This window comes from Catenovulum sp. SX2 (assembly GCF_052056295.1).
GTDB lineage: Bacteria > Pseudomonadota > Gammaproteobacteria > Enterobacterales > Alteromonadaceae > Catenovulum.
This window is the reverse complement of the sequence record NZ_CP182493.1, coordinates 1845487-1903157: the sequence shown is the minus strand read 5'-3', so window position 1 is coordinate 1903157 and position 57671 is coordinate 1845487. Positions and strand designations below refer to the sequence as shown.

Genomic DNA, 57671 nt, shown 5'->3' with positions numbered 1-57671 from the left:
ATGTTAAAAAATGCTGAGAATCTAACAAAAGTGCTATTGTGCTAAATGGAAAAAGAATTATTCTCAAGCTTGCTGTATAAATTGTGATGGTATAACATACTGTGAAAAATGTTATATCGTAACAAATTTATCAGGGTTAGCATGAAAAGCGCAAAATATTCACTAGTAGCAGCGGCCGTTTTGGCTGCGAATTCAGCTGTGGCAGCAGACATCACAGGTAAAATTTTTAATGACAAAGGCGAAGCTGTCGAAAATGCCGATGTTTCCATTATGGGTACAGCATTAAAAACCACTACTAATGAACTAGGTCAATTTACCTTCTCAGATTTAAATCAAGACCATTTTGAGCTGCACGTTTCAGCAAAAGGTTATGTGCACAGCAATACCCATGTGGAATTGGAAGGTCAAGACACATTCGACGTCGCTATTACATTAGCAAAAAGCATTATCGAAGTGATAGATGTAACAGCAAGCCCATTTCATGCATCTATTATTGAATCGTCCATTCCAGTAGAAGTAGTTGCGGGTGAAACTTTACGCCGTCGCCAAGCGGCAACTTTGGGTGACACGTTAGAACATTCTTTAGGGATCCACACTAACTTTTACGCCAATGTTGCAAGTACACCTGTGGTACGTGGTTTGTCTGGCCCGCGTGTATTAATTACTCAAAATGGTTTAGACGTGGGGGATGTATCGCGTGTTGGCCCAGATCATTCAGTCACTTCTGAAGTTTCAACTGCTGAACAAATTGAAATTTTCCGCGGCCCAGCAACTTTATTTTATGGCAGTGGTGCAATTGGTGGTGTGGTTAACGTAGTTGATAACCGAGTGCCTAGAAATAAAGACACCTTTGGTGAGCTATTGGCTGAATACAATCAAAACAACAACCAAAAATTATTTGGATTTAATGCCAATACCAGTGTTAGTGATTTTGCATTCCATATTGATGCTTTTGATCGCCAAGCGGACGATTACACAATTGCTCAAGCGGATGAACATGGCCATGACACAGTTGAAAACAGTGCCGAACAATCAAATGGTTACACACTAGGTAGCAGCTACATATTTGAAGATGGTTTTGTTGGTGTTTCTTATGGTCGTTTAGAGCGTGAATATGGTATTCCTGGTCATGCTCATGGTGACGAAGATGAGCTCGAAGGTGAAGAGCATGAAGACGAGCATCACGAAGATGAAGATTATGAGCACGCAGAAGAAAGTGTTTTTGCATCATTAAAACAAAACCGCTACCAGCTTATTAGTGAAATTAACTTTGAAAATGATTTATTGCGCACAGTTAAATTAAAAGCTGCACAAACTGACTATCAACATGCTGAAATTGAAGGTGATGAAGTTGGTACTGTATTTGAAAGTGAAACCAGCGAAGTGCGTTTAGATTTGTTGCATCAAACATTTGCCGAGTGGCGTGGTGGGGTTAGCCTACATGCAAAACGCTCAGAGTTTGCTGCCCAAGGTGACGAAGCTTTTACCCCAGCATCAACCACAGATGCAATCGCGTTAGCCTTAATGGAAGAAACCCATATAGGGGATGTGTTAATTCAGTTAGGTGCACGAGTTGAAAAAGTGAATATCACTGTAGGTGAATTAAACCACGCTGACATCGAGCTTCATCACCACGATGAAGATGAGCACGCAGAGCATCACGAAGAAGCGCATGAAGAACATCATGACGAAGATGAACATGACGAATTACACGCAGCCCGCGAATTAGATTTTACCCCTGTTAGTTGGTCTGCTGGTTTAGTCTGGGATTTTGCTGACGGATACAATGTTGGTTTGTCGTACTCTCGTGCTCAACGTGCACCTTCAGCAGCAGAATTATTTGCTTTTGGTCCACATATCGCAACTGGCACTTATGAAATTGGTGCGATTTATGAAATGCATGAAGAAGGTGAAGAAATTGTTTTTGAACCTTCAATGCATGATTTAGATGTAGAAACTTCAAAAAATATCGATTTTGCTTTGCGTAAATTTAGTGGCGATTTTGGTTTTGTATTTAATGCCTTCTACAACCAAATAGATAATTATTATTACCAAACTCCAACTGAGTTTTTTGTCGAAGTAAGCCATGAAGAGCACGGCCATGAAGACGAACATGCTGACGAAGTTGAACATGCAAGCGAGCATGAAGAAGACGTGCATGCAGACGAGTTACCGCTGTACCACACACAGTATAAACAAGCTAAGTTGCACGGATTTGAACTCCAAACTGTTTGGCAGGTAAATAATGCGCTTAAAGCGAGCTTTTTTGCCGACTATGTTAAAGCGCGTTTAAAAGATGGTAGTAACTTACCACTGACACCACCAATGAAATCTGGCATTGAGTTAGACTTCCAACAAGATAACTACAGCGTGCAAGTAAACTGGACTCGTTACTTTAAACAAGATGACGTAGCAGAGCACGAATCATCAACTCCTGGTTACAACTGGTTAGATGCAACTGCAAGTTATTACCTACCAGCGGGTGGCATTGATTGGACTTTCTATGTAAAAGGCCGCAACTTAACCGACGCCGATGCACGTGTGCATAGCTCATTCTTAAAAGACCTTGCACCTAAACCAGGCCGCAGCGTGATATTTGGTGTTAGAGGTAATTTTTAAATAACACTCAAAATATAAAACAAAGGTTTTGTTTTATATGCGAAAAGCCATTAGTCTTGCTTTCCTACTTTGAATTAGGGAGCAACTAATGGCTTTATTGTATGTGTACTTTTTTGGACTCGTTATAGTATTGCCATTTGCGATAAGCTTTCATTATTTACTTGCAGAAAAGTTCAGCTTTGCTGAAACAGCCTTATTTAAATCTGTGGTGTATGGCATTGCTTGTGCCCCTTGTGCTGTGGAGCTTGGGGAGGGGCACCACAACAAAGCTTTTGCGTTGGCTTTGTATGCTATTTGGCAAGACTATGGTGTAAAAAATGCAGTTGTATGGATATTGGGTACGGTATCTGTGCTGTTTATTTATTTTTTGTTTGCCAAAATGAAACAGTCGAATTAAAGCTCACTTCGCCACTCAATATAACTCTGTTCTTGTTCAATAATTAAACTTTCAATTTGTTGGCTGTACTCATCAAGTGGCAGTGGCGAACATTTATCTTCAGCTTCTGTAATCATTAACTGGGAAAACTCTTTTGGTGTTTGTTTGATTAAATAGTGGGTGAGTAGCTTGGCGGAAAAATATAACGCAGCATAATCATCTGGCGTCCAAGTTGGATAAGCAGTAAATAACTCATGTGGCTCTAGCACATAATGCTGTTGTTCAAACTTCTTTAACTCATCAGTTATTTTATATGCTTGGTTTGCGGTACTTTCAAAATACTCAGCTAAACCTTCATTAATTACCCTGGCGGTAAAACCAAAAAAGTATTGGTTAAGCCTATGAATGCTTTCGTGCACCGCAGTTTCAATACTTTGTTCTAAAGTGATTAAATTAACAAAAGCCAAATTGGTATAGGGAAAATACACGCCGATGCTGGCTTGGCCATCAAAAGAAATTTGCTCTAATAAACTGATATATTCTTCGCGCTCGGGCAGTAAAAAAAGCACAATTTCTGTTGGTTTGATCAAACTAAATGACAGCTCTTCAGAATAAATTTTTAGCACATCCAACAATCGGTTTTTATACAAAGCCCAAAACGCATCATTAAAGCCAATAGGGTAAATAGCCTGCACCGACAAAGTGTCGTTTATTTTCAGTGTGCCATAGCGGTAGTCATGTTGGGTGAAAGTATCTTCAAGCATATACATAACTTGCTGATACAAATCTTCATCTTTTTCGATTGTGCAGTTATTTATGCTGGTAGTGTTGGCTAACAATTGGCCAACATCAAACACCTGCTGCTCGGGTTTAATAACCTCTAATTGTTCGGCAGGCTTAGAATCGTTAGTTTTTAGTGGTTTTAATTCGAGCTCTTCTTGGATTTGTTTATTGGGCGTGACAGGTGTTTTATGTGCCAGAGTTGGCTGTGACGCTGTTTGGTTAGCTTCGGGATATAAAAAAAACAACAGCGCAGCAATAACAGCCAATAAACTGAATAGAATTGTAAATAAATTATTGGGTTGCTGATTGTGCGCCACGGCTTACTAAGTTTTTATAGTTGGTTTGCTGGGTAAGTTAACTGTAGTTGCTGGCAAAGTAAATGGAATGGTGTTTTTGTATGGGACGCTACTCTAAATAATAAGGGATGAAAACTATGACACCTGGTGTTATAGTTTTCAGAGGGAGAGGGATAAATGCGGATATATAAATCAAAGTGGTTCAGTAAGTGGGCTGACAAGGAAGGATTGCAGAATAGTGATTTGACTATTGCAGTCCAAGAAATGCAAGATGGCTTGATTGACGCTGATCTTGGTGGACATGTAGTGAAAAAGCGGGTGGGTTTAAACGGGCAAGGTAAAAGTGGAGGAGTGCGGACTTTGTTGGCGTTTAAAATTGATGAAAAAGCTTTTTTCATGTTTGGTTTTGCGAAGAATCAGCAAGATAATATCGACAAAAAAGCATTAAAAACGTTGAGATTAATGGCCAAAGAATTGCTCAGTTATAGTGAGAAAATGATATTAACTGCAGTTAATAAAGGTGAATTAATAGAGGTAAAACAAAATGAGTAACAACATTTTAGATGTGATGCATGAAACAGCTAAAGGCCTTGCTGATGCTGGCGTTATGGATGTGCAAACTATGCGTGAATTCGACGCTTTATGTTTACCTGCAGTTGAGCAATATGATGCGGCTGAAATAAAAGCGATCCGAGAAAATGCACGCGTTAGCCAAGCGGTATTTGCTGCATATTTAAATACAAGCCCATCAACAGTTCGCTCGTGGGAGCAAGGTGGCAAAAAACCTAAAGGTACGTCATTGAAACTGTTGAACTTAGTGGCACATAAAGGTCTTGATGCACTTGCCTACTGATACCTAATTAATAGGCTTTGTTCAAGGTTAAATGAATATAAGTGGGATGCAGAAAAATCGTTATGACGGGCAAGTGTATGCTTTTGGCAATGCGTTGGGTAATTGCATTCATTTGGTGATTTTAGTGGTACTTTTTCTGTAGAGGTAGTGAAAGCAGATGGCACAAATTCTGATCAATTAGGCTCAGGGAGTGCTGACTCAGTGCTCGGTAGCATATCTCTCTATGATGTTGAACGAGTCGCTGGGGAAAACGTTGGAACAATTTCTAGATTGAAAGGCGCCGATTTCTCTTTGACGCTTGAGCAGGGCTATACTTTCAATGACTATGGGCAACCAGAGTTTAAATTTGAAGGTTATAGTGTAGATGCTACTTGAGGATGGAAAGGGGAAATGATGTTTTGGATAAGATGGCGCTAGGGCAAATGCCTAAGTTTCCACTTGCCGCAGAAATTGGTTATCACACCAAGCATGCTGAAACTATAAAAGGATTTGAGCGTATTGAAATAGGGGCAATTGGTCGAAATATCTACGCAATTTTAAATAAAACATTCTTCGAGGGTTAAGAATGAAGCAAGTATTTGAAATATCCCCAATAGACCCAAGTTTTACTTGGTTAGATATAGTGGTTGTTTTGTTTATGTTAGTGGCGACTTGGGGTATGTATAAGACCAAAGCGCCGAAACTGCTTCTATTTGGGTTTCTTGCGTTAAGCTTAATTTACGTGACGTCAACTTTGCATGGCATGAATTATCACTATAGTAGTTACAAGGAATACGTAAATTCCAGTCATAAAGTGGAGCTTGTTGAAGGTAGTGTCCTTGAAAAACGACTAAACCCTGCGGGGGCAGGTTGGTTATTTGAAATTGGGAGCCGAAAGTTTGTCTATATTGATCGCGGTGGTAGTGGCTGCCAAGGAGAGGAAGGGTGGTTGAATCGTGTCATAGATGTAGGAGACTATGTTGAACTGAAATACGTACAAACTGACCCTAATCCTGAGATTGTTAGATGTTTAGCTCAATTAAAAATTAGAGTTAAATCTTAACAGCTATTTGCTTGAACAATGTAGAAGCTTTTCGGTTATATTCGGATAAGTGAATTATGCTTTTGACCATGCGTTGGGTAGGTATCAATTTATGCAAATAGTAACCAGTCAGATTTTTAATCAAAGCCCTGCCGCACAGTAAAAAGATTTGCTAAGCATGAGCCTGTGCTAATTACAGAGCGCGGCAAAGCATCGCATATTTTGATGTCGATAAAAGAATATGAATCACTAATAGGACAGTCAAAAAGTATTGTTGATTTGTTGGTTATAAACGAGCAAATTGATGATGTTGAATTTAATAAGTTCTATGTAATGTCTTTGTCACCCGCTGAGTTAGATTAACCCCTAGTTTCCCAAAATTTAATTGGTTGTTAAAAATTTGCAAATACAAAATTGTTGACATAATATGTCTTTCGTTCAATTCGAATTAATCACGAGGGAAAGTTATGTCATTGAATGCATTATCATCTAATCAAACAGTTACCAACAAACTTAAATTTGGCTCAGGTATCGTCTTTGCTATTGTCGCTATCTCGATTGTTTTTAGTAGTGTGTATACGGTTGAGGAAGGTCACGTAGGCATTGTTAAACGTTTTGGCGAAGCCAAATATCAAGAAAACCCAGGATTACATTTTAAGCTACCTTTTATCGACTCGGTCGAACCCATTGAAGTGCGTACGCGTAAAAACGCTGAAAAAATGGCATCTAGTACGCAAGAGCAAATGCCAGTCACCATTGAGGTCAGCGTCAACTGGACTGTAGATAAAGACGCAGCATTAGATTTATTTAGAAAATACGGTGGCTTAGTTCAGTTTGAACAACGTATTTTAGATCCACGTTTTCGCTCTGCAACTAAAGATACAATTCCAAGATACGAAGCTGAGCAGTTAATTCAAGATCGCGCGTTAGCCATTCAAGGTATAGAGCAGCGCTTGATTGAAGAAATGGCTAGCTTTCCTGTGGTAGTTGATAATATCCAAATTGAAAATATAGAGCTGCCAGCAAAATATATTCAATCAATTGAAATTAAACAAACCGAGAAAAACTTGGCCGCGGCAGAAGAGCATAAGCTTGAGCGTCAACGTTTAGAAGCTTTGCGTGAGGTAAATACTGCCGATGCTAAAGCGCAAGGTATTATCAAAGTCGCGGAAGCTGAGGCAAAAGCGATTGTGCTAAAAGGGCAAGCTGAAGCGACGGCAATTGAAGCAAAAGCCAAAGCGCTGCAAAATAATCCGTTAATTGTCAGTTTGACCGAAGCACAAAATTGGGATGGAAAATTACCGACTACTATTATGGGTGAAGGTAGCCTACCTATTTTGGATATGCGTAAAAAATAATAAGGAAAGGGATAAATGGACAATACCATAAAAGTAATTATTGTCGCTGCATTGTTATCTGGTTGTGCAAGTACTGAAGAACAAGCTGCTTCACAACCAGATATTCAGTTAAATTTACCAGCAACAACAGCAGTTAAAACAAAGAATATTGAGTTAACCGACAATTCACCTTTAGCTGATATTGAATTACCTGAGCAACAAGTGCCAGATAAGTTAGTTCGTGCAAGTGTGCCAAAATTAACGGCTGAGAAAGTGACGGGTGGGTTTGAGCAATCAGATAGCCAATTAGTGAATAAACATATTTGTAAATGGTCAGATGCAACTTACCGAGTTGCCGATGCTAACGGTTATATGAATTCATTCAAAACCAAAGTGCAGCTGCAGGCAAAAATATTGTCAGTATCACCCAATGAAGAGGTGGTTAAATTTAGCATTACTGGTTGGTATAGCGAAGATCAAACCTTTAAAGCTTGGGTGCCAAGGCTACGCCAACCTGCATCGGCTGGTGGTTTTATTTTGCAGCAAGGTAAAGAGTATTCTGATCAGTTAGCTAACTGGCAGGTATGCCGTTTAAGTTCTTAAGAAAAGGTAGGCTTGCTTCGTTTGTCTAACTAGAGCAAGCCTCATTTATCCTTGCGATTAAGCCAAATGCTCAGCATGAAACGCTAAATGTTTATCAATAAAACTGCTGATAAAAAAGTAGCTGTGGTCGTAACCTTCATGCGCTGTGTAGTTTAATTCAAAACCTTTTTCAGCCGCGACATCCAACAAAGCTTGTGGTGTTAGTTGATTTTGTAAAAACTGATCAGCTAAACCTTGTTCAATCATTATTGGTTGAATTGAATCTACCTGTTTTAGCAATTCACAACTGTCGTATTCAGCCCAAGTTGTCTTATCTTCACCCAAAAATCCATTAAAAGCTTTTTGCCCCCAAGGAACTTGTGTTGGGTTTACTATAGGTGAAAAAGCAGAAATCGACTGATAACTTTGTCGGTTTTTAAGGCCTATAGTTAATGCGCCATGTCCGCCCATTGAATGACCACTAATTGATTTTTTATCTGAAACATTAAACTCAGTTTCAATCAATTCCGGTAACTCTTGAGTGATGTAGCTATACATTTGGTAGTGTTGGGCAAAAGGTGCTTGTGTGGCATTTAAATAAAAACCTGCGCCTAGGCCAAAGTCGTATGCACCGTCTTTATCGTCTGCTACTTGTTTGCCGCGTGGGCTGGTATCCGGCGCAACTATACAAATGCCAAGCTCAGCTGCTTTTTTAAAAGCCCCTGCTTTTTGCATAAAGTTTTCATCTGTGCAGGTTAAACCTGACAACCAATAAAGCACAGGTACTTTTTGCCCTTGTTCTGCCTGTGGTGGCAGAAAAATTGCGAAAGTCATTTCACAATTATTCACCGCCGATACGTGGCTAAAGCGCTGATGCCAACCACCAGCTACTTTGTTTTCACTTAACTTAGTTAATGACATTGATTTGCCTATTTATCAAAGTGAATAACTGAGCGAATGCTTTCGCCTTCGTGCATTAAATCGAACGCTTTATTGATGTCTTCAAGCCCCATGGTGTGGGTGATAAAGTCGTCCAATTTAAATTCACCATTTAAATATTGTTCAACTATGCCAGGTAATTCACTGCGCCCTTTAACGCCACCAAATGCAGTTCCGCGCCATACTCGGCCGGTTACTAATTGAAATGGTCGCGTAGAAATTTCTTGGCCTGCACCAGCAACCCCAATAATTACTGATTCACCCCAACCTTTGTGGCAGCACTCTAGTGCTGAGCGCATCACGTTTACGTTGCCAATACATTCAAAAGAGAAATCCACACCACCGTCGGTTAATTCAACAATCACATCTTGAATTGGTTTGTCGTAATCTTTTGGATTAATTACGTCAGTAGCGCCGAGCTTTTTGGCTAAATCGAATTTTTTCTCGTTAAGGTCAATCGCAATAATACGGCTGGCTTTGGCCATAGTTGCGCCAATAACAGCAGATAAACCTATACCACCTAAACCAAATACGGCAACAGTATCACCTTCTTTCACTTTAGCTGTATTCAGTACTGCACCCATGCCCGTGGTGACACCACAGCCTAATAAACACACTTCTTCAAGCGGTGCTTCTTTGTTTATTTTAGCAAGTGAGATTTCTGGTAAAACAGTGTATTCGGCAAAAGTTGAGCAGCCCATATAGTGGTAAATTGGCTGGCCGTCTTTATAAAAACGTGTGGTGCCATCTGGCATTAAACCTTTGCCTTGGGTTGCTCGAATTTTTTGGCATAAGTTGGTTTTGCCGGATAAACAAAATTTACATTCGCCACACTCAGGTGTGTATAACGGAATAACATGGTCGCCCACAGCAACGCTTGTTACACCTTCGCCAACCGCTTCAACTATACCACCACCTTCATGGCCTAAAATGGCTGGGAAAATGCCTTCAGGATCTTCACCTGACAAAGTGAAAGCGTCGGTATGGCATACGCCAGAGGCGATTACTTTAATTAGCACTTCACCTTTTTGCGGAGGCATTACCTCTACTTCTTCAATTTTAAGTGGTTGATTTGGTCCCCAAGCAACTGCTGCTTTGGCTTTTATATAGGCTTGTGTCATGGCTTGAATATCCTAATATTTAAATTGTTGAGCCTTGGTTGGAATAGTATCAAGGTAATTATTTATTGAATAAACACACAAAAGTTGTGGTGTTTAGCGACTGTGCCAGAAATAACCTTTAACGTATAGGTTTGTGAGCTAATTCATCTAGTCAAGTAGACAAACTCCGAAAAATTTCCTACAACTATAGATGCTGGTTAAAACTTGACCTCAAATCAATATCTCGCAATAACTATAAATAGGGATCTATTATGAAATTTAAATTCCAACAGAGTGCAATGGCTGTTGCCCTTGCCGCCGCGTTGGCCGCGTGTAATGTATCGATTGACGTAAATGATGAAGATAATGACGATCAACAAATGCATCTTAAATATGGTGTATTTGTTGATAGTCCAGTAGAAGGTCTCTACTACGAAACCGATAGTCAATCAGGCATGACAGACTCAGATGGTGGTTTTTATTATTATGACGGCGAATACATAACTTTTAGCGTCGGTGATGTCGAACTGCCTGAAGTGATGGCAATGTATGAAATCACCCCGATGGATTTGGTTCCGTCTGCGACAGATGTGAATGATGAAACTGTAGTGAACTTGTTGCAGTTTTTGCAAAGTTTAGATTCAGATGGTGATCCTGATAATGGTATTTATATAGATTCTGCGGCACATGGCGAGTTTAGCGGTACGGTGTTAGATTTTTCCGCTGCTGATTTTGACACCACTTTTGCTGCAAGTTTAGCCAATTTAAATCTTACTTTGGTCGATGCCCAAGATGCGATTGACCACTTTGTTGACGGTGGTTATTACCCACCTATGCACGGCATGGACAAAGGTTTGTATGGTAGCTGGATATTTGTTGAAACTGATGACGCAGGTAATGATGTTGGCCGCCATGTACTCACTTTTATTGAAGGTAATAGATATATTCTATCGCACGAGACGGATGATCAAGAAGGTAATGATCAAGTTGCCGGTTCGGTTGAGTTTGCCAAATATGAAATAGATGAGCATGGTCAATTTCATGTTGTGCAAGTTATTGAAGCTTCAGATGGTGATGGTGGTTTAGAAAATGAAGGTCGACCAAACGAACAATTTTTCTCATACAATGAAATGGGACAGCTTGAATTAAAAATGCGTGAAGCACCTGATTTAGGTGATGGGCAGTGGGATACGGATATGAATAATTGGGGGGATTATAATGTAATGACATTAGAAAATGCCTTCGACCCGAATGATTCAATGACTGGCTCTTGGGTTTTACAAGAAATGGATGACACTGGTATGCCAGTCATGGACTCGTATCACGTGATTACCCTGTTTGGTGGTGGCGAATATTCAGTTGCACATACTATGAATGAAGAAGCCTATGATGGCATGACTGCTGTTGCAGCTTCTTCTGAGTGGGGCTCGTTTACTATTGACGATAATGGTTTTGCCTTAAATACGCCGCATGTTGATTTAGATGGCCCTGGAGGCATGTATGATGCTGATAATATTGATGAAACGACAGAAAATGTAGTCGTTAATGCGGATGGATCTCTTGAAATTACTGCTGAAGGCGAAACCTTCAGTGTGATGCCGGTATTTAGCATGAAAATGCTGATGGATGCAGATGTAATGGGAAGCATTGTTTTCCATACAAACCCAGGCATGGGCGGAGATTTAGAATTTGTCGATGTATTTACGTTTAATTCGGATGGTACTGGCTCTTTTTATTGGATGGATGATCCCGATGAAGTTGAAAATTTTGATTGGGAAATTAATGATATGTATCAGTTAGAAATTGAGACTGAATTAGGCTCAATTGGTCATTACACCTTAGTAGCAGGTAACCTAAATTCGGGTTATTTGATGGGAATGTGGGATGAAGATGGAGATGGTCATTTCGAATATGCCAATGACATAGTTGTAACCTATACCCAAACGCAAAGCTTACTCGGCGACATCTTATTTAGTTATGGTGATAATGAAGGTACAGGTCATTTTTCATTTATGGATGATGGTACAGGTTCAGTAATGTGGGATAGTGATCCAAATGATATTGAAGGCTTTATGTGGATGTTCACCGATAATGGCGAATTGCAGATAGACCTTGCCGATGCAGCCGGTTTACCTGATATCTATACTATTGTCAGTGGCACATTTATGGATGGTGAGTTGTCAGCGCAAATTGATGATGATGAAAATGGTTTGTATGAAGTCATAGATTTGAAGGTGGTTGCAACACCAATTACCAGTGCTGCTGCCAATTAGTTTCGCTGGTTAACAAGGTAAGCTATAAAAAGGCCTAGTTATTGCTACTAGGCCTTTTTGCATTTCAGGCAGCCACCACTAGTTTCAATTGTTGTATTACTTTATCTGCAAATTCTTGTGAACTAGCCGGGATCACATAACTATCGGTGTCAGTTAAAATCAATATTTGTGCTGGGGTTGTTAGCATTTTCCATTGGTATTGTGCGGCTTGATACTCAAAGCTTTTGATTTTGTTGTAAGGCAACCACCATAATGTCGCATTAAGCTGCTTCAGCGCAAATTCATTATCTTCAAATTTAACCGAAATTTCGGGCATTTCATTGCGTAGCTGATTGGTAAAAAACGTTAAAATCCCACACAATATCATAGGAAACAACCAAGATTGTTCTGTGTTGAACAGCCATCTGTTTATCATTACTGCTATTAATATAAACAAAATCGATACGGCAATTTTTTTGCTTTTACTATACTTTCTTGGGTTGTATTTAGCTTGTATTGGCGCGCTAATTTCTACGTCCATGTTTATATCCTTATTGATTGGTTAATTTCATTGGTACTTTAATGTAACTAGTCCCATTTTGTTCCGCGGGAGGCATTTTACCTGCACGAATATTAATTTGAATGCTAGGGTAAATCAATTTTGGCATACCAAGTGTCGCATCTCGGCTTTCGCGTTTTGTTACAAATTCAGCCAAAGTGGTTGCTGAATTAATATGAATATTGTGTTGTTTATGCTCAGCTATGTTTGCAACATATCGTAATTCACGGCCATTGGGTTGATAGTCGTGACAAACCCATACTTTAGTTTCATCGGGTAATTGATAAAATTTCTGTACTGTATCGAACAATCTGGCTGCGCTGCCGCCCGGAAAATCACAGCGTGCTGTACCAGCGTCGGGCATAAACAAGGTATCACCGACAAATAAGTTACCATCTATCAAGTAGCTAATGCTGTCGTTGGTGTGACCTGGAGACGCAATCACTTTAATCGGATAATTGCCTAGCTGTATGTGCTCATCCGCAGTTAATAACAGATCAAAATCTAATCCTTCAATATCTTGGTAGTCAGCCAAATTTAAAATGTTTTTAAAGGTTGATTGCACTTTGGTGATGCCACTACCAATGGCAATTTTGCCACCTAATTGAGCTTGTAAATATTGTGCTGAAGTTAAGTGCTCGGCATGTGCATGTGTTTCTAAAATCCATTCGACTTGCAGTTGTTCTGTTTGCACAAACTGAATAATGCTTTGGCTAAACTCTGTAGACACAGTGCCAGATGCATAATCAAAGTCATAAGCGGGATCAATAATCGCTGCTTGTTTGCTGTGTACGCAGTAAATAACATAGCACAAAGTTGACGACGGCTGATGGAAGAATGGCTTAACGACAATTGACATAATTTAACTGGCCTTAAAATTAATTTGTTTTAAAAACGGCTTGCACTTTAGCAAAGAAAAAACTAGCATACAACATAAATGTTATATGTAATAACTAAATGTAATAAGTGGGTGTTTTACTATGCAAATCGCGGCCTTAGCGGGTTCTAGTATAGGTTTAAGTTTAGGCATTTTTGGCTCTGGTGGTGCTGTAATTGCTGTGCCTGTACTGATTTATTTGGCTGGCATGTCCGCAAAAGATGCGGTAGTAAATTCACTTTTTATCGTAGCTTGGATTAGTTTGTTTACCCTGATAGTCAGCAAAAGCTGGCGCAATGTGAATTGGCACATCGCACTTTTGCTTGCAAGCTCTGGGTTTGTTGGTTCATTCGCAGGCGTTTATTTGGCAGAGTTAAGCCAAGCTTGGTTACAGTTATTGGTATTTGCCGTTTTGTTGTTAGTTGCTAGTGTTTTTATGTGGCGCTCTCCAAAGAATACGGTTAATCATCAAGCTGCAAGTAACCTGTTGGTTTTTCCTATAGGTTTATTTGTTGGTGGATTAACAGGCTTTTCAGGCGTGGGAGGTGGTTTTCTACTTGTGCCGACTTTAGTCTTGCTTGCCAAATTAGACTTTTTTCAAGCGCGTGCAACCAGCTTAGCGTTAATAGCTTTTAACGCCAGTGTGGGATTTATCCAGTACCAAACCTTGAGTAGTCAAAGTTATCAATTGGACTGGGTGATTATTGGCGTGTTAGCTGGGTTAGGTGGGCTTGGTGCTGTCTGGGGACAAAAATGGTCGGCCAAATGGCCACAAGATAAATTGCGCAAAAGCTTCGCGGTATTTTTACTGTTATTGGGCAGCTTTATTTTAATCAATGGACTTTAATATCAAGAGTCGAGGGCAATATGTCACAACTAAAAACTGCGCAAGCTTATTTAGCGCAGGTGTTACCGCAAATTAATGAGATTTCAGCAGAACAATTGGCTGAAAAAATGGCTATTGCTAATAACAATAATCAGTCTTTAGTGATTATCGATGTACGCGAAGCCGCTGAATACCAACAAGGCGCAATGCAAGGTGCTAAACATATATCGCGTGGTACATTAGAGATGAATATTCATAGTTATTTGGCTGAAATAGGTAAGCTGTCGGCTGAGCAAGAAATTGTTTTGTATTGCCGCTCAGGTGGGCGTTCTGCTTTGGCTGCGTTGAGTTTGCAAAATATGGGGTTTACTAACGTTTATTCTTTAGCAGGCGGTTTTGCTCGTCATATTTGAATTAAAAGAGGTTTAGTTAGGTGGAAAATTTTACGCCGGTGTCGGCATTAATTGGTGGTGGGTTAATTGGTTTTGCGGCCTTGCTGTTGTTGTTATTGTTAGGCCGTATCGCTGGTATCTCCGGCATTGTTAGCCAATTATTTAGCAAACAGGACGATTGGATTAGCCAAAATATTTGGCGAGTTTTATTTGTGATTGGTTTAGTTTTAGGGCCAATTGTCGCAGTGAACTTGTTTGATGTATTAGCGCCACAAGCACCAACTGGCAATAGCGTTACTTTGATAATAGCAGGCTTATTAGTGGGTTTTGGTGCTGTGTATGGCAGTGGTTGCACAAGTGGCCATGGGGTTTGTGGTATTAGCCGTTTATCCAAGCGCTCTATTGTTGCTACCTGTGTATTTATGGCAACGGCTATGCTCACTGTTTGGTTAACTCGCTAAGGAAAAAATAATGAATTCTTCAACAATTAAAAGCGGTGTAGTGGGTTTAGCGACAGGCCTATTGTTTGGAATTGGTTTAACCATTGCACAAATGACCAATCCGAAAAAAGTATTAGATTTTTTAGATATCACGGGTAGCTGGGATGCAAGCTTAGCGCTTGTAATGGGGGGCGCTTTATTGGTTAGCGGCTTAGGCTACTTTGTTAAAAACAAGATGAGCCAACCCGTTTGTGCCGATGCTTTTACTGTACCAAACAATCAAGTTTTAGATAAACCGCTGATTATTGGTAGTGCAACTTTTGGCATAGGTTGGGGACTAGCTGGTTTATGCCCAGGCCCTGCAATTGCATCTTTAAGTTATGCAAGTGCTGATTTAGTGGTGTTTGTTGTTGCTATGCTGCTAGGTATGCTGGTGGCTAAGGTACTAAAAAAGGCTTAAAACAAAAAAGGGCGGTGATCCCGCCCTAGATTGACTAATTTTAAACTAGCGCCAATATTATTGACGAACTAATTCAAATATTTGGTTGTTAGCGCCAGCGCTACAAGACCATTGAATTAAGTTAGCACCATCTGTTGCTGAGTTACCCGAAACGTCTAAGCATAATTCACTATTGCGGTTAACAATACGCCATTTACCGCTACCAGCACTTTGGAAACGGAACTGTTGGTTCGCACCACCCCAGTAATCCCACAACATGATATTTGCGCCATTGCTGGTTGATAGTGAGTCGACATCTAAACCTTTAGATGGCGCGTTTACAGGTGAAATTCGATGCCAAATGCCATCAACTGTGCTGATTACGAATTTTTGACAATCGTTGTTTAACCAAGACCATTGTTGCATATTGGCTGCATTAGCATTGCTACAACCTGCTACGTCTAACGCCATACCACTGTGTAATGGGGTAATGCGATATGTACCATTTACTGTACCGTTGGTTTGTGATGAACCACCACTACTGCTACCGCCACTGCTTGCTGGAGCACCATAATAAACTTCAAATTCAGCAATTTGTGGTGTAGAGCTAGATGAATGAATAACAAAACTTAACTTACTAACAGTTACATCATTAAAGCTAATAACCTCAGGTAATGCGTTACCATTAGCTAAAGTTGTACCTGTGTCGTAATTAACTAAAGACCAAGAAGTCACACGACCTTCAGTTCCAGCCACTTCGACAATTTTTACTGCATTAACTGTCGCATCAATATTTTTTACATTGATAGTGCCAGTTGAAGATGATGGTGACCAATAGCTGCTGTAATCACCATCAATTACATTGCCATAACTTGTACCACTTGCTTTTGAGCTACCGTCTGCACCTGCACCCAAGGCTAGGTTATCACCAGAAGGTGTTGGAGTCGGCGTCGGCGTTGGTGTCGGAGTTGGTGTAGGCGTCGGTGATGGAGTAGAAGTACCACAGCTACCATCTGAAACAGCTAAACCTTTGTTCGCACCAGCAGTGGCTGCAACTATGCTAGGTACACAACTCGCGTTATCTAGTGTGTACGAGTAAGGGATGCTAATTGAAGTTGTAGATGTTGGGTTTGGACCTGCTGGATGCATTTTGTCACCGTCGTTGCTCCAATCAATGTTATCCCAAACATTGCCATTTACTTGCCAATAACCCATGTCGTTGGTGTAAAAAGTCCCCAATGGATCTTTTGAATCTTCAAAATAATTGTGCTCAGCTTTCATTTCACCACCAATACGAGGGTTCATACCAGACGAACCTAAGTTTTGGTAATGGTTGTTATAAGCATGCGCAGTTGCATGACGCAATAATGGCGTACGTGATTCAATGTTTTGATATAAGTTATGGTGGAAAGTAACAGGGCCATTTTGGTCGTCACTATCACTTGAACCAACTAAGCCACCACGGCCTGAGTTACGTAAAATACTGTAAGACAAAGTAACGTATTTGGTATTTGCTTTCATATCAAATAAAGCATCATAACCTTCGCTTTCACCACCGCTGGCTTCTAAGGTTACGTGGTCAACCCAGACGTTTGATACATTGCTTTCCATGCCAATAGCGTCACCACCATTAGATAGAGGTGAGCCTGATTTTTTAACATTACGCACGTGGACGTTTTGGATAATAATGTTTGAAGCAGAACGAATATGAATACCTAATTGATCGAACAAAGCGCCGCTGCCAACACCAATAATAGATATATTACTAACTTCTTTAATTTCAATTACATCTTCGGCAGTGTTACAGCTATCACCTGATACTTTAGAGGTATTGCCGTGATTAATTGTGCCTTCTACACGAATAATAATTGGTGTATCGCTTGATGCACGGTTACACAAAGCTTCGTGAATTTGTGTACCTGTTGAAGCGTAAACAACTTGACCACCTTGACCACCCGTTGTTCCACCATTTTGTGCCGCATAACCGCCGATAGCTGCTGTTGCAGCCATAGGGATTGAACATAATGCGAGAGTTACACCAGATGCGATTTTACGTTTAACAGTATTAAACATATGAGTTTCCTATTTAATTGATAGTTCGCGCCCTTTTGTGGGCATTTGTGCTGAAATTAACTAGATGGGTACCAGCCATCCAATTTATTCGGGTATTGCTAGGAAGTGGGTAATCGCGTTTGTGTGTCGCCTACCAAGCCCTAACACCTAAATAGATGTGTGATGTTAATTTCAGCTGTCTGTTGTGTTGAGTGTTGATACTTTAAGATAACGTTTTCTGCTACCGGTGGCATCAACAAGTAAAATAATAATACTAAAAGTTAAAAATGCAAATAAAAGATCAAAAAATAATCATTTGTGTTTCATTTATATTTAAAAAATATTTCAAGATATTAAGGTGGGTTGAAACACTAGGGGTCAAGATAATTAGAAAAGGCTCCACAAGCTGGAGCCTTGTTATTAGTATGCACTAGCTGAGCGCTAGTGCATTGCCAAATTTATGTTTATTGACAGCTTGCAGGTGCAGCTGCTACTAGCGCACTGACACCTTCTGAGTATGCTGATACCCAAGGCGCTTTTGCACCTTTACCAGCAGATGCCATTACATAGTTACGTAATTGTGCGTCAGCGGCCATGCGGTTAGCGTTAATAGTATCTTGCGAAATACCATTGTAGTCAGCAAACATATTTGGCGCAGAACCGTCTTGCATGTCTAATGATGCTGAAGCACCAGACGTGGTACAAGATGAACCTGATTCAAATACATAACTATTGCTAACTTCTAAGTTACCGTCACGTACTGCTCCGTCAAACAAGTTAAGTGCCCAATCTGCTAAGTCATCGCCTTTAGCGTTATCAAGTGGGTTCATAAACAAGTTGTCTTCAACCAAGGCACTACCACCAACACGAATGCTCATAATGTCTTTTCTGTAACCATAAAATACATTGTTGAACATATGTGTTTGACCACGACGTAATAAAGGTACACGGCGTAGTGTGTTGTACGAGCTAGATGCAAAGTTATCATCAGTCGTTACAAACAAGTTATTGTGAATCGTTGTGGTAATTTGTGAGTTAATAGCACGGCTATCACTTGAACCATGTAATGCAGCGCGTTTAACGTTCACTAATTTGTTGAATGATACTGTGATGTTATACGCACCTACTTTTACGTCGAATGCTGAGTCACCTGTGGTATCAAAAGTGTTTTGATGGATCCAGATATCGTGTGATTCACCAGTTGAGCGGATCATATCTGGGTCTAAGTTATGGTCTTCAGTATGACCAACACCAACAAATTTGTTATTAGTGATAATCACGTTTTCAGACATATGAGTAGATGCACCACTGCTGTCTGCACCAATTTTAAAGCCATTGAAAGTAAAGGTAGCTTTAGCGCCACGACCATCAATAGTGGTATTGCTATCAATCAAGTAGTTGCGAATTGGTAAGCTGCTATCATTTAACTCATCATTGAAGAAAGTTAATAAACAGTCTGAGCTTGAAACACCTTTAGCTGAACACCAAGCGTATGGGTCGCGACAAGTTTCTTCATCAACACCTAAAGCTGATTGTAAAGCTGGGTCTGCACAGTATGGGCGATACATCATTAACGCAGTTTCGTTAGCGAAGTCGTTTTTATCAAATACAATCCAGTTATGCTCAGCTGATGAGATAGCTGCTAAGATTTGATCTTCAGGTCTGTCGTTAGTGATAACCACTAATTTGCTAGCACCGGCTGGGTCGAAACCACCTGTTGCGTTTTCACCATAACCAACTGGTTTACCTAATGAAGCCGATAAACACTCAACAATTTCTTGGTCGGTTTGTAGTGAAGATTCACGCCAGTTAATGTTGTCGTTGTTAATTAACTCTGCACAGTTTGCGTCAGGGTATACAACTTCAGTACCGCCGCCAGAAGTTGGAGGGGTAGTTGGATCTGTCGGCTCTTCAGGATCAGTTGGCTCTTCTGGCTCTGTTGGTTGTTCAACTGAACCACCATTGTTACCAAGGCTGATGTAGTAAAGGTTCATAGTGTCAATTTTTGAAATTGAGTGACTACCTGCTGATAATTGTACAGACAGCACACCATTTGATACTGAATAGCTAGAACCATCAATACTGATACTGCCACTTTCACCTTCATTAAAGACTAATACTAACTCACCGTCTGCCACTGAAGTGAATGTGATAGAAGTACTAGATTCAATTTTTAACGCTTGGGTTAAAGTTAAACCTTGGTAGTTAACTGTGCCTTTTGAAGATGACAAGTTACCAGAGATATTAAAGAAATCGCTAGAGGTACCAGACTCTGTAATATTTAGCACTTCACTGTCAGCTTCTGGTGCTGGTTCTGGATCAGGTGTTGGCTCAGGATCTGGAGTTGGTTCTGGATCCGGCGTTGGCTCAGGATCTGGAGTCGGCTCAGGCTCAGGTGCTGGAGCGCCATCACCAATTTGGCCATTACAATCACCAGCTGACTGATCTGCACCCGTTACCATTAATGCATCAATATTCGCTAAACCAGCAGCATCATTGGCATGTAAACGGATAAAGTTAAGGCCAGCACTTAAAGTAACAGTTGTTTCACCTGCAGATGCATAGTTAGTCCACGCACCGGTTGACTCCATTGCAAAGCTACCAACTAAGTTGTCGTTAACGATAATAGCGGCAGGACGCGCATTTGCACCATTGGCATAAATTGCATCTAAAGTGAAGCTACCTGCTGCAGGCGCATGCACTGCGTATAGGATACCCGCGCCAGCTACATTGTCGGTATTTGCATAACCAACACCTGTATAACCTGAGTGATCACTTTCTACTGCACCTTCAACGTAACAGAAACCATTAGCATTTTCTTCAATAGTAATACCAACTGCTGGTGTAATAGGTTCTTCCGGCTCAGTTGGCTCTTCTGGTTCTGTCGGTTGCTCAGGCTCGGTTGGTTGTTCTGGCTCTGTTGGCGCTTCACTATAATCGTCGAAGCTAATATAGAACAAGTTCATAGTATCAATTTTGGAAATTGAATGACTACCTGCAGACAATTCAACTGCCAAGACACCATTGCTTACAGTATAACTTGCACCATCAATGCTGATATCACCACTTTCACCGTCATTAAAGACGAGTACTAACTCACCGTCAGAGGTAGATGTAAAGTTGATAGATGTGCTTGATTCAATTTTAAGTGCTTGAGTTAAAGTTAAACCGTTATAAACCACAGTGCCTTTTGAAGATGACAAGTTACCTGTGATATCAAAAAAGTCGCTGGTTGTGCCAGACTCTGTAATGTTTAACACTTCATCACCAGTTGGAGTCGGCGTTGGAGTTGGTGTTGGAGTCGGCGTAGGTGTTGGCGTCGGAGTAGGAGTAGGAGTTGGTGTTGGTGACGGAGTAACTGTACAGCTGCCGTCCGATACTGCTAAACCAGTGTTTGCACCAGCTGTTGCTAATACAATGCTAGGTACACAATTCGCACTATCTAAATCATAATCGTAAGGAATAGAGATACTAGTGGTTGAAGTTGGGTTTGGTCCTGCAGGGTGAATTTTATCTTCTTCTGCTGACCATGTAATATTGTCCCAAATATTACCGCTCACTTCCCAATAACCCATATCATTGGTATAGAAAGTACCAAGTGGATCTTTTGAATCAGCAAAGTAGTTATTCTCTGCTTTCATCTCACCACCAATACGTGGATTCATACCAGACGACTGCAAACCTGTGTAGTAGTTATTATATGCATGAGCAGTTGCGTGGCGTAATAATGGCGTGCGCGAAGTGATGTTTTCGTACACATTGTGGTGGAAAGTAACTGGACCATTTTGATCGTCGCTGTCGCTTGAACCAACTAAACCACCGCGGCCAGAGTTACGTAAAATACTATAAGACAAAGTAACGTATTTAGTGTTTGCTTTCATATCAAACAAAGCATCGTAACCGTCACTTTCGCCACCGCTTGCTTCTAATGTTACATGGTCAACCCATACATTAGAAACGTTACTTTCCATACCAATTGCGTCACCGCCATTTGAAGTAGGAGAACCAGATTTTTTAACGTTACGTACATGCACGTTCTGGATGATAATGTTAGAAGCCGCACGAATATGTATACCTAATTCATCAAATAACGCACCACTACCAACACCTATTAGTGATACATTGCTGATTTCTTTCAGTTCGATAACGCCATCTGCTGTGTTACAGCTGTCGCCAGAAACTTTAAAGGTATTGCTGTGGTTAATTGTACCTTCAACATGAATGATGATAGGCGTGTCGCTTGAAGGGCGGTTACACAGAGCTGCGTGAATTTCTGTACCTGTGGTTGCATAAACTACGCTACCACCTTGACCCCCAGTTGTTCCACCGTTTTCCTCGGCGAAACCACCAATAGCTGCATAACTTTGGCTAGCAGCGGTTGCTGATAGTGCAAAGGCAACTGCTTTACTCAATTGCCTAATAGTATTATTTTTCATATAATCCACCTTGTGATTGATAGTTCATCATCGCCTGGCGGGTGGTCCACAGGTACCAGCTGTGTTCCTTAGTACCTGCCAGTATCAAACCTCAATTCCGTATAACCATCCAAAATTGAATGTTATTTTCAGTTTGATGTGCGAGTCGTGTGTAGTTCCGCCGCGGTTGTTATCTTCAAAGCCAAGCGACTGATTTAACGGTTTTTATCGCTCAAATGGCTTTTTTAACAATTGTGCTACCGGTAGCAAAACAAATTTATAATAATCAGCTTATTTTTATTTGTAAACCAAATGTTTCAATAATGTTTTAAGCTTAAAGCTTTAAGATGGGATAGAGACTGGCTGAAAAAATTTTTAGTTATTTTTAATGAATTTAGTTCAGAAATTTGACTGGCAGCCAATTGTGGATGCGAGGGTTAGCTTGTTTCAGCAATAAACTATAACAAAATCAAGGCTGATTGTTGTTCAATAGCTATTGCTGTAGGTAAATGTCTAAATATTTGGCATGTTAAACTCGACAAGCATTATTGCTTTTGTCTAACTTTTGGCTTTTTGCTTGTTGTGAGAAAAACTCATTGTAAATTTTAATCGCCAAAATAGTTGCCGATAATAACAAGGTGATCATGTTTGCAACTATCATTGCTTTATCTTGTTGCGCTAAACCATAAACAAGCCAGCCAGCTACACCCAAAGTAAAAATGCTATACATAGCTAATGAAAGTGAGGTTGTATCACGAGTTTTGATCACTTGGATCGCTTGTGGAAGAAACGAAAAAGTGGTTAAAAACGCAGATGCAAAACCTAAAATTTCTACATTTGTCATAATGTTTCCTCTGTTTTAAAAGTTGTTTAAGCCAATAAATATAAAGGTTTATTGGGTTCGTGTGCCTCAAATGATTCGCAATTATGTCTATAGTGGATAAACACAGTTTGCGTAGGCTTGAGGCCTGCGTATTTCTGTTGCTTCGATGGGGAAAATTATCGCGCAGCTATTGTATTTTTGTTATGCAATAATCTATCTTGTTTTTATCCAAAACTATCATTGTGGAAAAATGAGGCAGTTAAATGATTGGCTGTGATATTGAAGAAATATTAGAAATTAGCCCTGAATGTGATGAAAGGTTTATCGATCAACAAGCCGTGCCTGAGTTAGCTGAACTCAACATTGGAGTATCGGGTGTATCCACTTTGCAAGACTATTACAAAGTTGGGCGTAAATCGCCTATGCATCACGCTTTATTATTTAGCGTAGCAGGAGAGATAGAAGTAACAACAAAACAGGGTGTATGCAAAGTTGGTCATGGCCAATTAATTTATTTCCCCGCCGGTAAACCTTTTTTAATGCAGCTTAAAACGACACAATGGCGCAAAGTATGGTTTGAACTAGATGATATTCCAAAGTGGCGCAAACGTTTGGCTGAGCAGCCTCTAGTTGTAGATTGTCGGCAAACCCATCAGCTTTATCATTTACTTAGTTTGTTGTATTACGAAAAATCAGCAGAACTCAGGCAACCTCTGATTAAACAACTCAATGGTTATATAAAACAGTCGTTAAACGTTAAACAGCATATCAATGCAGAAGAGCAACGGCTTAATCAAGTGATAGATCAAATGGAAGCTAAATTGCATTTTCCGTGGACGGTAGATGATATGGCGAAGCTCGCCAATTATTCAGCGCCGCATTTACATAGATTGTTTCAACAACAGTTTGCAAGATCGCCTTTGCAACAATTGATTGAAATGCGCATGCAAAGAGCCAAATATTTATTGGCAAATACTAACTGGAGTATTGAACAAATTGCCGAGCAAGTGGGTTATGCCGATGTGTTTAATTTTGCCAAACGCTTCAAAAAATCTGTGGGTTTAGCGCCGGGCCAGTATCGAAAATGTAAAAAAACAGAGTGACCTGATAGCGGTCAGAGTCACTCATAAATGGGAGGACACTCCTCATTTTGTCATTTTGCGCAAACATTTGAGGATTGTTATTGTTAGTCGGGCTTTTCACCCAAGTGTTCAGGCGCGCTCCCCGTTTTAGCCCATGTGTGTGGCACGCCTGAATTCGGTTTGTGAAGGTTAATAAAGGTGTTTATAAACCTTCACAGCTTGCCCACTTAAAGGCAAAAGTATTGTAGCCACTGCCAACGATAAATTGGCGATCTACACCCCACATCAATGCACATTCACTTGGCACAGATTCTCTATCGGCCCAGTCGCTGCCACTTAAGAAGTAATATGCGCCTTCAGTACCTTCAGCAAGATTAGTGGTAAATGAATAGATGTTGTTGCCTTCATCCATCATAGAAACGATTTGCCAATCGTTACCATTACCAAGTTGACCAGTGATATAAGCTGGAGTTGCTGGTGCACCATTCATATCTACGCGGAAAGTTACGTTGCCAATATCTGAATGGTCGGTTGGATCTTTAATTTCATCACAACTCGCCCATTGATAGGCAAATACATTTTCGCCGGTTGTCACTGTGTATTGGCGGTCGTTACCCCACATCAAAGCACATTCGCTTGGTACAGTTTCACGGCTTGCCCAATCATTCGCCGACAAGAAGAAATAACCGCCAGTTTCACCTGCAGCTATACTGGTGGTGTAACTATAAATGCCGTTGCCTTCGTCTGTCATTGCCAATATCTGCCAGCTCGAATCACCTGAGAAGCTGCCGGTAATATAAGGTGTACCTGATGTGCCGCTGTTATTCATGTCTACTTTAAAAGTAACAGTTTGACCACCGTGGCCGGTATCAGGCAATGAACCATCACCATAAGTTTGTTGTAAAAATTCAACACCGCCGTTCGGAATTAAATTGTTATTAAAGTCGAAGAAAGTTGCATTATCCCAGTGTGAACCTGTACCCCATTGAGTTTGACAACCTGTGCTCACCCAAGCTGGCTCCCAATAAAGTGTGCCATAACCACCGCGGTTATAAACTTCATTGGCTAAATCGACTAAAAAGTCACGTTGGTTGGCGATAGAGGGCGCACCATAACCTGGTGGTAAGATGGTCATCATATTTGGTGCAGTATCTTTGTTGTCGCTGGTCCAAGGTGAACCAACTTCAACAATCATTACTTCTTTGCCGTAATTGCTTTTTAAGTTTGCAACAATGTCACCAATTTGGCTAACTGTGCCAGCATGCCATTCAGGGTAAAAAGACAAGCCGATAATATCGTAGTCTTGAATACCACCATCACGCACACCGCTGTACCACCACTCACCATTGTTCGGATCGGCAATATGTAAAATGGTTTTTGGTTTTATGCTCGACTGCTGCGCTGCATCGTTTACTGCTTGTAAACCTGCATTTAATAACTGAGCTTGGCGATTAAAATCAACTGGGTAAAGGTCGGCACCTTCGTCACTTAAAATGTTACCGTTGGTTTCGTTACCTACTTGCACTAATTCTGGCATTAAGCCCATATTGTTTAAGTCGGTTAGGGTTTGATAAGTATAGTTGTATAGTTCAGCCGCCAGTGCGTCAGTGTCATTGATTAAATGATGCCATGCTGCTGGAATAACTTGTTCACCTGGATCAGTCCAGTTATCTGAGTAGTGAAAATCCAACATAACGCGCATACCAGCTGCTTTTGCGCGTTGAATAGTTGCTACTACATCTTGATAACCAGAATAGCTGCTCGGTAATGCTGAACGTGCAGTTGGATCGTGCCACACGCGCACTCGAACCACGTTTGCCCCTTGGTCTGCAAAAATTTCGAATGGGTCTTTTGCTTGACCATTTTCATAATATGTTGCGCCGCAGTCTTCCATTTCATTGACGTAAGATAAATCAACACCCTTGTAATAAGCATTGGCACTGCCTGCTGCAACCAAACTAGCTGCAACAATTGATTGAGTTATTTGCTTAAAGGTTAGTTTCATTATTCACCCCGATTTGTTGTGTGTGTTTTGTTAATGCTTGGTTAATATTTTATCCTGTGGGAAATGCTTTTCAATGGGGTGGGTAAAATTACCTGATTTAAGGCAAGGTAATTGCATGTTTCATAGTGGCATTTTTTTCATATTGCTAACAAGGGTAACAAGCTGTTTACCCTAAAGCTGTCGTTATCAGCCGATAATTTAAACATTTAACTGGTTAATTAGTGCACTACAACTGGATAGATATTACAGGTAGGCATTGTTTAAGGTTAAGGGTAAACAGGGTGGTTTTGGGTATTTTTATATTTATCAGTCGCTTACGCTGTTTGTTGATGGTTTTGGGTAAATAATTACCCTTTGTTGGGTAAAATAATGAAAGTTTTAATTGAATTTTGTTCGTTTAATGGGTATAAATATTAACCAGTTGCACATTGTTTGTAATTTTAATGTTAAAAAATGCAAATTAAGCAACCTTATAAACTTTAATTGTTAGCAACATATTACAAGTAACTGCTCGAAGGAGAGCGATGTAACATGAACACACGAATCAAACACAGCGCAATTGCATTGGCAATTACCCAAGCTCTATTAATCAGCAATAATGTTCAAGCGGAAGAAGCACAAAACTCAGCAGCGGAAGAAGAAATAGAAACAATACAAATCCGTGGTTTTGGTGCCAGCTTAGGCAAAGCATTACGCGAAAAGCGTTTTGCTAGTTCAACAGTAGAGATTATTTCTTCTGATGATATTGGTGTTTTACCTGATGTATCCATTACAGACTCGCTTGTTCGTTTACCGGGTATTGCTGCATCACGTGACCGTGGTAACGCCAGCCGTATTTCTATTCGTGGTTTAGGCCCTCGCTTAAATGTAGCGACTATGAATGGTCGTGAGATTGTATCTGCGGAGCCTAGTCGTGATGTTCGTTACGAGCAGTTTCCTGCTGAATTGATCGATGCTGTTGAAGTATTTAAAAGCCCGTTAGCAAGTAACAATGAAGGTGGTATTTCTGGTTTAGTAAACCTTAAATTTGTTAGCCCGCTAGATAAAGATGGTCGCAAAATTAATTTTGGCGCGACGGCTATGTATAACGACTTAGCATCCGATTTACCTGATACTGACGGTAAAGGTTCAAAGCTTAATTTTAGTATTGTAGACCAATTATCTGATTCTTTTGGTTATGCACTAGGTTTAACCTATCAAGATCAACCTTCACTAGAACGAGGTGTTAAATCTTGGGATTATAATAATGCAGGTGACAGAGGTGATATTAACGGTAATGGAATACCAGAGCATGCACCTTGGGGTGTAGTGGCAAAATCTAAGCGTGGTAGCAATGAGCGTACTGGCGCTTTATTGATTCTAGATTTTCAGCCATCAGATGCTTTGAGAATTAAACATGATGTTTTCTACTCTCAATTTGATATCAAAGAAAGAGATGACCAATTTGGCGCTGGTACTTTAGGTAACTATCGAGGTGATGACTCTTGGTTATATCAAGGGTCAAGCGTTGAACCTGTTTTTATTGAAAAAGCGGATGGTTCTGAGCAATTAGTTACTGGTAGCATGGCTTCAGGCATTGAATCGGCTATCCCAACTTGGTTCCAAACAAATGAGATGCTTGCTACAGGTACGAACATTAAATATGTTGGGGATGAATGGACCATTAGTGCTGATATCGGCTACTCAAAAGCGAGTATCGAATCTGCTTGGGTTAGAATTACCCCAATATATGATGGCGAAAGCTATGACCTCGGTTTTAACACAAAAGACACTAACGCAGCGCAAATTATAGAGACTGTCGGTGATGTTGCTAATCCAGAAAATTGGGCTTTACATGCGGTGCAAGGTACTGGTGAATGGGCTACAGATGATGGTGTCAATTGGTATGAAATAGTTGGTGACGTATACGCAACGATGGAAGGCGCGGAAGACCGTATCCTAACTGACGAAATGGTTAATATTAACCTAGACTTTTCTCGCGATTTAGATATAGGCGTGTTAACTAAATTAAGTTTTGGCGGTAAATACACAGACAGAACTAAAGAAAATGATGAGGTTAATACTTGGGTTCGTACTGCATCGGGCGATATGGACGATATTGGCATGGAATACTCTATTGGTGGGGACTATGTAACTGCTGGTATTTATACCTTTAAGGATTGGGATTATGTCGCAAAAGAAGCCTTTGGTGGTTCAACCAATCCTGATAGCACTCGCAGCGATAAAAACTTAACTGCTTCTTGGGTGTTAGATGAAAAAGTTACCGCAGCTTACGTTCAATTTGATATGTCGGGTGACCTAGGTGATATACCTTTTACCGGTAATTTTGGTGTTCGCTACGCTAAAACAGAAGTTTTATCGAGTGGTCATGAAGTTCAAGGTGGTTGGTTTGAAGATCCTGACGGAAATTGGTATGAAGTACCAGAAAGCATTGAGGCTGTTGCAATTCCACATGAGTATGACGAAGTACTTCCATCTGTGAATTTATTATTCAACATTACTGAAGATTCACAAATTCGTTTTGGCGCAGCCCGTACAATGGCTCGACCACCTTTACTTGAAATGAGAACTGGCTTTAGTGTTGATCCTATCGGGCAACCACCAACAGCAAGTGGCGGTAACCCAAGACTAAACCCTTATATCGCTGATCAAGTCGATTTAGGTTACGAATATTATTGGGGTGAAAAATCAGCAGCAACTGTTGCGGTATTCTACAAAGATCTAAAATCTCACGTTGGTTTAACTGACGGAGAGATTGAGTTTGACGGCAACACCTACCAATTTACTGGTACTTTAAACGGCAACGGTGGAGAGATCTCTGGTTTAGAGTTGATGTTCCAGCATTCATTTGATGATCTACCTGAGCCGTTTAATGGTCTAGGTATTTTCAGTAACTACTCTTACATTGATAGTAAGGTGTATGAATTTAAACCTGTAGAAAATCCATACACATTAGGTGGTATGTCTAAACATAATGGTAACGTAACGCTTTGGTACGACCAATATGGCTTTGACGCACGTGTGTCAGTTAACTATCGCAGCGAATACACTGGTATTAACAGTTGGAAACCTACTGAAGTTAACTTGAATGAAGCAGAAACCACTGTTGATGCAACTATTGGTTATCAAGTTAATGATAATTTGAAAGTGACTTTACAAGGTCAAAACCTAACCAATGAAGCTTCTGTCAGTTACTGGGATAATGACAAAGAAAAACCAGCTCAAAATGTTGAGTGGGGTCGTCGTTTCTTAGTTGGTTTCACTTACTCAATGTAATCACCCTTTAGATTGCCCGTTTTTCGGGCAATCGACTATTCTTTACTAGCACATTAATTTTTTGAGGTTTTTTTCATGCGTAAGCTTTTAGTTCCGTGTGCGGTAATGCTTGCTTTAGCTGGCTGTACACAATCTTCAACTCAATCCGACGCGGTTGCAGAGCAAATCGTCACAGATAACATCATTGGCGAAATTTCTTTAAATCAAGCTTGGTCTTTCCAACGAACTCAAGGCAAATCAAAAATCGCTGCGCCAGAGTCAGCTGACTGGCAGCAAGTTAATTTACCGCATACGCCTAAATTAGAACCTTTAGTGGTTAATGACCAATGGCAAGGTATCGCTTTTTATAAAAAGACTTTAGATTTATCTAACATCAAAGCCGGTAAATCAGTTTATTTGCGTTTTGAAGGGGCAATGAAAGTTGCCGATGTTTGGTTAAATGATGAATATTTGGGTCAGCATGTTGGTGGTTATTTGCCATTTACTTTTGATTTAACCAAATATGCAGGCAAAAAGAATTTAAACTTATTGGTACGCCTTGATAACCAAGATAACTGGTTAACTGGCCCTAAACCTTTGCATTTATTAGATTTTAATACGTACGGTGGTTTATACCGCGACGTTAAGTTAATTGTGAAAAACGCGCTGCATATTTCTGACGAAATGCAGGTGAATGAAGTAGCGTCAGGCGGATTGTTTATTACCACACCTGTTGTGAGTGAAGCGCGCGCTGAAGTGCAAGTTAAAACTCACGTAATTAATGCAAACAAAAATCCAGCGGCGTTTAGCGTGAAACAAACCTTGTGGTTTGATGGCCAACTGGTTGCATCTAAAGTTGACCAAGTTGACTTAGCTGCCGAGCAAGCGCAACAATTTAGCCAAAGTATTGCGGTGACAGAGCCTAAATTATGGCATCCACATCATCCGCATTTGTATAAGTTAGTCACTGAAGTTGTACAAAACGACCAAGTGGTTGACAGTCAAACTAACCAAATTGGTATTCGCGAATTTAAGTTTGATGATAAACATCAGCTATTAATTAACGGCGAACCTTTCTTCTTACGCGGTGTCAATCGTCACCAAGAATATCCACATGTTGGTTATGCAACTTCACCAGAAGCTGATTATCGCGATGCGTATTTAATTAAATCAGCAGGTTTTGATTATGTGCGTTTGTCACATTACCCGCATTCAAAAGCCTTTATGCAAGCGGCAGATGAATTAGGTTTAGTTTTGATTGATGCGATTTTAGGTTGGCAGTACTACTCGCCATTCCCTGAATTCAAAGAGCAGATTTATCAAACATGTACCGACTTATTGCGTCGAGATCGCAACCACCCAAGTGTTTTAGCATGGGAGTGTTCGTTAAATGAATCGTGGATGCCGCCTGATTTTATCAAAGGCTTAGATGATATTGTTGATGCTGAATACCCAGGTGCTTTGTCAGCTGGTTGGCAGAAAGAGTACGATATTTACCTACAAGCACGTCAACATAGAATGCAGCATTATGACGAGCCAAAACAGCCATACAATGTTTCTGAGTATGGCGACTGGGAATACTATGCACAAAACGCTGGTTTAAACCAAGATGCATGGGGCGACTTAAAAGCTGAAGAACGTACTAGCCGTCAGTTAATTACTGCAGGTGAAAAACGTTTGTTGCAACAAGCGACCAATATTCAAGAAGCGCATAACGATAACTTATCAACTCCAGCGCACGCTGACGGTTTTTGGGTAATGTTTGATTATAACCGTGGTTATGCAGACGACCTTGAGTCTTCAGGTATTTCAAGCATTTATCGTATGCCTAAATACAGCTACTACTTCTACCAAAGTCAGCGTTCACCTGAGGTGAAGTCTGATGCGTATGAGTCTGGCCCTATGGTGCATATCGCCAGCGATTGGAATGAATTTTCAGATCCGAACGTGCGTGTATTTACTAATGCTGAGCGTGTTGATATTCACTTAAACGGCAAGTTGGTTAAAAGCCAGAAGCCGAAAAAAGAAGCTTTATCGAGCAATTTAAAACATCCACCTATGCACTTTAATTTGAAGAAATTTGTTGCGGGTGAGTTAGTCGCTAAAGCTTATATCGGCAATGAGTTAGTTGCAGAGCATAAGGTGGCAACACCGGGTAAAGCGGCTGCAATTGAAATGTCTGTTGCTGAATTAGGCAAGCCGGTAGCTGCGAATGATGTGATTTTTGTTCGTGCTCAGTTGGTGGATGCTAATGGTAATCCGACTTATGACAATGGTGTAACTGTTAATTTTGTTGTGCCAGATGGTTTAGTTGTGACTAATCCGCACAGCATTTTAACTGAGAAAGGTGTTGCGACTGCTGTTGTTAAAGTGGGTGAGCAATTCGCTGGTAAGGTGATTTCAGCTTCGACTGAATCTGGTTTTAAAGCTCAGGTTAGTTTGTAAGTTATTGGAATTGAGAGGGCTTAGCTCGCTGCATGTTTTGTGCAAGCAAGCCCGCTCGAAGCATAAATTTCTAAAAACGCGGTAAACCCATCCATGGGCGCTCCGCTTTATCATCCCTGATAAAGAGGTTTTAGAAATTTAGCATTCGAGCAGACTTTTGATTGGCAATGGTAGCGCTACTCGAGTTTGGCAAAGTGCATTATTTGAGTTGAGCAGAATGTTGGCGAGAGCTTTCGGATTGTTGTGCACTTGGTGCAAGCAAGCCCGCTCGAAGCATAAATTTCTAAAAACGCGGTAAACCCATCCATGGGCGCTCCGCTTTATCATCCATGATAAAGAGGTTTTAGAAATTTAGCATTCGAGCAGACTTTTGATTAGCAATGGCAGCGCTACTCGAGTTTGGCAAAGTGCATTATTTGAGTTGAGCAGAATGTTGGCGCGTGTGTTGCGAGGTGGAATTCGAAGTTTTTTTTCGAATCAGCAGGCAATGCAAAAGCTAAAAAGGTGAATGGGAGCGTTTTGAGTCAAACTTCAAAAGATAGGGATATCTTTTGCGAGCGGTCCAAGGACGGATTTAAAGCGTTTTGACGAAAAATGTCCCATTCGCCTTATGGATTTATTAAACGGAATTCGCAGCCGATTTAACACGGTAGCTGCAAAAACACACACAAAATTAGGTTTATAAAAATAACAATAAAGGGAGCCATTATGAGCTCCCTTTTTGATCAAAACGGGCAAAAAGATGAAATTAAACAAACTAAGCATCCTAGCCGTACTGATTGGCAGTGCTGCTATATACAACAACGCAAATGCGGCTGATGCATTTGTTAAAGGTGGTGTAGTTTACGAACAAGCCGGTCAAGAAATGACACGCTTTGGGGTCAACTACAACACCCCATTTGCATTTGGTTACCGTGCGATAAAAGCAAAAGGACTTGATCACAAAAAAGCAATTGATATGGATGTAGACCATATCGCAAGGCTAGGGCTTGATGCCTACCGAGTACATATCTGGGATAGAGAAATTTCAGACCAAGACGGTAATTTAGTTGATAACGTTCACTTAGAACTATTTGACTACTTAATGATGCGTCTTGCCGAAAAAGGCATTAAATCAATTATCACACCAGTTGCGTGGTGGGGGAATGGTTACCCAGAGCCAGATCAACCAACCGACGGTTTTGCCAGTCAATATGACAAATCTGGCATGAATAGCAATCCAGAAGCTGTAGTCAAAACCCAAAAGTATCTAAGTCAGTTTTATAACCACACAAATAGATATACAGGCAAAAAAATAGCGACGGATGAAAACATCATCGCTTTTGAGTTATTTAACGAACCCAAACATTTAGATGCAGTGGCAATCACAGCATACGTAAATGCGCTGATTAAAACATCACGTGAAGCGGGTGTGAATAAGCCATTGTTTTATAACACAGCTGAGCAAGGTGATTGGCAGGAGTTTGCGCAAAACTTGTGTAAGTCGGACATTGATGGTGTTGCTTACCAATGGTATCCAACAGGCTTAATTAAAGGTACGCGTGTTAATACCAATGTATTGTTTAATGTTGATGAATATCACGACCCATTTGCTGGTATTGAAGAATGCCAAAACAAAGCAAAAATGATTTATGAGTTTGATGCGGCAGATGTTACCCGCAACGTTATGTATCCAGCTATGGCGCGCAGTTTCCGTGAGCGAGGTTTTCAGTGGGCGACACAATTTGCTTACGATCCAGGTGTTTTGGCTGATTCAAATGCGGAATACAACACTCACTATATGAACTTGATGTATACGCCGAAAAAAGCCATGGGTTTAATGGCGGCGGGTTATATATTCCGTTCGTTACCGCGCGGCTACCAAGCTAAAGAGTATCCACTAAACAATAACTTTGAAGACTTTAGCATAAACTATCAATCTAACCTGACAGTGGCTAATTTAACTGAGCAGTTTGTTTACAGTAACAATACAGATACTAAACCAAAAGCGGCGAAAAAACTTAAATTGGTTGCCGGTGTTGGTGACTCGCCTGTGGTTAAATATTCAGGTAATGGTGCGTATTTCTTAGAAAAAATTGAAGATGGCACTTGGTTACTAGAAGTCTATCCTGACGTTGTTAAGTTAGACGACCCGCACAGACCTGGTAGTTTAAAACGCAAAGTAACCCAATTGGTTGTCGCTAAACACAAAATGCAAATTGATTTACCTAACTTAAAATCAACAGTGTATTTAACGCCAATTACCCAAGCGGATGCTGCAGGTAAAGTACATCGAGCAAGCCAAACGAGCACTAAAGTAAAAGCGGATGAATTAATGGTTCAGCCGGGTATTTATTTAGTGAGCAATAAAAAAGTATCGGACAAACAAATTGCCGCAGTAGATGCGAATTATTACTTACCACAAGGTGTGGTTGCCAGTACAACTGAGCTGTGGCATCAGCCAACTCGCCAGTTTAATGTTGGTGATAATATTCAATTCAGCGCTGAGTTAAGTAGCCCTGAAAAAGTGTTAAGTGCAGATTTGTATATTCGTTACAAAGAATATCGCAACTTTGAACACTACCCAATGGAGTTATACGGTGCAACCGCTACGGCTAAATTACCATCAAGCTGGACTAAACCTGGTTTGGTCGAATACGCAATTGCGGTGACTACAGAAAAAGGTACTTTAACTTTCCCGGGTAAGTCAGTTGGTCATCCAAACGAGTGGGATTTTGTTGCTCAGCAAGATTATTGGCAGTCTAAATTGTTGCCACAACACAGCATGATCGAGTTGTTTAACGCCAATACTGATTTTGCTGCAAAAATTTATCCAAAAGAAGGTCGTGCTAAGTGGGATCAAGCTCTATCAGATACTGGCCAAACAATTGCTTTGCAGTTGGGAATGGATAATTTATCTAAAGAAGATGGCAACTGGTTGGTGCGTTTAGCTTTGCCGGAAAACAATATGTTAGCGGGCAAAAAGCTGAATAAACATCAGCATGTGTTAGTGAAAATTCGCGCGCACAATAAACAAGAGCATGTTCGCTTTGGTTTGTTAAATAAAGACAGCTTAGCCTATGGCACAACTATGACTGTGGGTGATCAGTGGCAGTATAAGTTAATTCCACTGGCGAGTTTGCAGCCTGTAACCACTATGTTGACTAAGTCGTACCCTATGTTTATGCCGGCAGAGCGTGAGCATGTATTGCCAAATTCTGAGTGGCAGCAGGATGATATTAATGCAATGCAGGGCATTCAAATTGCGTTTGATGTGGGTAAATATTCAAGCGCTGAGTTGAATAAGTGGCACGGCATTGAAATTGAGTTTATTGCCTTATATGCGAAGTAGTGCAATCAGGTCGCTGCGAGTTGGGTGCAATTAAGCCCACTCGAGGCATAATTTTCTAAAAACGCTGTGAATCCATCCGTGGACGCTCTGCTTTATCATCCATGATAAAGAAGTTTTAGAAAATCAGCACTCGAGTATGCTTTTATCTGGCTGCCGTGTTGCTGCGTAAAATTTGCATAGTGCGCTATTTAGCTTTGTGCATTGTTTAGGCGGGCGGCGAGTTGGGTGCAATTAAGCCCACTCGAGGCATAATTTTCTAAAAACGCTGTGAATCCATCCGTGGACGCTCTGCTTTATCATCCCTGATAAAGAAGTTTTAGAAAATCAGCACTCGAGTATGCTTTTGTTTGGCAACTGTGTCGCGGTGATTATTTTCGAAGTGAGCACATTGCTAATAAGGTGGATGGGAATGTTTTGAGTCAAACTTCAAACAACATGGATGTTGTTTGGGAGCGTACATGGAAGTATTTACAGCGTTTTGACGAAAAATATCCCATTTACCTTATGGATTAAGAGCACTGAATTCGCAGCCGACTATGCGAATTTTTGAAATGTGCAAAAAAACATTCATTGGGTATAATCGGTTGACTTTGCCAAAAATAAACAAAGCAACTAATAAAACAACAAGTAGGTAAAAGAAAGACATGGTCACAATAAAAGATGTAGCAAAAGTAGCAGGTGTATCTACCGCAACCGTATCCAGAGTGGTAAATGGACAAGGTAAAGTTGGAGAACAATGCCGTGCACGTGTGACCAAAGTAATCCAAGAGTTAGGCTATCGCGCTAACTACACGCCTCCACACATCATCAAAGACGCACCAATTGTCGGATTAGTAACCCCAAAAATCTCCATGGCGTTTTTTGGCTCACTCGCAGCAGGTGCTGAAGAAGCTGCACGTGAAAAAGGCTTGCACTTAATGATGTGCAACTCAATGTATGAAAGCCAAACCGAGTTAGAATCGATCAATTCACTGGTACGCCAAGGCTGTAAGTCTATTATCCTACACAGTGAATATTCTGAAAAAGACAAGATAGTCGAGCTAAGCAAACAGATCCCCGGTTTGGTATTGATTAACCGTTTTATTCCAGAAATCTCAGAGCGCTGTGTCTGGTTTGACAACAACACTAGTGCGCAAACGGCGACAAATTACGTGTTAGATAAAGGCCATAAAGATATTGCTGTGATCACCAGTATTTATCAAAATGGCGATCCTATGGCACGTTTATTAGCAGTTAAACAAGCTATGATGATGCGTGGAATTCAACTAGCAGACGATAGAGTAATAGAATCAACCGCCAATATTAAAGGTGGTGAAGAAGCTACAAAACAACTGCTCGCCAGTGGCAAAAAAGTCACGGCAATTATTGCTTATAACGATTTAATGGCAATAGGTGCGATGCACGCATTATACGAAGCGGGTATTAAAGTACCGGAAGAAATATCTGTAGTTGGTTTTGATGACTTGCCAATTTCTAAAGCATGTTTGCCAAAACTGACCACAATGAATTACCCAATTGAAGAAATGGCTAAATATGCAGTTGAGTTGTCTTTGTCGTTAGCTAAAGAAGAAGCTAAACATTCTAAACAAACCCATCTGTTTATGGCTGATTTAGTTGAACGCCAATCTGTGGCGGATATCACTGAATAGTGGATTCATAGGACTAGCATTACTCTGCTCGCAATATTCTGTTTAGCTTACGAGTTTAATACACAAACAAAAAAGGTTGCCGCAGCAACCTTTTTTTACATCAAGCAAAGAAAGCTAATAATTAGTCTTTCTTCTCACGTGATGCACGACGACGCTCGTTTTCAGTTAAGAACTTCTTACGAACACGAATGCTCTTAGGCGTTACTTCAACTAATTCGTCATCATCAATAAATTCTAATGCTTGCTCAAGTGTGTACTTGATTGGTGGCGTTAAAGTTAACGCTTCGTCAGTACCTGCTGCACGAACGTTAGTTAACTGCTTACCTTTTAATGGGTTAACAGTTAAATCGTTGTCACGGCTGTGAATACCAATAACCATACCTTCGTAAACTTCAACACCGTGCTCAACAAATAAACGACCACGTTCTTGTAGCGTAAACAATGCGTATGCAACAGCTTTACCCATACCGTTTGAAATAAGTACACCATTCAAACGTTGACCGATTTCGCCGCCTTTGTGTGCTGCGTAGTGGTCAAATGAGTGGTACATCAAACCAGTACCAGAAGTTAACGTCATAAATTCGTTTTTGAAACCAATTAAACCACGGCTAGGTACGATAAAGTCGATACGAATGCGGCCTTTACCATCAGGCACCATGTCAGTCATCTCAGCTTTACGCAAGCCAAGTTTTTCCATGATAGTACCTTGGTTTTCTTCTTCGATATCTACAGTTAAAGTTTCAAATGGTTCTTGTAACTCACCGTCAACTTCACGCAAGATAACTTCAGGACGAGATACTGCTAACTCGTAACCTTCACGACGCATGTTTTCAATTAAAACACCTAAGTGTAATTCACCACGGCCTGATACACGGAATTTATCTGGGTCTTCAGTTTCTTTAACACGTAAAGCAACATTGTGGACTAATTCGCTTTGTAAACGCTCTAAAATTTGACGAGAAGTAACAAATTTACCTTCTTTACCAGCAAATGGAGAATTGTTTACTTGGAAAGTCATGGTAACAGTTGGTTCATCAACAACTAGCGCTGGTAAAGCTTCAACAGCGTTTTGATCACAAATGGTGTCAGAGATTTTTAACTCGCCTAAACCAGTTACCGCAATAATGTCACCGGCATTTGCGTCTTGTTTTTCGTATCTATCTAAACCTAAATAACCTAATACTTGGCCGATTTTACCATTGCGTTTTTTACCGTCAGCACCAATCACAGTAACTTGTTGGTTTACTTTAGCTGTACCACGTTTAATACGACCAATACCAATTACACCTACATAGTTAGAATAATCTAACTGTGAAATTTGCATTTGTAATGGACCTTCAGGATCAGCTACAGGCGGTTCAACGTGCTCTAAAATCGCATCGAACAAATCGTTCATGTCGTCTTTTTGCACGTCTTCTTCAGTACTTGCCCAACCGTTAATAGCAGATGCATAAATGATAGGGAAGTCTAATTGCTCGTCAGTTGCACCTAAGTTTACGAATAAGTCGAATACTTGGTCTATTACCCAATCAGGGCGAGCTGCCGGTTTGTCAATTTTGTTGATAACAACAATTGGACGCAAACCGTGTGCGAAAGCTTTTTGCGTTACGAAACGCGTTTGTGGCATAGGGCCTTCTTGCGCGTCAACTAACAACAACACTGAGTCAGCCATTGAAAGTACACGTTCTACTTCACCACCAAAATCGGCGTGTCCAGGGGTATCTAGAATGTTGATACGGAATTCACGGTAATCGATAGCGGTATTTTTCGCTAAGATAGTAATACCACGTTCTTTCTCTAACGCGTTGCTGTCCATTACACGCTCTTCCGCGTCACCGCGGCTTTCTAACGTACCAGATTGTTGCAATAGTTTATCAACTAGCGTGGTTTTACCGTGGTCAACGTGCGCGATAATTGCGATGTTGCGTAAGTTATTCAAGTTCATCAGGTTAACTTCTATATTTACAGGGTTTAACTGAGGTCAAGCCCTATGTTTGAGCAACCTCGTGAAATTTGCGCGCATTATACGCGAATTTTAGTCAATTACCTATATAGAATATTTGTTAACAATTTTGCCCAGAATAGCGCACTAACAAGATTCGAAGTTATGCATCCACTCAATCGCTTGTTTGTAACAGCTGCATACATCATCGTAACTAAATCTAAGTTTCATCGCTTCCATTGTGGTTAAGTGCCAACTACCTTGTTCGTATAATTTGATAGTCGTTAACGCAATTTTGATTGGCGTTTGATGGTAAGTGGTTAAGGCTTCGACGATTTCTTCAGACAGAGGCAGAGTGTCGAGTATTTCTTCAAGTGGTTGATCCAAAATGGCATCTAATAGCGAAAATAACCCAGCCAGAAAAGCATGTTCTTTTAATTGAGGTGTGTGCCGTTTGACCATGAGTTCACAAAAACGCGCGCGAATGGTCGCTAGGCGAATAAGCTCTCTAGGTTTGTCATAACTCAACACGCTGGTGGTTAATAATGCTATGAGTCTGCGCATTTCGTTTTCGCCTAAATACACTATGGCTTTACGAATTGACTGCATTTTTTGTGTGATCGGTAATAACCCAGAATTAATAAAACGCAGTAGCTTGTACGAAAGATTTAAATCTTGCTCAAAGTATTGAGTAATTTTGAGGAAATCGAGTTCTTCACGCATCAGCTCTTTGTATAAAGCAATTAAAATGCGTTTGTTGCTTTCAATTTCGTTGGAGGCATACATTTCTGGTTTACAGAAAAAATAACCTTGAAAAAAGTTGAAACCCGCTGCTTCAGCTTGCTCAAACATTAAATGATCTTCTATTTTTTCCGCCAAAAAACGACAGTTTTTGCTATAGCGGCGTATTTGCTCCATATGCTGTTGAGCTGTGTCAATTCGAGTATTTTGCATATCGAATTTAACTAATTTTACGTACTTAAAAAATGGTTGCCAGTCGGGATCAAAAACAAAGTCATCTAAAGCTATGTGGTAACCTGCTTGGTAGAGCTTTTTAAACATCTCCAAAATTTTACCAGTGGGTTCAACACACTCTAATACTTCAATCACTACCTTGTTTTTCGGCAACAATAACGGTAATTCTTTCAACAAACATTTTTCCGAAAAATTGATCAGAGCAGGTTTACTATTGGTTATTGTTTCTAACCCTTGCGAAAAATGCGTGCGAACAAGCAGACGCGAGGTTGCTTGGGTCGCGTCAATATTTTCCGGAAAGATGTTTTCAGGCCCGTCACGAAACAATAGTTCGTAGGCAACCACATTTTGTTTGCGATTAAAAATAGGCTGTCGGGCGGTATAAATTTTTTTTGCCATAAGTGGACTTGTTTACGTTTCTTAACAAATAATCTTAATTGACCAAAAGTTGTTTTGCCAATTATCCGTAGTGATTTTGTAAAAGAGTTAAATATTCTTCTAAAACCTCGCTAAATTTTTTCTAAAGCTATTCTATTAATTCTTACAATACTGTATTTTATGGCAGCGAAGTTAGCGCACTTTAGGCACATAAAGGGGTTGCGCTTTTTTGGTGCTTTTTATGCATCTTTTTGGTGCGCGCTGGTTTGGTCACGCATTATTACCAAGCCTGAAGGCTAGTAAAATTGTCTGCCTATGAGGTGGTACAATTATTGCTAGTTATCGGCAACGCGTTTTTGTGCGCTGTTAAAATTATAATTTTCCGGAGGATTGCAATGTCTGCAGAAATTCTAGATATGTTAAAAGAAGGTGAAATCAAGTTCGTTGACTTACGTTTCACTGATACTAAAGGTAAAGAACAGCACGTTTCTATCCCTGCTCACCAGGTAACTGCTGATTTCTTCGTTGAAGGTAAAATGTTCGACGGTTCTTCAATCGCTGGTTGGAAAGGCATCAACGAATCTGACATGATTTTAATGCCTGACGCATCAACTGCTATTTTAGACCCATTTGCAGAAGAAGCTCAATTAAACATTCGTTGTGACATCATCGAGCCTGCTACTATGCAAGGTTACGATCGCGATCCTCGTTCAATCGCTAAGCGTGCAATGGAATACTTAAAATCTACTGGTATCGGTGACGACGCTTACTTCGGTCCAGAGCCAGAGTTCTTCTTGTTTGATGACGTTAAATACTCTCAATCAATGGGTGGCGGTTTCTACAGCGTAGACGCAGAAGAAGCAGCATGGAACTCAGGTAAAGATTACGAAGGTGGTAACACTGGTCACCGTCCTGGTGTTAAAGGTGGTTACTTCCCAGTTCCTCCAGTCGATTCAGCTTCTGACATCCGTGCAGCAATGTGTTTAATCCTTGAAGAAATGGGTCAAACTGTTGAAGCGCATCACCATGAAGTTGCTACAGCTGGTCAAAACGAAATCGCTACTAAATTCAACTCTTTAGTTGAAAAAGCTGATGAAGTTCAAGTTAAAAAATACGTTATCCATAACGTTGCTCACGCTTACGGCAAAACAGCTACTTTCATGCCTAAGCCAATCGTTGGTGACAACGGTTCTGGTATGCACGTTCACCAATCTATCTCTAAAGGTGGCAAAAACGTATTCGCTGGTGACAAGTACGCTGGTTTATCTCAAGAAGCTTTATGGTACATCGGTGGTATCATCAAGCATGCTAAAGCAATCAATGCGTTCACAAATGCATCAACTAACTCTTACAAGCGTTTAGTACCACACTTCGAAGCGCCAGTAATGTTAGCTTACTCTGCACGTAACCGTTCAGCTTCTATCCGTATTCCATACGTAACTTCTGATCGTGCACGTCGTATCGAGTGTCGTTTCCCTGATCCAACGCAAAACCCTTACTTAGGTTTCACAGCTATGTTAATGGCTGGCCTTGACGGTATCATCAACAAGATCGATCCAGGTCCGTCAATGGATAAAGACTTGTACAACTTACCACCTGAAGAAGACGCTGCAATTCCTAAAGTTGCTTCATCTTTAGAAGAAGCATTAGCATGTTTAGATGCTGACCGTGCTTTCTTAACAGCTGGTGGCGTAATGAGCGACGAGATGATCGACGCTTACATCGAGTTGAAAACTGAAGAAGCTAACAAAGTACGTATCACTCCAGTTCCTGTTGAGTTCGAATTGTACTACAGCGTATAATTTTCAAAATTTTGTTTTGAAAATGTTAAAAAAGTCCGCCTTGGCGGACTTTTTTTATGGATAAATGCAACTAGTCAGAGTAGAGTAACGGACTCGTTGTTAGTAAAGGGATTAATTACACAGTGGTTAAATTAGTCGGCACCTATAGCCGTATTTGTATTACTTGTTTAACTTTGTTATTTGCATTGGACGCCATTGCTGCCAAAGTTTATGTATACCGCAACGCAGAAGGCGTGTTGGTATTCTCTGATACACCCCACCCAGATGCCGAAGAAATATCCCCAAAAAGTAAAATTGAATCTATACCTAGTGTTACGCCAACTAGGCAGACGAATACAGCGGACAAACAGCAGCAAGCAGAAACTTATCAAGTCCGTTTAGTTCAACCTATTGACCAAGCAACCATACGTGACAACACTGGCTCAGTGTACGTCGCAGTGCAAGTATCTCCTACTTATCAAGCCGAACATCAGGTACGAGTTTTACTCAATGGTGAAGCTGTTATCCAGCCGCAAAATCGTTCAGTATTTATGCTTAAAGATGTTTATCGCGGTGAGCATCAATTAAAAGTTGAATTGCTTGATGTAAACGGCAAGGTTATTGCATCGTCCAAACCCAGAACTTTTTATATGCACCGGGCATCTGTTATTAAGCCTAATTAGTTAAAATTCTAATTGGTAATTATTCGCCTTGGTGTTACATTTTGGTGCACTGTTTTAAATTGGTGCGTTGGGCTGTATGCAACGAGGCAAAAGTGTTTAGCGAGCTAATCCTTAATAACATTAATAGCAGCATTTTAGTAACTGATGTGGAGTTAAAAATACTCTATGCCAATCCGGCTGCCGAAAGCTTTTTTAAACTAAGCGCGCGTCGATTAAAAGAATTGTCGTTTGATCAGCTATTCCGTTATAGCTCGTTCGATTTAGAGCGTGTACAGCAAGCTATCCCCACCAACCAAGGTTTTACTGATACTGAGGTGTCATTAGTTACCATAGATGAAAATCATGCTATGGCCGAAATGTCATTTACCCCAGTGAAGTCAAAAAAAGACACTCATTTATTAATTGAAGTTCATCCAATTGATCAAATAAAACGAGTCAGCCAAGAAAGTTTTGTTCAATCACAAATGTTAGCATCGCGCGATTTAATTCGGGGTTTAGCCCACGAAATTAAAAATCCGCTTGGTGGTATCCGTGGTGCTGCACAATTATTAGACAAAATGTTGGATGACAATGATCTGAAAGAGTGCACGCAAATTATCATGGATCAGTCTGATCGACTGCGAAATTTAGTCGACAGATTACTTGGGCCAAACCGTTTACCTAAACGTAGCCAAACCAATATTCATAAAATTTTAGAACAAATTCGTCAGTTGATAGAACTCGAATCCGATTCTGATGTAGTAAAGTTTTATCGTGATTACGACCCAAGTATTCCTGAATTTGTGGTTGATGAAGAGCAAATTCATCAGGCCTTATTAAACATTGTGCGTAATGCGTATCAAGCATTACAAAGCCAAGGCCAAGGCAAAATAACGTTCCAAACTAGGATCGCCAGCAAAGAAACCATTCATGGTCAAAGGCATAAGTTGGCGGCGATTATCAAGATTATCGACAATGGCCCAGGTATACCCGAGCATATTCGTGATACGTTATTTTATCCAATGATTACCACTAAATCAGATGGTACAGGTTTAGGTTTATCAATAGCGCAAACTTTGATTAATCAACACCGTGGCCGTATTCATTGTGAAAGCTGGCCGGGCCACACCGAATTTACCGTATATTTACCGATAGAGTTATAGGAAAGAATAGGTTATGAACGCGACTAAAGTCTGGATTGTTGATGATGACAGCTCAATTCGCTGGGTAATGCAAAAAGCCCTAGATGCAGCTGATATCAGTAATACATCGTTTGAATCGCCACTTGAGTTGTTAGACGCGCTGAAAAACGAAAGTCCAGACGTGGTTATTTCTGATATCCGTATGCCAGAAATGGATGGCATGGAGTTATTAGAACAAATTCATCAACAAGATGCGGAAATTCCAGTCATTATCATGACTGCGCATTCAGACTTAGACTCCGCGGTTAATGCTTATCAAAGTGGTGCATTTGAATATTTACCAAAACCGTTTGATATAGACGATGCTGTCAGTTTAACCCAGCGTGCATTAACCCATGTTAAAGAGAACAGTCGTAAAAAACGTAGTCGTCCAAAAGAAGAACAAATCTCGACCGATATCATAGGTGAAGCACCTGCTATGCAGGAAGTTTTCCGCGCAATTGGTCGTTTATCACGTTCTAGCATTAGTGTGTTGATTAACGGTCAGTCTGGTACGGGTAAAGAACTGGTTGCACGTGCTTTGCACAAACACAGTCCGCGCCGAGATAACACATTTATCGCGTTGAACATGGCGGCTATTCCAAACGATTTAATCGAATCTGAATTATTTGGCCATGAAAAAGGCGCGTTTACGGGTGCGAATGCGGTACGGGAAGGTCGTTTTGAACAAGCAAATGGCGGCACACTCTTTTTAGATGAAATTGGTGATATGCCACTGCAAGTGCAAACGCGTTTATTACGTGTTTTAGCTGACGGTCAATTTTATCGAGTGGGTGGTCGTCAACCTTTAAGTGCCGATGTACGTATTATTGCTGCAACCCATCAAAATTTAGAAAAGTTAGTTGCCGAAGGTAAATTCCGTGAAGATTTATTCCATCGTTTAAACGTTATTCGCATTCATTTACCGCCGTTACGTGAGCGTAAAGAAGATATTCCTCGTTTAGCTGCGCAGTTTTTAAAACAAGCCGCAAAAGAGATGAGTGTCGAAGAAAAACGTTTATCACCTGAAGCTGCTGAATATATTAGTCATTTAGATTGGCCTGGTAATGTTAGACAGTTAGAGAATACTTGCCGCTGGTTGACAGTTATGGCGAGTGGCCAAGAGGTATTAATTGCCGATTTACCGCCAGAATTATTAGATGCACCAGAGCCAACCGCAGCAGCGGTAACTGAAGTTGCTGGTGATTGGCAAACATTATTAACCCGCTGGGTTGATGAGCAATTATCCTCTGGTAAAAATGATATTTTAGACGATGCATTAGCTACATTTGAAACCATAATGCTTAAGCGCGCATTGCACCACACTATGGGGCATAAACAAGAAGCCGCCCGTCGTTTAGGCTGGGGTCGAAATACAATCACGCGCAAAATGAAAGAATTAAACATTTAGGTTAAAAATCCCGAATTGACATTCTGTTACGATAAGTTAGCCTTTCATAAATGCAGTTTAATAACGTTTATGGAAGCTAACTATGTCGATTGGCCTTACCGAGCGAGAAGTTAACTGGCAAGGTTTTATTGCCCAAGAAATTACCCCATTTTGGCAGCGTTACCATCAAGCTATTGAGTTAACCACTATGGATGGTTTAACTCAGAGTTGTGCTACTTTCCTTCATCCTGAAGCAAAGCGTAATATTATTCTTTTGCCCGGTCGGGTTGAAACTTATTTAAAGTACCAAGAAGTTATTTACGACTTGTTTAATACGCAAGCGAACGTTTTTGTTATTGACCACAGAGGGCAGGGCCAATCTCAAAGATTACTCAAAGACAGTGAAAAAGGTTTTGTTGCTCATTTTAATCATTACGCGGAAGATCTGGAAAAAGCGCTCGCTTACACTCGTTTTCTAGACAATAACTTACCCAATTGTGTGGTCGCGCATTCTATGGGCAGCGCAATAGCGCTCAACTGGCTACACCTATATCAACCTAAAATTAAGAAACTTGTGTTATGTGCACCCATGTTAGGCATTAATGCTGGGTTGTTACCACAAAAGACGGCGTTTTACATAGCCAGTGTAGTCGACTGCCTTAATCGTATATTTAGAAGTGAACCTGGCTACTTTTTTGGGCAAGTACCTTATCATAGGCCTGATTTTGCAGAGAATGTGTTAACCGGCAGTAAAGTGCGCTTTGAATATGGGCAGGATATTCAAGCTCAGTACAAGTTGGGTGGTGTAACTACTACTTGGCTCAAAGAGGCTTTGCGTTTGATTAACCGTTTACCGTCGCAAAGCCGTTTTTTAAATTGTGATGTTTTGTTGCTGCAAGCTGAAAAGGATGTGGTGGTCAGTTTAACCGCACAAGACAAGTGGCATGAATATGCCAGCGAGTTTGATAAAAATGCAATTAAGCGTTTGGTTAAAAATGCTCGGCATGAGATTTTGATGGAATCGGATGATATTCGCTCTGAGGTTATTACCCAGATTCGGCATTTTTTGCAGGGGTGATAGTTTTAGGTGCTTCTAATTGGGTGCAACTAAGCCCGCTTGAAGCATAATTTTCTAAAAACGCTTTTCGCCAGTCCCTGGCCGCTCACAAAAGATATCCCTATCTTTTGAAGTTTTAGAAAATTAGCGTTCAAGCAGACTTCAATCTGGCAATGTTGTTGCTGTTGTGTTTGCAGCGATAAATGAGTTTGGTAGAGGATGGGAATTGCGAATAAGCGAACCAACCTTGAATTGTATGGATGCAATTCGAGAGCGCTCAGGGATGACTTGCAGCGTTTGGTGAGTTATTCGGGATTTCCAGCCTGTTTCCTCCAAACTCGCAGTGACCTTGTAATCGAGCTAGAAAGGCGGGAATACCCGAAGTATCTAAAAACTACTCTCCACCTAGAAAATCAAGTTGTCGCCATGCTTCATAACTGATGATTGCAACTGAGTTCGACAAATTTAAGCTTCTGTTATTATCCGTTTTCACCATAGGAATACGGATTTTATGCTCAGCAGGTATTTGTTGGTGGACATCTTCTGATAATCCATGTGTTTCAGCACCAAATAACAATACATCCCCAGCTTGATATTGAATATCAGTGTGGCTGCGAGTACCGCGTGTGGTACAGGCAATAATGCGGCTACCTGCAACAGCTTTAACAAAATCAGCGTAGTTTTTATGAATGGTTAAATTGGCAATGTCGTGATAATCCAAACCGGCGCGGCGCACTTGTTTTTCATCTAGCGAAAAACCAAGTGGCTCAATTAAATGTAGTTTAAAACCATTGTTAGCAGCAAGGCGGATTATGTTACCCGTGTTTGGGGCGATTTGTGGTTCAAATAAAGCGATATGTAACATAATTAAACCTTAAAGCGCTATGCCCCAGCCGTCTGAATAGCCTTTGAGCTTTTCAACACAGTCGGTAAAAGCCTCATCCCATTCATCCAAAGTTTCTGCATTTGGCACTAAGGTTACTGATGCAACTAATTCAACCCCGCCGCCAGCTTCTGGTTTTTGAACTTTAACTTGAGCAAAACTTACATTTTTAACTGCTAGTTTTTGTACTTGCGGCAAAGCTTTATCCGCTTGTTCTTTAAATTCAAACGCAGCAAAAAAATCAATTTGCATCGGCTGAGTTAGGTCTATACCTTCAGCGGCCATTTCTGCCAAAATTTGGCTAGTTTCGTCTTCTTCTGGGAGGTCAAACATGGGTAAACTCACAATAAATTTTGTCGCATTATATCTGCTACAGCATCTTTTGCCAAAACTCTGCAGCACCACCTTCAACAGTTAATTGGTAAGGCTGAAAACCAAAACTTTCATATAGGTTTTTGGCAATGCCATTTTCGCGTAAAACCTCTAAAGTTAGTTTGCAATAATCTTGCTCTCGACAGTGTTTTTCAGCCGCCTTGAGTAATTGTTTACTTAAACCTTGGCCGCGGTAATTTTTATCAATCGCAATATCATGAATGTTAAGCAAAGGTTTAGCATAAAAAGTCGAAAAGCCTTCAAATGCGTTAAGTAAACCAATTACTTTGTCATCATCAAAAACAAGCCAGCCTAAGTAATCAGAGCGCTGCTTAAGCTTATTAACTAAGTTTTGCTGCGCATAATCGGATAGAGGCGCGGCACCACCCATAGGATCAAGCGCATAACTATTTAACGCTGTAATTAATGCTTGCTGGTGAGTTGTTTGGGATAAGTCGGTCTGGATTATTTTTATCATAAATATTCAAGTTTAATTAGTGAGTTTACGCGCAACTAAAAAATAATTGGTTGTGTTATTGGGTGATTGCCAAATGTATTCAAGTTCAAAACCGGCATTTAGATGCATTTTTTCTAACTCGGCAAAACTAAACATGTTGACGTTAGGCATTAAATTGAAAAATTGCCCGATTGGCGCAAGAAACTTAAAACAGTTTATATGACCTTTTAAACAAGTGGTTGAGGTAATAAATAATCCACCGGGCTTGAGCATGGTCGAGGCCAACTGCACAGTCGCTTCTGCATTAGGCAATATGTGCAAAACATTCAGCGCTAAAATGGCATCAAACTTTTGCTGCTGGTAGTTTTCTAAACTGCCTTGGGCAAAAGTTAAATGTGGTAAATCCTCACGCTGAGCTAGTTTTTCATTGGCAATATCTAGCATATTTTGTGCTATATCTATTGCTAAGTAGTTGCCAACAAAGGGGGCATGTTCAAGGGCTGTTGTGCCTGAACCGCAACCTATCTCTAGCACTTGCATGTCTAAAGTAAAATAACTTTGTGTGACAGCGCATTTGTGCTGATAACTTGCAAGGTCAGCAATCGGCCGTTTTGCATATCTATTGGCTATCTTGTCCCAAAATTTAGCTTGTGATTGCACTGTTTAATTCCTTTTAAAATGCCTGAACTAGGGCTGCTACTTTAAATAAAATTTGCGTAAAAATCAGTACAAAAAAATTGTTGGATTAGCAAGAAATAAAAGCTTGAGCTAGAGTTAAACCAATGAAGAGCAAAGCTGCACACACAGGAAAAATTATGGCAAACGTACAAGTTCAACCTTATTTATTTTTTGCGGGCCGATGTGAAGAGGCCATCGAATTTTATATTGAAGCACTAGACGCAGAGCTGCAACTGTTAATGCGTTTTAATGAAAGCCCAGAGCCAATGCCTGAGGCTATGTTGCCTGATGATTTTGACAACAAGATTATGCACGCGAGTATCAAAGTAGGCGATTCAATTGTAATGATGTCAGACGGTGTTGATGTGCAAAATCAATTTGGTGGAGTTTCACTGTCTATCAGCTGTTATAGCCAAGAGCAAGCGCATAAAATGTTTGATGGTTTAGCACAAGGGGGCGAGGTACAAATGCCATTAACTCCGACGTTTTGGTCGCCGCTGTTTGGCTCATTAACCGATAAATTCGGCGTGTCTTGGATGGTGGGCTGTGAGCCTGAAAGTGACAATTAATCTAGGCTAATTCTCTTAAAAACTAGTGATAATCATTATTATTTGCTATAAAGCCGACTTTTCCCAAGTTGGCTGTTGTTGTGGTAAATAAAAATTTTTTCCGTCAAATTCATTTAGTTCTAGCCTTAAGTGTTTGCATCTTCTTAGTTATCTTGTCTATAACAGGTGCATTATTAGTTTATGCCAAAGACATTCAGGCTTGGTGGAATCCTCAATATTGGTCGGTTAAACCCGCGCAGACTGGTCAGCAGATTGATTACAATCAGCTATTGGAAAAAGCTCAACAAGCGCATGCCCAACCTGTTAGTTTTTTGAGCATAGAGCAGGATGAAAATAAAGTTTGGCAAGGGCGCTATTTAGACGGTAAGTACTTCAATCTTAATCCGTATTCGGGTGAGGTTGTGCTTATTTATGATTACACAGATACCTTGTACGGTTTTACTTTGTATCTGCATAGATGGTTGTTATGGCAGCAAGTTGATGTTTACCCATTACGCAACTGGGTGTCTACCTCAGTACTTCTGTTCATTCTGCTGTGTTTAGTTGGTTTTTATTTATGGGCTAAACCGGCTAAAAGGTTAAAACGTTTGCGTATTAAAGCGCATAAAAACAAACGCATATTTTATTATCAATTACATTCTGTGATTGGTGTGTATTTAACTATCCCTCTGGTGTTAATTGCTTTTAGTGGCTTAACTTTTAACTGGTCGAAACAAACCAGTGCCGTGGTTGAATTTGTCACTTGGGGGCAAATAGAAGGGCGTTTTCCTAACCCGCAGGTAACTTCAACTGAATCTAATACTCAGCCAAACTGGCAAGAGATGTTACAGCAGGCAATGCAGGTTATGCCAAATGCTCAATTACAACGCATCTATTTTGCTAAACCAGACGAGCAAGTAGTGATGTTACGGGTGAAAAATCCGGGTGAGTTCCATCCGTATAGCTATATTTGGTTTGATCAGTTCACTGGCGAAGTTTTACAAACGCAAGATGCTAGTATCGCTAATACTACAACCCAAGTATGGAATTTCCGTTATCCATTCCATATAGGTAATTTTGCCGGATCACTGGTACAGTTTTTGTGGTTTGTATTAGGCTTGTCGCCATTATTGTTTGTGTTAACAGGTGGTTACATTTATTTAAAAAGAAAGTGGTTTTAAAAATAAGAATAATTATCATTTGATAATTGTGGTCATTTACCCTAGACTGCGCGCACTTTTTACAGGAGCGCATATATGAAAAATACACCACTTTCACTTGTTAGTTTAGCTGTTGCCACAGCTGTTAGTTTACCAAACTTAGCTTGGGCTAATGACGAACAAGACAGTATGGAAAACATCATAGTGACAGGAAGTCGTGTAATCGAAAGCATTGATGAAGTTCCGGCTTCAATCACAGTAATCAGCTCAGAAAAAATTCAACAACACTTAAAAGTATCACCAGAAATACAGAGTTTATTGTCTATGTATGTGCCAGGTATGGCACCTGATACAGGCAGCTCAAGCAATACTGGCCAAACATTACGTGGACGTAAACCATTAGTGATGATTGACGGTGTACCACAATCAACCCCACTGCGTAACGGTTCTTTGGGGGTGAAAACACTTGATCCAAGTGCAATTGAACGCATCGAAATTATTAAAGGTGCAACTTCAATATTTGGTAATGGTGCAGCTGGCGGTATCATCAACTACATCACTAAAAAGGCCAGCAAAGAACAAGTTGCCGGACAGGTAAGTTTATCAAGCCGTTTTAGCGCGGTTAAACTAGAAGAAAGTGCCGGTGGCCGTATTGAAGGTGCTTTGCACGGTACATTAGATAAATTCAGTTATTTAGTTACAGCAAGCTACGAAGAAAATGGCGTACAGCGAGATGCAGAAGGTGACATTCTTGGCCTTCAATATGGTATGTCAGATTCTGTTACACAAAACTATTTTACCCGTTTAGCTTATCAATTTGACCAAGATAAATCCTTGCAGATGAGCTACAACTTTTATAGTTCACAGCAAAAAACTGATTTAGGTGATGTGGTTGGTGACATAAATCAAGGTGAAAAAACCTACGCTATCCATGTACCAAAAGAGTTGCAAAAACGTGGTAAACCTCAAGGGCCAGAAGGGAATACTAACTTCACTTTAAAATATACCGACAACAACGTTTTTCAAAATACCCAACTAACAGTTGATTTTTATAAACAAAATATTGAAAACGTCTTTTTCTTCTCAACCTCATTAGCCAACCCTGCTGAAGGTTATGATGGTGGCCAGTCGGTAATCAAATCAGACAAAACTGGTGCGCGCGCAACCTTCAATTCTATGTTTGATTTAGCTTTTGCTGACGTAACATTAATTTATGGTGTGGATGCATTAAGAGACGTGACTTCACAACCACTTGTTGACGGCCGTATTTGGGTGCCTGAAATGGATATGAAAAACCTAGCTGGTTTTGTTCAATCTAAATGGGTAGTGGACGATGCTATTATCTTTAAACTCGGTGTGCGCCAAGACAACATTGATTTAGCTGTAGATGATTATAAAACCCTAGTGTTATGTCGTAATGCTTGTTCTGAAGAATTTGAAGTAAAAGGTGATACGCTAAAATATAACGCAACAACCTACAATGCGGGTGTGAAGGTTAAATACACACCTTATTTCCAACCTTTCTTTAGTTATTCACAAGGTGCAGATATTTCTGATATCGGCCGTTTGTTACGCAGCGCAACTGTAACTGACATCGCAGATATCCGCACCGAAGCTTCAATTATCGATAACTATGAAGTTGGTTTTACTTCAAACATTAATTCAGCTTTAAGATTTGAAGTTGCGGCTTACCGCAGTACTTCTGAATTGGGTACAACCAATAGTTATGATGAAAAAACGGGTATTTATATGCCGGTACGTGCACCACAACGCATTTGGGGTTACGAAGCTTTGGTGGATGCGCAGCTACATGAAACTTTGCAGTTGGTCGCAACTTATAGTTATGTAGAAGGTAAAAATACCGAAGCGGATGTGTATTTAGGTAGCCAAGCGATTTCACCACCAAAAGGTACTTTGAGTTTAAACTGGCGTCCAACTGATGCTTTATCTGTCACTTTGAACCATTTATATGTGGGTGATAGAGATAGATTTGCTGCAAACACCGACGGCAACTACACGGTTGATCAACGTCCGGTAGAAAGCTATCAAGTAACCCATCTATCAACTCAATATCAAGTTAGCAATAACTTATCAGCCTTTATGGGTGTAGAGAATTTGTTTAACAAAGACTACTTCTCAGCACGAGCGCAGTCATACACTTATGGTGGCTACAATGTTAAAGGGTTAGGCACAACGGTTAACTTAGGTGTGCAATATAACTTTTAATTAAAGTAAGCTCTGTTAGCTTAAACTACAAAAAGTCGCTTAGGCGACTTTTTGTGTTTTTGGTGATTTTTATGAATTAGCCGGTATTGCGTGAGTTGCGCCTTCGCGCTCGTACGCCAACTTAAATTCAGGTAATTGAGCTATTTTTTCCACATGTTTAATCACATTATCGCCTAACTTAATTGTTAGCTGCGGGAATACATTGCCCCAACTCGCATATATCGCAATTAAATAATCCATGACTGAAAGTTTATCGCCAACTAAATAGGCATTGTTCGCAAGCTGCTTATCAACTATTTGCCATAACTCGGAAATACGTTCAGCCATATTTTGATAAAAGTCATTTCTTGCTTGTGAATCTGGCATTTTAGTCATAGTTGCAAATAGCTTACTGTATGCAGGATGAAGCGTGGCATAACAAAACATTAGCCAATAGTGGAATTGCTGTTTGTTGCTTATAGTGTCCAAAGCGACGCCGTGTTTTTCTAATAAATACAAAACAATAGCTGCGCCTTCAGTTAAAATTTTATCACCGTCTTGCAGTGCAGGTACTTGTTTGGTGGGGGCTATTTGTTGGTAATTATCCACTTGGTCAAAAGGGATAATCTCAACGGGTTGCTCTAACTGATTGAGCAAAATATGAATGGCGGTCGAGCAAGTGCCGGGCATAGTGTATAAGGTGTACATGTTATTTCTCCAAAAGGTGTTGTTGTCTAAATTGCATAACGGGTAAACCAGCGACGCCCCAGTTGTCTAAGTTAACTTCTTCAATGACAACAAAGGTGGTTTGTGGATCTTTATCTAAAACTAGGCTGAGCATTTCAGTTGAACGTTTAATCAGTTCGGCTTTTTGAGCTTTGCTTACGCCTTCGTCTGTGACTTGAATGGTGACAATTGGCATCATGACTCCTTATCTATTTGGTAGTGGAATACTTTGCTGATAATTTGCCAACGTCCATCAAGCTTGATTAAGCTGAGCAAATCGACAAAGTGTTTGGGTGGAATACTGCATTTAACTTTGGCTAACGCTGTGCAGTCGCTAATAACATCTAGCTGTAAAATTTGATCTGTACGTATTTGTTGTTTACTTGCAGGGGAAATGCGTTGTTCTACTATGGCAAAATAGTCTGGCATGGATAAATTAACCAACTCGCCTGAGCTAGCTGTAATGTACTTTGCCTGTGGGTGAAACACCTGTTTCAACAAGCTGACATCACTGTGGTACAAAGCATCAAAATATTGCTGCAATACTTGTTTAATCGTCTGTTGAGTTTCATCCATTGTTTAACTCCCGTAGTCATTTGTTTTGCAGTGTACATAGCGGTGCTTTGTTGATAAATTCACAGAAAATGCACAACGGGTTTGCAAATATGCACAGTTGGGATGACTTTAGATACTTTTTACATGTGGTTGAAAGCGGCGGTTTTTCGCAAGCGGCTGCCAAATTAGGTGTTAATCACTCAACTGTATCTAGGCGTATACAAGCGTTAGAAGCTGCGCATGGGGTCAAGTTATTAGAGCGCACACAAATGGGTTATCAAATGACTGAAGCGGGCGCTTCTGTATTTGAATTAGCCGAAAAAATGCAGCAAGCCAATGTTGCTGCATCGCGTATCTTACTTGGGCAAGATGCACGTTTAGCCGGTGAAATTAACTTAACCATGCCACATGAATTATTTGACCATGTATTGGCAAAACCTTTACGCCAATTCACGCTTAATTACCCAGATATTCGATTGAATTTGCAGGTGTCAAAAGGCTTGCGCAATATGGCAAATCGCGAGGCTGATTTAGCCGTGCGTTTTACCGAAACCCCACCTGAGTATTTAATTGGCACTTGCGTCACCACTATGCAACACGCTTTTTATAAACATAAAGACTTAAATATACAAGAGCGCACACCGTTAATTGTTTGGCAGCGTGATAAAGGCATTCCACATTGGGCTGCGCAATTGCCCGCACCTGAGGTGGTGATGCAGGTAGATGATTTGCAGTCAATGTATACTGCGGTTGCTGCTGGTTTTGGGCTTGCGAGAATGCCGTGTTTTATGCCGGATGTAATGCACAATAATGATATTGAACGTTTGCCAAACCCGTTACCAAGATCTAACTGGGGCATATGGATTTTAAACCATGTTGATTTACGTCATACCGCGAGAATTCAAGTATGTCGTAAGTATTTGCAGCAGGTATTAGAACAAAATATTGCACTGTTTGCCGGTGAGTGGTCACAGCTTAAATGAGTTGGCCTATACTCATATTGAATTCAAGAGAATAAATAGTATATGCAGAGCATTTTCCTAAAATTTATCTTACTGTTATTCAGTTGTTTATTCGCAACTATGCCAGTTAAAGCTAATTTGTTAACAGAGAATAAATTGACGCTACAAGACCAATCATTATGGTACTTGTTGCAAGCAGATGAGCTAGTTGATGTTCCAACTCTCATTAAACAATTCCCACAATCATCCGCGACTACCACATCCTTATTGGGGCAAAAGGGTGCGGTTTTGGCGAAAGTACCAATACAGGTAAAACACGCGGGTACTTGGTATGTAATGCCGGTGGCAAATTTTGTAGACCAAGGCCAAGCTTATTGGCAAGACGAGTCGGGCAATATTCAACAGGTTGCCGATTTCTCGCAGTTTCAGCAAGCACAGTCTGTGATCTTGATGCATGGGCAAGCATTTAAACTCAGGTTAGAAAAAGCGACCACAGGTACATTGTGGATTTATCTACAGGCTAAACATTATCCAACACCAGTGCATATATCTGTTGTGTCAGAAAGCCAGTTTATTGCTAGCTCGTTTGTTGTTAACTCGCTGTCTATCGTCACCATTACCGTTATGTTGATGTTGGCAATAATGGCGCTGATTTTGTTTGTAAAAACGCGTTATCAAGTCGCGGCTTTTTGTTTCGGTTACCTTGGTTTACATGGATTAGGCTGGGCTGCTGCGGCTGGCCTTGGGCAAATTATTTATCCTATGTCACCGATTAATACTAGTTATGCGGGTATGTACTTATTTCCCTTTGCTATTGGTTGTGCTAGTTATTTTGCTTATTACTTATTTAATTTTGATCGCTTTAAACAGCTAAAAAACCGACTATTAGTTTATTACGCCAATGCCGCATTCTTGTTGGGTGTAGTGATGCTATTGTTACCTTTTACTTGGGTGTTTTATTTATCGCATTTACTTGCAAGTATTTGGGTGTGGGTGAGTTTATTTATTGGCTATAAAATGCTTAGCTTGCAAGACTTTAGAGCAAAGTATTTTTTCACCGGTAACCTGCTGTATAGCTTGTCATTGGTTTACTACATGTTATCGCATTTCAGTGCCTTTGACGGCCCTTCACCTGAGCTGGTTGTAATGTTGGCATTGTCGGTCGATTGTGTGTGTATTTTATTGTCTTTATCCGAATGGCTGAGGTTAAAACAGCAAGAGTTTAACCATGTTATGCATGAGTCTAGGTTCGACGCGTTAACTGGGGTGGGTAATCGTTTATTATTAAATGAAAAGCTAGCAGAATTACAAAATCAATATTTGGTGGTGTTTATCGATTGCGACAGTATCAAAGAATTAAACGACCAGCTAGGCCATGCCCAAGGCGATAAATTTTTAATTAATGTCGCTAGCTTAATGCAGCAACAAATCGGCAATTTAGGCTTAGTATTTCGCACCGGAGGTGATGAATTTATTTGGTTATGCGAAGTGGCGCCAGCAAATAACCTAACGAATTTAACCATAAAGATTGAACAAATACTGGCTGATTTAAATGCTCAAGTAAAACAGCGCTGGCCGTTATCTGGAGTTAGTTATGGCATAGCGACTAGCGACGAAGGTAAATCTGCATCGCATTGTTTATCTATTGCCGACAGCCGTATGTATCAATTGAAATCACAACATAAAGCGCAAGCGGGTGGTGATGTTTAGAGTTGGTTTTTAATTTTGTTTGTTGCCCAAATATCCAGTGAGTTTAAAACACCACCTCAACAAAATGTGGGTTATCAACTGTTATGCGTAACTTAGCTATCGAGTCCAAGATAACTAACGTGTCTTTGCCTCTAATATTTATTTTTATGCATTCTTCACGGGCGTCATTGCGGGCGGTATCTAGCGCTATGGCAGTGATGGTGTTACCGTTTTTTAGCGTGAGTTGGATTGGGTAGTTAAATAAACAGACTATTTCTATATAGTCGTAGTCGCTGCAACTTATCATGGCTTTTCTCAAAAAACATAACCCGCACTTGGCGGGTTATCTTGGCAGATTAACTGGTTTTATTCGTCTTTGGTTAACGGCATTAAGTTATTGTATAACTCGCTGGCTAAATAAGCTTGGTCGTTATCTGGTAACTCGCCTTTGCCTAATTTAATTTCGAGTATGCTTTCAATTTCACTTTTGTCTCTATCACCAAAACTCAAATTTAAACCAACACTGGTGCGGGGAGAACTGCTGGTGCGGCAACCAAATAAACCACAATCTCTATGTACACCATGGCTATGGCCGACCGACACTCCACTTTGAGGACCTACTCTTTCTTTGTCGATAATGGTTTCGCGGTTGGTTACGACAAACCAGTCATAATCGTTTAGTTTAGTTAGCTCAGCTGCGCGTAATAACGCAAAGTTCATCGCCTGAGCTCTGTCGTCGCTGCGGTGTTTAAAATGCACGCGGTATTTGTCTTCGGTTAGTTTGACTTCTTTATAGCCAAAGCCATTATCTTTTGCCGGACGATATGCCGGTTGGCTGGCACACGCCGAAATTAAAATAACACTGATTAAAGTTAATACTAGTTTGTTTAAGCTGTTCATAATATGTACCTCTTTAATATAAACATCAAGTTATGCTGTCTACATGTACAGGAGCATAATTTTCGCAAAACCGCTGTGAATACATCCTTGTACGCTTCGCTTTTTCATCCATGAAAAAGAAATTTTGCTCTAAATTATTGCTCCTATACATTTATCGACATATGAAGACCTATTCTCCACTCGGGAATGGGTTACTTCACTTGCCATTGATTTTGTTTAAGCGATTGCTCCTGCTGCGGCATTAAAAAGTCGCTGCTGATCATCGCATCAATACTTTGTTGCATTAACTGCTCGGCATTTACGTTGTTTGATGATGCTGTACCCGAAGCAGTTTGATATTCATTATTCGCTGTTTCAGGGTAAAAACTCGCAACTTTCTGCCAGTTATCACCACCCTTACAGGCTATATGTTTACTAATATC

Annotated in this window: 51 protein-coding genes (1 of these 51 running past the window's edge); 30 read left to right on the top strand and 21 right to left on the bottom strand. The window is 40.4% G+C overall.

Annotated elements, in window-relative coordinates; translation table 11 throughout:
- Positions 1-141 precede the first annotated feature (141 nt).
- Both ACMZOO_RS07985 and ACMZOO_RS07980 read left to right on the top strand, forming a co-directional pair.
- Positions 142-2619: a TonB-dependent receptor gene (locus ACMZOO_RS07985; RefSeq protein WP_440906159.1), complete on the top strand. Its 2478-nt coding sequence runs from the start codon at positions 142-144 to the stop codon at positions 2617-2619.
- An 88-nt stretch (positions 2620-2707) separates the two neighbouring features.
- A complete protein-coding gene (locus ACMZOO_RS07980) occupies positions 2708-3016 on the top strand; it encodes a hypothetical protein (protein ID WP_440906158.1) in 309 nt (102 codons plus the stop codon).
- On the opposite strand, the gene ACMZOO_RS07975 is transcribed toward ACMZOO_RS07980, so the two are convergent.
- A complete protein-coding gene (locus ACMZOO_RS07975) occupies positions 3013-4095 on the bottom strand; it encodes a hypothetical protein (RefSeq protein WP_440906157.1) in 1083 nt (360 codons plus the stop codon). The genes ACMZOO_RS07980 and ACMZOO_RS07975 overlap by 4 nt on opposite strands.
- 156 nt (positions 4096-4251) lie before the next feature.
- On the opposite strand from ACMZOO_RS07975, the gene ACMZOO_RS07970 reads away from it, so the two are divergent.
- The 8 genes from ACMZOO_RS07970 (at position 4252) to ACMZOO_RS07935 (ending at position 7888) form a co-directional block, all read left to right on the top strand.
- A complete protein-coding gene (locus ACMZOO_RS07970; protein ID WP_440906156.1) occupies positions 4252-4626 on the top strand; it encodes a type II toxin-antitoxin system RelE/ParE family toxin in 375 nt (124 codons plus the stop codon).
- Positions 4619-4927 carry a helix-turn-helix domain-containing protein gene (locus ACMZOO_RS07965; protein ID WP_440906155.1) on the top strand — a complete coding sequence of 103 codons (309 nt, stop codon included), beginning with the start codon at positions 4619-4621 and terminating at the stop codon, positions 4925-4927. Before ACMZOO_RS07970 ends, ACMZOO_RS07965 begins: the two co-directional genes overlap by 8 nt.
- A gap of 102 nt (positions 4928-5029) precedes the next feature.
- Positions 5030-5302 carry a hypothetical protein gene (locus ACMZOO_RS07960; RefSeq protein ID WP_440906154.1) on the top strand — a complete coding sequence of 91 codons (273 nt, stop codon included), beginning with the start codon at positions 5030-5032 and terminating at the stop codon, positions 5300-5302.
- Positions 5303-5349: 47 nt separating this feature from the next.
- The gene (locus ACMZOO_RS07955) at positions 5350-5490 is read left to right on the top strand and encodes a hypothetical protein (RefSeq protein ID WP_440906153.1); all 141 of its coding nucleotides are present in this window, start codon (positions 5350-5352) and stop codon (positions 5488-5490) included.
- Positions 5491-5492: 2 nt separating this feature from the next.
- Positions 5493-5969 (top strand): hypothetical protein, encoded by a 477-nt coding sequence (locus tag ACMZOO_RS07950; RefSeq protein WP_440906152.1) that lies wholly within the window; start codon positions 5493-5495, stop codon positions 5967-5969.
- Positions 5970-6134: 165 nt separating this feature from the next.
- The gene (locus ACMZOO_RS07945; RefSeq protein WP_440906151.1) at positions 6135-6311 is read left to right on the top strand and encodes a hypothetical protein; all 177 of its coding nucleotides are present in this window, start codon (positions 6135-6137) and stop codon (positions 6309-6311) included.
- Between the two features lie 104 nt (positions 6312-6415).
- Complete coding sequence (locus ACMZOO_RS07940; protein ID WP_440906150.1) at positions 6416-7306, top strand: prohibitin family protein; 891 nt, start codon at positions 6416-6418, stop codon at positions 7304-7306.
- A 15-nt stretch (positions 7307-7321) separates the two neighbouring features.
- Positions 7322-7888, top strand: a complete 567-nt coding sequence (locus ACMZOO_RS07935; protein ID WP_440906149.1) for a hypothetical protein — start codon at positions 7322-7324, stop codon at positions 7886-7888.
- Positions 7889-7945: 57 nt separating this feature from the next.
- Here the strand turns inward: ACMZOO_RS07935 and fghA are convergent, their stop codons facing one another.
- Together fghA and ACMZOO_RS07925 are read right to left on the bottom strand one after the other, a co-directional pair.
- Positions 7946-8788 carry an S-formylglutathione hydrolase gene (fghA, locus tag ACMZOO_RS07930; protein ID WP_440906148.1) on the bottom strand — a complete coding sequence of 281 codons (843 nt, stop codon included), beginning with the start codon at positions 8786-8788 and terminating at the stop codon, positions 7946-7948.
- Positions 8789-8796: 8 nt separating this feature from the next.
- On the bottom strand, positions 8797-9927 hold the full coding sequence (locus tag ACMZOO_RS07925) for an S-(hydroxymethyl)glutathione dehydrogenase/class III alcohol dehydrogenase (RefSeq protein ID WP_440906147.1): 1131 nt from the start codon (positions 9925-9927) through the stop codon (positions 8797-8799).
- Between the two features lie 251 nt (positions 9928-10178).
- Between ACMZOO_RS07925 and ACMZOO_RS07920 the strand changes: the two genes are divergently transcribed.
- Positions 10179-12179, top strand: coding sequence for a hypothetical protein (locus tag ACMZOO_RS07920; protein WP_440906146.1), 2001 nt, complete (start codon positions 10179-10181; stop codon positions 12177-12179).
- Positions 12180-12243: 64 nt separating this feature from the next.
- On the opposite strand, the gene ACMZOO_RS07915 is transcribed toward ACMZOO_RS07920, so the two are convergent.
- Positions 12244-12699: a hypothetical protein gene (locus ACMZOO_RS07915; RefSeq protein ID WP_440906145.1), complete on the bottom strand. Its 456-nt coding sequence runs from the start codon at positions 12697-12699 to the stop codon at positions 12244-12246.
- A 10-nt stretch (positions 12700-12709) separates the two neighbouring features.
- Positions 12710-13576, bottom strand: coding sequence for an MBL fold metallo-hydrolase (locus ACMZOO_RS07910; RefSeq protein WP_440906144.1), 867 nt, complete (start codon positions 13574-13576; stop codon positions 12710-12712).
- 121 nt (positions 13577-13697) lie between these two features.
- Between ACMZOO_RS07910 and ACMZOO_RS07905 the strand changes: the two genes are divergently transcribed.
- The 4 genes from ACMZOO_RS07905 to ACMZOO_RS07890 are packed head-to-tail and all read left to right on the top strand — an operon-like array spanning position 13698 to position 15712.
- Entirely contained in the window at positions 13698-14441 is a 744-nt protein-coding gene (locus ACMZOO_RS07905; RefSeq protein WP_440906143.1) for a sulfite exporter TauE/SafE family protein, read from the top strand.
- 20 nt (positions 14442-14461) lie between these two features.
- A complete protein-coding gene (locus ACMZOO_RS07900; RefSeq protein WP_440906142.1) occupies positions 14462-14833 on the top strand; it encodes a rhodanese-like domain-containing protein in 372 nt (123 codons plus the stop codon).
- A gap of 20 nt (positions 14834-14853) precedes the next feature.
- Positions 14854-15273, top strand: coding sequence for a YeeE/YedE family protein (locus ACMZOO_RS07895; RefSeq protein ID WP_440906141.1), 420 nt, complete (start codon positions 14854-14856; stop codon positions 15271-15273).
- Between the two features lie 10 nt (positions 15274-15283).
- Positions 15284-15712, top strand: a complete 429-nt coding sequence (locus ACMZOO_RS07890; RefSeq protein WP_440906140.1) for a DUF6691 family protein — start codon at positions 15284-15286, stop codon at positions 15710-15712.
- A 57-nt stretch (positions 15713-15769) separates the two neighbouring features.
- Here the strand turns inward: ACMZOO_RS07890 and ACMZOO_RS07885 are convergent, their stop codons facing one another.
- From ACMZOO_RS07885 to ACMZOO_RS07875, 3 genes are all read right to left on the bottom strand, one after another.
- Positions 15770-17764 carry a pectate lyase family protein gene (locus ACMZOO_RS07885; protein ID WP_440906139.1) on the bottom strand — a complete coding sequence of 665 codons (1995 nt, stop codon included), beginning with the start codon at positions 17762-17764 and terminating at the stop codon, positions 15770-15772.
- Positions 17765-18207: 443 nt separating this feature from the next.
- Complete coding sequence (locus ACMZOO_RS07880) at positions 18208-22179, bottom strand: pectate lyase family protein (RefSeq protein ID WP_440906138.1); 3972 nt, start codon at positions 22177-22179, stop codon at positions 18208-18210.
- Between the two features lie 508 nt (positions 22180-22687).
- A complete protein-coding gene (locus tag ACMZOO_RS07875) occupies positions 22688-23002 on the bottom strand; it encodes a SemiSWEET transporter (RefSeq protein ID WP_440906137.1) in 315 nt (104 codons plus the stop codon).
- Positions 23003-23244: 242 nt separating this feature from the next.
- Between ACMZOO_RS07875 and ACMZOO_RS07870 the strand changes: the two genes are divergently transcribed.
- Positions 23245-24084 carry a helix-turn-helix transcriptional regulator gene (locus ACMZOO_RS07870; protein WP_440906136.1) on the top strand — a complete coding sequence of 280 codons (840 nt, stop codon included), beginning with the start codon at positions 23245-23247 and terminating at the stop codon, positions 24082-24084.
- Positions 24085-24265: 181 nt separating this feature from the next.
- Here the strand turns inward: ACMZOO_RS07870 and ACMZOO_RS07865 are convergent, their stop codons facing one another.
- Positions 24266-26068 (bottom strand): glycoside hydrolase family 53 protein, encoded by a 1803-nt coding sequence (locus tag ACMZOO_RS07865; protein WP_440906135.1) that lies wholly within the window; start codon positions 26066-26068, stop codon positions 24266-24268.
- A gap of 531 nt (positions 26069-26599) precedes the next feature.
- Between ACMZOO_RS07865 and ACMZOO_RS07860 the strand changes: the two genes are divergently transcribed.
- From ACMZOO_RS07860 to ACMZOO_RS07845, 4 genes are all read left to right on the top strand, one after another.
- Entirely contained in the window at positions 26600-29344 is a 2745-nt protein-coding gene (locus tag ACMZOO_RS07860; protein ID WP_440906134.1) for a TonB-dependent receptor, read from the top strand.
- Positions 29345-29419: 75 nt separating this feature from the next.
- Complete coding sequence (locus ACMZOO_RS07855) at positions 29420-31768, top strand: glycoside hydrolase family 2 TIM barrel-domain containing protein (protein ID WP_440906133.1); 2349 nt, start codon at positions 29420-29422, stop codon at positions 31766-31768.
- Between the two features lie 742 nt (positions 31769-32510).
- Positions 32511-35099, top strand: coding sequence for a hypothetical protein (locus ACMZOO_RS07850; protein WP_440906132.1), 2589 nt, complete (start codon positions 32511-32513; stop codon positions 35097-35099).
- 644 nt (positions 35100-35743) lie between these two features.
- A complete protein-coding gene (locus ACMZOO_RS07845; protein ID WP_440906131.1) occupies positions 35744-36748 on the top strand; it encodes a LacI family DNA-binding transcriptional regulator in 1005 nt (334 codons plus the stop codon).
- A gap of 121 nt (positions 36749-36869) precedes the next feature.
- On the opposite strand, the gene typA is transcribed toward ACMZOO_RS07845, so the two are convergent.
- Complete coding sequence (gene typA / locus ACMZOO_RS07840; RefSeq protein WP_440906130.1) at positions 36870-38693, bottom strand: translational GTPase TypA; 1824 nt, start codon at positions 38691-38693, stop codon at positions 36870-36872.
- 144 nt (positions 38694-38837) lie between these two features.
- Complete coding sequence (locus ACMZOO_RS07835) at positions 38838-40064, bottom strand: EAL and HDOD domain-containing protein (protein ID WP_440906129.1); 1227 nt, start codon at positions 40062-40064, stop codon at positions 38838-38840.
- Between the two features lie 374 nt (positions 40065-40438).
- On the opposite strand from ACMZOO_RS07835, the gene glnA reads away from it, so the two are divergent.
- The 5 genes from glnA (at position 40439) to ACMZOO_RS07810 (ending at position 46135) form a co-directional block, all read left to right on the top strand.
- Positions 40439-41845 (top strand): glutamate--ammonia ligase, encoded by a 1407-nt coding sequence (gene glnA, locus ACMZOO_RS07830; protein ID WP_440906128.1) that lies wholly within the window; start codon positions 40439-40441, stop codon positions 41843-41845.
- 122 nt (positions 41846-41967) lie between these two features.
- A complete protein-coding gene (locus ACMZOO_RS07825; RefSeq protein WP_440906127.1) occupies positions 41968-42507 on the top strand; it encodes a DUF4124 domain-containing protein in 540 nt (179 codons plus the stop codon).
- 92 nt (positions 42508-42599) lie between these two features.
- On the top strand, positions 42600-43649 hold the full coding sequence (gene glnL, locus ACMZOO_RS07820; protein ID WP_440906126.1) for a nitrogen regulation protein NR(II): 1050 nt from the start codon (positions 42600-42602) through the stop codon (positions 43647-43649).
- A 13-nt stretch (positions 43650-43662) separates the two neighbouring features.
- Complete coding sequence (gene glnG, locus ACMZOO_RS07815; protein WP_440906125.1) at positions 43663-45078, top strand: nitrogen regulation protein NR(I); 1416 nt, start codon at positions 43663-43665, stop codon at positions 45076-45078.
- Between the two features lie 82 nt (positions 45079-45160).
- Positions 45161-46135: an alpha/beta fold hydrolase gene (locus ACMZOO_RS07810; RefSeq protein WP_440906124.1), complete on the top strand. Its 975-nt coding sequence runs from the start codon at positions 45161-45163 to the stop codon at positions 46133-46135.
- 373 nt (positions 46136-46508) lie between these two features.
- On the opposite strand, the gene ACMZOO_RS07805 is transcribed toward ACMZOO_RS07810, so the two are convergent.
- From ACMZOO_RS07805 to ACMZOO_RS07790, 4 genes are read right to left on the bottom strand one after another with little or no spacing between them, the layout of a single operon-like run.
- A complete protein-coding gene (locus tag ACMZOO_RS07805) occupies positions 46509-46979 on the bottom strand; it encodes a tRNA (cytidine(34)-2'-O)-methyltransferase (protein WP_440906123.1) in 471 nt (156 codons plus the stop codon).
- A 9-nt stretch (positions 46980-46988) separates the two neighbouring features.
- Positions 46989-47330 (bottom strand): ribonuclease E inhibitor RraB, encoded by a 342-nt coding sequence (locus ACMZOO_RS07800; protein ID WP_016956144.1) that lies wholly within the window; start codon positions 47328-47330, stop codon positions 46989-46991.
- Positions 47331-47367: 37 nt separating this feature from the next.
- Positions 47368-47847 carry a GNAT family N-acetyltransferase gene (locus ACMZOO_RS07795; RefSeq protein WP_440906122.1) on the bottom strand — a complete coding sequence of 160 codons (480 nt, stop codon included), beginning with the start codon at positions 47845-47847 and terminating at the stop codon, positions 47368-47370.
- Between the two features lie 12 nt (positions 47848-47859).
- Complete coding sequence (locus ACMZOO_RS07790) at positions 47860-48486, bottom strand: class I SAM-dependent methyltransferase (protein ID WP_440906121.1); 627 nt, start codon at positions 48484-48486, stop codon at positions 47860-47862.
- A gap of 155 nt (positions 48487-48641) precedes the next feature.
- Here ACMZOO_RS07790 and ACMZOO_RS07785 point away from each other — a divergent pair, with 155 nt between their 5' ends.
- From ACMZOO_RS07785 to ACMZOO_RS07775, 3 genes are all read left to right on the top strand, one after another.
- Positions 48642-49073 carry a VOC family protein gene (locus ACMZOO_RS07785; protein WP_440906120.1) on the top strand — a complete coding sequence of 144 codons (432 nt, stop codon included), beginning with the start codon at positions 48642-48644 and terminating at the stop codon, positions 49071-49073.
- A gap of 80 nt (positions 49074-49153) precedes the next feature.
- Entirely contained in the window at positions 49154-50233 is a 1080-nt protein-coding gene (locus ACMZOO_RS07780; RefSeq protein ID WP_440906119.1) for a PepSY-associated TM helix domain-containing protein, read from the top strand.
- A 75-nt stretch (positions 50234-50308) separates the two neighbouring features.
- Positions 50309-52438, top strand: a complete 2130-nt coding sequence (locus ACMZOO_RS07775; RefSeq protein WP_440906118.1) for a TonB-dependent receptor — start codon at positions 50309-50311, stop codon at positions 52436-52438.
- 69 nt (positions 52439-52507) lie between these two features.
- On the opposite strand, the gene ACMZOO_RS07770 is transcribed toward ACMZOO_RS07775, so the two are convergent.
- Genes ACMZOO_RS07770 through ACMZOO_RS07760 form a run of 3 tightly spaced genes read right to left on the bottom strand, consistent with a single transcriptional unit; the run spans position 52508 to position 53719 of the window.
- Entirely contained in the window at positions 52508-53125 is a 618-nt protein-coding gene (locus ACMZOO_RS07770; RefSeq protein WP_016956150.1) for a glutathione S-transferase family protein, read from the bottom strand.
- A gap of 1 nt (position 53126) precedes the next feature.
- Positions 53127-53342, bottom strand: coding sequence for a tautomerase family protein (locus ACMZOO_RS07765; protein WP_440906117.1), 216 nt, complete (start codon positions 53340-53342; stop codon positions 53127-53129).
- Positions 53339-53719 (bottom strand): nuclear transport factor 2 family protein, encoded by a 381-nt coding sequence (locus ACMZOO_RS07760; RefSeq protein ID WP_440906116.1) that lies wholly within the window; start codon positions 53717-53719, stop codon positions 53339-53341. The genes ACMZOO_RS07765 and ACMZOO_RS07760 overlap by 4 nt, the downstream gene beginning before the upstream one ends.
- 89 nt (positions 53720-53808) lie before the next feature.
- On the opposite strand from ACMZOO_RS07760, the gene ACMZOO_RS07755 reads away from it, so the two are divergent.
- Positions 53809-54681: a LysR family transcriptional regulator gene (locus tag ACMZOO_RS07755; RefSeq protein WP_440906115.1), complete on the top strand. Its 873-nt coding sequence runs from the start codon at positions 53809-53811 to the stop codon at positions 54679-54681.
- Between the two features lie 42 nt (positions 54682-54723).
- Positions 54724-56370 carry a GGDEF domain-containing protein gene (locus ACMZOO_RS07750; RefSeq protein ID WP_440906114.1) on the top strand — a complete coding sequence of 549 codons (1647 nt, stop codon included), beginning with the start codon at positions 54724-54726 and terminating at the stop codon, positions 56368-56370.
- A gap of 43 nt (positions 56371-56413) precedes the next feature.
- Here ACMZOO_RS07750 and ACMZOO_RS07745 read toward each other — a convergent pair whose 3' ends face one another.
- The 3 genes from ACMZOO_RS07745 to ACMZOO_RS07735 form a co-directional block, all read right to left on the bottom strand.
- Entirely contained in the window at positions 56414-56656 is a 243-nt protein-coding gene (locus ACMZOO_RS07745) for a Rho-binding antiterminator (RefSeq protein ID WP_440906113.1), read from the bottom strand.
- A 59-nt stretch (positions 56657-56715) separates the two neighbouring features.
- The gene (locus ACMZOO_RS07740) at positions 56716-57249 is read right to left on the bottom strand and encodes a CC0125/CC1285 family lipoprotein (protein WP_440906112.1); all 534 of its coding nucleotides are present in this window, start codon (positions 57247-57249) and stop codon (positions 56716-56718) included.
- Positions 57250-57440: 191 nt separating this feature from the next.
- A protein-coding gene (locus tag ACMZOO_RS07735) for an anti-sigma factor family protein (RefSeq protein ID WP_440906111.1) crosses the window boundary here: on the bottom strand, positions 57441-57671 show its 3' end. The gene runs 543 nt beyond the window's last position; only the last 231 of its 774 coding nucleotides appear in the window; its start codon lies beyond the right edge, outside the window — the gene reads right to left on this strand; the stop codon is at positions 57441-57443.

What these genes read in the sequence shown, in the direction of transcription:
- ACMZOO_RS07985 (WP_440906159.1), top strand. Translation starts at nt 142, where the DNA reads ATGAAAAGCGCAAAATATTCACTAGTAGCAGCGGCCGTTTTGGCTGCG.
- ACMZOO_RS07980 (WP_440906158.1), top strand. Translation starts at nt 2,708, where the DNA reads ATGGCTTTATTGTATGTGTACTTTTTTGGACTCGTTATAGTATTGCCA.
- ACMZOO_RS07970 (WP_440906156.1), top strand. Translation starts at nt 4,252, where the DNA reads ATGCGGATATATAAATCAAAGTGGTTCAGTAAGTGGGCTGACAAGGAA.
- ACMZOO_RS07965 (WP_440906155.1), top strand. Translation starts at nt 4,619, where the DNA reads ATGAGTAACAACATTTTAGATGTGATGCATGAAACAGCTAAAGGCCTT.
- ACMZOO_RS07955 (WP_440906153.1), top strand. Translation starts at nt 5,350, where the DNA reads ATGCCTAAGTTTCCACTTGCCGCAGAAATTGGTTATCACACCAAGCAT.
- ACMZOO_RS07950 (WP_440906152.1), top strand. Translation starts at nt 5,493, where the DNA reads ATGAAGCAAGTATTTGAAATATCCCCAATAGACCCAAGTTTTACTTGG.
- ACMZOO_RS07940 (WP_440906150.1), top strand. Translation starts at nt 6,416, where the DNA reads ATGTCATTGAATGCATTATCATCTAATCAAACAGTTACCAACAAACTT.
- ACMZOO_RS07935 (WP_440906149.1), top strand. Translation starts at nt 7,322, where the DNA reads ATGGACAATACCATAAAAGTAATTATTGTCGCTGCATTGTTATCTGGT.
- fghA (WP_440906148.1), bottom strand. Translation starts at nt 8,788, where the DNA reads ATGTCATTAACTAAGTTAAGTGAAAACAAAGTAGCTGGTGGTTGGCAT.
- ACMZOO_RS07925 (WP_440906147.1), bottom strand. Translation starts at nt 9,927, where the DNA reads ATGACACAAGCCTATATAAAAGCCAAAGCAGCAGTTGCTTGGGGACCA.
- ACMZOO_RS07920 (WP_440906146.1), top strand. Translation starts at nt 10,179, where the DNA reads ATGAAATTTAAATTCCAACAGAGTGCAATGGCTGTTGCCCTTGCCGCC.
- ACMZOO_RS07915 (WP_440906145.1), bottom strand. Translation starts at nt 12,699, where the DNA reads ATGGACGTAGAAATTAGCGCGCCAATACAAGCTAAATACAACCCAAGA.
- ACMZOO_RS07910 (WP_440906144.1), bottom strand. Translation starts at nt 13,576, where the DNA reads ATGTCAATTGTCGTTAAGCCATTCTTCCATCAGCCGTCGTCAACTTTG.
- ACMZOO_RS07905 (WP_440906143.1), top strand. Translation starts at nt 13,698, where the DNA reads ATGCAAATCGCGGCCTTAGCGGGTTCTAGTATAGGTTTAAGTTTAGGC.
- ACMZOO_RS07900 (WP_440906142.1), top strand. Translation starts at nt 14,462, where the DNA reads ATGTCACAACTAAAAACTGCGCAAGCTTATTTAGCGCAGGTGTTACCG.
- ACMZOO_RS07890 (WP_440906140.1), top strand. Translation starts at nt 15,284, where the DNA reads ATGAATTCTTCAACAATTAAAAGCGGTGTAGTGGGTTTAGCGACAGGC.
- ACMZOO_RS07885 (WP_440906139.1), bottom strand. Translation starts at nt 17,764, where the DNA reads ATGTTTAATACTGTTAAACGTAAAATCGCATCTGGTGTAACTCTCGCA.
- ACMZOO_RS07880 (WP_440906138.1), bottom strand. Translation starts at nt 22,179, where the DNA reads ATGAAAAATAATACTATTAGGCAATTGAGTAAAGCAGTTGCCTTTGCA.
- ACMZOO_RS07875 (WP_440906137.1), bottom strand. Translation starts at nt 23,002, where the DNA reads ATGACAAATGTAGAAATTTTAGGTTTTGCATCTGCGTTTTTAACCACT.
- ACMZOO_RS07870 (WP_440906136.1), top strand. Translation starts at nt 23,245, where the DNA reads ATGATTGGCTGTGATATTGAAGAAATATTAGAAATTAGCCCTGAATGT.
- ACMZOO_RS07865 (WP_440906135.1), bottom strand. Translation starts at nt 26,068, where the DNA reads ATGAAACTAACCTTTAAGCAAATAACTCAATCAATTGTTGCAGCTAGT.
- ACMZOO_RS07860 (WP_440906134.1), top strand. Translation starts at nt 26,600, where the DNA reads ATGAACACACGAATCAAACACAGCGCAATTGCATTGGCAATTACCCAA.
- ACMZOO_RS07855 (WP_440906133.1), top strand. Translation starts at nt 29,420, where the DNA reads ATGCGTAAGCTTTTAGTTCCGTGTGCGGTAATGCTTGCTTTAGCTGGC.
- ACMZOO_RS07850 (WP_440906132.1), top strand. Translation starts at nt 32,511, where the DNA reads ATGAAATTAAACAAACTAAGCATCCTAGCCGTACTGATTGGCAGTGCT.
- ACMZOO_RS07845 (WP_440906131.1), top strand. Translation starts at nt 35,744, where the DNA reads ATGGTCACAATAAAAGATGTAGCAAAAGTAGCAGGTGTATCTACCGCA.
- typA (WP_440906130.1), bottom strand. Translation starts at nt 38,693, where the DNA reads ATGAACTTGAATAACTTACGCAACATCGCAATTATCGCGCACGTTGAC.
- ACMZOO_RS07835 (WP_440906129.1), bottom strand. Translation starts at nt 40,064, where the DNA reads ATGGCAAAAAAAATTTATACCGCCCGACAGCCTATTTTTAATCGCAAA.
- glnA (WP_440906128.1), top strand. Translation starts at nt 40,439, where the DNA reads ATGTCTGCAGAAATTCTAGATATGTTAAAAGAAGGTGAAATCAAGTTC.
- glnG (WP_440906125.1), top strand. Translation starts at nt 43,663, where the DNA reads ATGAACGCGACTAAAGTCTGGATTGTTGATGATGACAGCTCAATTCGC.
- ACMZOO_RS07810 (WP_440906124.1), top strand. Translation starts at nt 45,161, where the DNA reads ATGTCGATTGGCCTTACCGAGCGAGAAGTTAACTGGCAAGGTTTTATT.
- ACMZOO_RS07805 (WP_440906123.1), bottom strand. Translation starts at nt 46,979, where the DNA reads ATGTTACATATCGCTTTATTTGAACCACAAATCGCCCCAAACACGGGT.
- ACMZOO_RS07800 (WP_016956144.1), bottom strand. Translation starts at nt 47,330, where the DNA reads ATGTTTGACCTCCCAGAAGAAGACGAAACTAGCCAAATTTTGGCAGAA.
- ACMZOO_RS07795 (WP_440906122.1), bottom strand. Translation starts at nt 47,847, where the DNA reads ATGATAAAAATAATCCAGACCGACTTATCCCAAACAACTCACCAGCAA.
- ACMZOO_RS07785 (WP_440906120.1), top strand. Translation starts at nt 48,642, where the DNA reads ATGGCAAACGTACAAGTTCAACCTTATTTATTTTTTGCGGGCCGATGT.
- ACMZOO_RS07775 (WP_440906118.1), top strand. Translation starts at nt 50,309, where the DNA reads ATGAAAAATACACCACTTTCACTTGTTAGTTTAGCTGTTGCCACAGCT.
- ACMZOO_RS07770 (WP_016956150.1), bottom strand. Translation starts at nt 53,125, where the DNA reads ATGTACACCTTATACACTATGCCCGGCACTTGCTCGACCGCCATTCAT.
- ACMZOO_RS07765 (WP_440906117.1), bottom strand. Translation starts at nt 53,342, where the DNA reads ATGATGCCAATTGTCACCATTCAAGTCACAGACGAAGGCGTAAGCAAA.
- ACMZOO_RS07760 (WP_440906116.1), bottom strand. Translation starts at nt 53,719, where the DNA reads ATGGATGAAACTCAACAGACGATTAAACAAGTATTGCAGCAATATTTT.
- ACMZOO_RS07755 (WP_440906115.1), top strand. Translation starts at nt 53,809, where the DNA reads ATGCACAGTTGGGATGACTTTAGATACTTTTTACATGTGGTTGAAAGC.
- ACMZOO_RS07750 (WP_440906114.1), top strand. Translation starts at nt 54,724, where the DNA reads ATGCAGAGCATTTTCCTAAAATTTATCTTACTGTTATTCAGTTGTTTA.
- ACMZOO_RS07745 (WP_440906113.1), bottom strand. Translation starts at nt 56,656, where the DNA reads ATGATAAGTTGCAGCGACTACGACTATATAGAAATAGTCTGTTTATTT.
- ACMZOO_RS07740 (WP_440906112.1), bottom strand. Translation starts at nt 57,249, where the DNA reads ATGAACAGCTTAAACAAACTAGTATTAACTTTAATCAGTGTTATTTTA.